Raw genomic sequence first — 46,323 nt, 5'->3', positions numbered from 1 at the left:
ACAACAAGAGGCTGCTGGAGCCGATCGGAAACATTCCGCCAGCCGAAGCCGAAGCGCGCTATTATGCGCAAATCGCGAAGCCCGCATTGGCGGCGTGACTCAAACGAAACAGCCTCCGGCAAACCCGGGGCGGTTCAAAGTGTCGTCAGAATGCCCGTCTGTTTGTTCTTGTCGATCATGGACGCGTGACGGTTGATGAAGCGATCGTCGACAACGAAGGCATCGACGTTCTCGCCCATGCTCAGAACCGCGAAGGTCGGGTGCATGCAGATCATTTCGCCCTCATCGACCTCGCGAGAGCGCGCGGCATGCACACGCCCTGATCTGAGTCCTTCGGAAAGTGAGCGCCGGATCGTCTCTATGACCTCCATCTGACGATCCGCCAGCGCTTCAAATGCAATCAAGCGATTGGCTTCGATGTCCGTCGAGTCATCTATGAATACAGTGAGGCCGGCCGCTTGCAGTTTGTCGAGGACGCCCACGGTTCTCAGATAGGCCACGGACAGGTGATCGAGATAGAGTTCGGCACCGTCGGCGATGGCAGGCTCCAACGGCCAACTTCGTTCGTGAAGCTTCAGATAGGAGCGCGCGGCTTCCTCTTCGCCCGCCATCAGAAGGCTCTTGGCATGCACCTTCGCGACAACAGCCTGGCAGCTGCAAAGAACGTCCGCATAGGCGGACAGATCGGCCTCTTCTTCCATGAGCGATCCGATGCGATGGACCGGTGCCGATCGAACGACGTAGCGCAGCGTTTCGCTGTCCGATTCCATCTTGGCGCGCACCGTGATGAGCAGATCGGCAAGCGCGGCCCCCACTTCCCGGTCGAGGGCCTGGTTGCGCACCATGAGCGGCGGCAGAACGTTCAAATTCTTCGCTGCTATCAGCCGCTTGAGAAGATGGGCCTCCTTGATCTGGCTGGGCTGGTGGAAGCGGGCCTTTTGCCGTTCCTGAAACAGCCATCCGAGCGTGGTGTTCGGTATCACGACGTCGGCATAGGTCGTGAGAACGATGTCCAGGAGATCCAGGCGCGCCAGCGTGATAATCGCGGCCAAATCCAACGCAATGCGTTCGGGCTTTGGCACGACAAATCCAGGGCGGGCACCACTATAGGCATAGACGATGCTGCGGCGGCGCGGATCAGGCTCGTTCAGATTCACCAGTGACGGCAGCAGCATAAAGTCGATGAGCGATCGCCCCAGCATGTGCGCCGCGCCGAACACTGGTACCTGGCCGGCATTCAGCTGCTGCCACACCGAAGCCTCCCGCTTATCCCATTCTGGCTTACGGTCGAGCAACTCTCTCATCGACATGGATTGTAGCGGACCATCGCTGCCGGAGAGAGCGGCCGCCCGGCTCAGCCATTGGCTGGTTGTTGCGTTCTGCTCCCAACCGGCGCTGGTCGCATGGAAGTAGGCGGCCGCCAAGATGGCCGGGGCATCGGCAGACCGCTCGGCTGCCGCGGTTACGAGATCGCGGGCATGGGGCGCAGCGACCGCCTGAGCGAGCTGTCCCGCGGCCAGCAGTTCGGCAGCGGTGCGATGTTCGCGGCGCTCCCATTCCGCCGCAGTGTATGCGATGAGCTCGTCCCAATCACCAGAAGCAATGGCTAGGTTGACGCGCAGCGCCCTGTCATTGGCGTCGTCCCTTGCCTCCGATAACTCCTTTAATACAGATCGAGCTTCGTCGAACCGGCCCTCGCGATAGAGTGACCATGCCCAAACGGTTCGCAACCCGACGGATTGTCGAACGAGGTCCGGGTGCGCCGCGAGGAACTCATAGAGCTTGCCGTATTCGGCAGCAGCGTTCAGAGCGGTCGCAATTCGCGACGCATCCTCCAGTGCGCCCGTCCGCGCAAATAGCGCCTCGGTGTAAGGAAGCAATTCCGTCCAGGCTTTACGTTCCTCAAGGAGGTTGGCGAGGTTCACCAGATCGCGGAGGGCGCCGGTTTGTTCGTATAGCCGTCTGCGCGCGGCAGCGGGATCGTCCCCGGCGGCCTCAGCAATGATCCTTTGTAGAGACCGCTGTTCGTGTTCGCCCATGCCGTCCGCAACTGCCTGGGCGAGATGTCTGTTCGCCTGGTCTATCAGCCCGCCACGCGCTAGCAGCTCGATTTCGATAGCTTGAATCCCGCTTTTTTGCAGATGCTCGTAGAGCTGCGCACGGTGTCGTGCGATGTATTCCGCCGCCTCGCGAGGATTTCCCTGCGCAAAGGCGAGCGCAAATCGCGCGAGTGCTTCGTCCGCTGTGCCCTTGCCTGACAGGGCGATGCGCTGCTCGATCTGCCGTTCGATCGCTGCGAGGTCGAGTTTGATGCCAAACTGAAGAGCGAGATTGAGCCGCCGCAGCGACTGCGCCGGATCGCGCATGCTGGCGCGCAGCTCTTCCATGCCCAGCGCATGATCCCGCGGGTCGCGCAATTTGAGCCAGAGCGCGTAATCTGAATCCGGATTGGACGGGTTGGCGACGCCCATGGACTGCGCGAAGTCGGAGGACTTGCTGAACAATGCGGCCGCACGCCTTCGGGCCGCCAGGGCCGTGCCGTCAGAGGCGAGCGGAAAGCTGTTCGCTTCGAAGAGGACCTGGCTCATAACAGCTGTCCGGAGCTCCAGCGGCACGGCCTGAATAAGTTCCGTCATCGCCACGGCGTGGTACAGCACGGGCGCTTCGCGGAAGTCATCGTCGGCTATCGCTGCAGCTATGGCCGCGGCGCGGCCCCACTCTTCCGTGCTCAGCGCGTTCATAAGATAAAGTAGCTTGCCTTCGGAATCGAGATCGGTGAGCGCGAGACCAGCCTTATCGAACCAGGCAATAGCGCAGTTCGCACCCTCTTGGTTGGTTACAATACGCAACGCAGCGGAACGGGCCGCGGGCGTGTGTATGCGCGTCAGCAAGGCGAGAGCTGCAGCCTTGTCGCTGACGGATGTCAGAAACGCTTCTGCGATGGTGGCGTCTTCGCCGTTGCCCAAAGCTTTTGCCTTGGCGAGGAGGATTTGAGCCTCGCCGGAGGTTTCGCTCAGCGCTAGTAGGCGTGCGCTCCACGCCAGCGCCCGGGCCCGGGTCTCGCGCGAACCGCCGGCAAACTCCGCCACATCGACGCGGACGGCAAGAACGCGGGCCGCCTCCTTGGTGGGAAAGCCCGCCAGAAACCGTGCCTTGCGGATACGTTCGATTTCCGCGTTGATCTGTTCGTCGGAGTAAGCGGCAAGGAAGGCCAGCTGCCGCATTTCAGCCTGCAGCCGCAGCGCCTCCGCCGTTTCCTTTTGGAATTTGGCCTCATGCCTCTTTTTCCAGGCGATCAGCATCTCCGCGGGGTAGGTCTCCCACTGCTTATCGACAAGCGGATGATGATGGCCGCACAGCAGAATGAGGTTGGCCGGCGCGTTGCGCTGTTTCTCGGTCAGACCAGGCTTGCCGCGCGGACCGTTATCGGCGGCTGCATAGATATGACAAATATGACCAATGACGGCGGCATCGGATTGAGGCGTGCCCGCGGCGATGATCCTGTTCGTGCACGTCGGTTCGGCACATTCGTTTCCGCAGCTTCCGAACAGAAGCTTGATGGTTTTTGCGGAATATTGGCGGGTCGTCCTGGCCATTAAAGCAGTGTGAAACGAATTTGGCACGGCAATTTTTGAATCACGAACTGCGCCGAATCATGACTGATATTGGAAGTATAGGCCCGTGTCTGCAAGAGGCACCTCCTGCTCGGTTTTATGAGGAAGGATGAAGAGAGGATCGTTGTCAACTGATTCGAACAGACATCACAAAAACGCACACACTTAAACGATGGCGAGTTGTCATAGCCATTCAGTGAAACATCTCGTTGAACGACTTTGGCCCGTTCGATTACGCTCTACCTGTCGCTAGGGGTTCAAAACGGAAGTCGTTCGAATGGCTGGGTGCGCAGTTTATCCAGAGCGGTACCGATTTTGGCGTGCCCAAGGGGATTCGGACCTGTTATTGCCCGATGCATGGATTGTGTGCTGCGCGTACCCAATGTCCTGAGAATTCCCTGGACTTCTCTGCGGAGCAGAGCGTTGCTCGGGGTCATGGACGGGCAAGCAAAGCCCTGAGCCCTCCTCCTCACCCCGCCGGCACAGCGCCATGGCGGGTTGTGTCAGTGACAGCGGATGCTGTTGCTCACGACGGAGGAGAACATGCAGAAACTTACTGACAATCACTTGATCGTGCTCTCGAAGGCGGCCGCACGGGACGATGGCGTCGCCGTTGCGCCGCATGGGATGGGCAAGGCGGCGGCGGCGAAAGTTGGATCGAGTCTCGTCGCTCGTAAACTCATGCGGGAGAGTCGATCGAAGCCGGGAATGCCGGTCTGGCGCGAATCGGAAGGAAAGAACATCAGTCTCGTGATCACGCGCGCCGGTCGCGACGCGATCGAGGTCGAAAAAGACGCGACGCCTGCCGATCATTCCGCTCTACAAGCGACGTGCGCCAGCGCCGTCGCGAAGACTCAAAGGGCGGCCAGCGCTGCTGTGCAACCGGAAGAGCGTTCGATCGGCGCGGCCCCACGCACGGGATCCAAACAGGCGCTCATTGTCGACATGCTGTCGAAGGAACCGGGTGTGACAATTGATGCGCTGATCAAGGCGACCGGCTGGCTGCCGCATACAACGCGAGCGGCTCTGACGGGGCTTCGCAAGCGTGGTTTTGCAGTCGAACGCATCCCGCACGCGCCTGGAGCATCGCTCTATCGGATCGCGAGTCGCTCCTGCCCGGCTCGGGCCTGATCTGATGACGCGGTCCCCGTCGCGGCGGCGTCCGGCGGGCCTGCCGGACGCCACTGATATCAATGCGGAGCTCGCCCGCATCATCGCGATGAACATCGAAGAGTTACGCGAGATGTGGCGCGCGAAGCGGAAGCGCGAACCGCCTGTCGCATTGACGAAGGATCTCATGGCGCGTGCGCTCGCACACTGGCTGCAAGAAGAGCGTCTCGGCGGATTGGAGACCCCTCTGCGCCGGCTTCTCGCGACAGTCGCTAAGAAGGGCTCCGCGCCCTCGAGACGCTTGAAGATCGGTTCCGTCATTGTCCGAGAATATCAGGGCAAAGCGCAGGAGGTGCTCGTCGTCCCCGGCGGCTTCTGTTGGGAGGGACGGATCTATCCGAGCCTGTCGACCATCGCCTTGAAGATCACGGGCACAAATTGGAATGGACCGCGCTTCTTTGGTCTGCGCGGCGACGAAGAGTCTGCGCGGTCAGCGGATGTAGACGAGACAATCCAGTCACGCGCCCTGCCGACAAGCTCTTCAATTCGGCCCAGCAGGAATACGCCCGCCCGAGCCGACCCTTCCCACACAACGCTCAGGCGGGGACTCGCGAGCCGCCGCCTCTCCCACTTTTAGTCGGGGACGCAGCGCATGAAAACAGCCGCCGCCAAGCCTCAGCGCTGTGCGATCTACACGCGCAAATCGACCGAGCACAATCTCGACCTCGCCTTCAACTCGCTCGACGCGCAGCGGGAAGCTTGCGAGGCCTATATCAAGAGCCAAGCCCATGAAGGCTGGCGCCTGGTCGCCGATCGCTTCGACGACGGCGGATTGTCCGGCGCCTCGCTGGAGCGTCCGGCGTTACAAGGCCTTTTGGAGCAGGTCCGATTCCGTAAGATCGACATCATCGTAGTCTACAAAGTCGATCGCCTGACGCGCTCGCTCGCCGATTTCGCCAAGCTTGTCGAGCTCTTCGATGAGTTCGACGTCTCCTTCGTCTCGGTCACTCAATCCTTCAACACCACTTCAAGCATGGGTAGGTTGACCCTGAACGTGCTGCTGTCCTTCGCTCAATTTGAACGCGAGGTCATCGGTGAACGCGTCAGGGACAAAATTGCCGCCTCCAAGCGCAAGGGGATCTGGGTCGGCGGGCCAATTCCTCTGGGTTACCAAAGTGTCGGCAAGAAGCTTGAAGTCGCTCCTGACGAGGCGGGACTGGTACGAAAAATTTTCGCCGATTACCTGCGCCTCGGATCAATCGGCGAACTGGCGGCGGCGCTCGACCGGGAAGGCGTCAGACCAAGACCCCGGAAGCTCGCGAGCGGCAAAATTATCGCCGCCGATCGCTTCATGGTCGGCCCGCTCGCGCATATGCTTAAAAATCGCTTTTATGTCGGCGAGATCGCCTATCGCGGAGAGATTCACAAGGGCGAGCACGAGCCGATTCTCGATCGCGATCTCTTCGACGCGGTTCAGGCGAGATTGGCCGAAGGCGCCGTCAAGCGAAAGCTCACGAGATCACGTTCCTCCTCCATGCTCGTTGGTCTTCTCTTCGATGATCGCGGCAACCCGATGAGCCCGAGCCACGCCAACAAGAAGGGCGTGCGTTATCGCTATTACGTGTCTCACGCCTTGCTGCAGAACCGAAAAAGCGAAGCGGGAACCGTCTCCCGCGTGTCGGCGCCCGATGTCGAACAACTCGTTTGCGACGCTCTGAGGGGGAGGCTTAACGCAAATGACGACGCCTGCGATCGCGATCTGATTCGGGCCCGGATCGAGCGGATCACCATTGAATCCGATCGAATCGCGATCACGTTTCGCGAGCCTGAGCTGCAAGCAAATCTACTGGACTCTGATATTGCGCCGAATAAATTGCACGAGCTGACAATCCCCTTTGCTCCAAAACTTATGCCCCGGAAGGTCGTCGCGCAGGCTCCAATAGACCAGGGGACGATCGATTCCGAAACGCGAGAGGCGCTGCTGAAAGCGATTGCGCGTTCACGCGGATGGATGGAGACGATCCTTTCGGATAAGACCGCCTCCTTCGAGGCCATCGCCTCGAGCGAAGGTCTCGCGGAACGTCATGTTCGGCGCTTGGCCGTCCTTGCGTTCCTGTCGCCAAAAGTCATTCAGGCGATCGCCGACGGCGCCGCTCCCTCGGGTGTGACAGTCTCCAGCCTGACACAGGCTCTGCCCCATGCTTGGGCGGATCAGGAGCGACTGCTCGGCCTCAGCTAAAACCCCCAATCACGATCTTGTCCGATTGCGGCCGGCGCCGCGCCGTCTCATGCCTCCGCCGTGCCTCGATCCGGAGCCGACGACATAGTGAATACACTTCCGGTTCGTCGTCCGAATCGCGTCGAAGCGAACCAGTCTGCGCGCGAAGCGAACCTGTCTCAGGCGGCGTCCGTCGAAAAATCCCGGACATTGGAAAATCGCCGACTGAGACTGTGGCCGGAATCACGCCATTAAGACCTGGATTTTCCGACTCAAGAAGTCTCTGAGACGCCGCTCCTCGCGCAAACGCCCCAGAAATCCGGCCTTTTTCCCAAAGACCGCGTCCGGTCTGGACTTCCGGGAATGCTTGGCTGGGGCGGGAGGATTCGAACCTCCGTATGGCGGAATCAAAATCCGTTTTTTCGTCTTTTCGCCGTATTGCAGCACGCATCATAGATGCCTTCATCTAACTGTTTTGTAAAGATTTCTTGCTTCAACGCGTCTCATGGGATATCCGGGTAGCACACCCCCAAGGCGAGCCAAAAGCGAGCCAAAATGCGTGTCGCGCTCACCGATAATTTTGTCCGAACAGCGAAGCCGCCCGGACATGGGTCGGCCGCTATTTTTGATGAAACCCAGCGCGGGCTATGCCTTCGCGTCAGCGCGGCCGGCACCAAGAGCTTTTGCTTGGTGCAGGGTAAGGAACGAACCCGCACGTATATCGGGAAGTATCCGGCTATGTCCTTGGCGCAAGCTCGGACTGAATGCCGCCGCATCCTTGCCGTGCAGACGCTCGGTATCGGAAAGAAGGAGACGGCTGAAGCCGTCTCCTTCGATGAAGCTCTCGAAATGTTCTTGGCCGCTTCGGCGAAGCGCAATCGACCCCGCACGACGAAGGACTACACGCGGCTCCTCAACAGGCATTTCGTGCCCCCTCTCGGCAAGAAGAACCTTGCCGACATCACTCCACGCGAAATCGCGAAGATCATCGACAACTTGCTCGGAACGCCTTCCGAGTGTGCACATGCATTTGCGGCAGTGAAGATTTTCTTCCGCTGGGCGATACGGCGTCACCTAACAAAAGCCAGTCCAGCCGAAGGATTGCAGGGGCCTCCGAAAGCGCGCTCCCGCGAACGGGTTCTCGCAGATGCCGAACTCCGCGAGGTGCTGCAAAAGGCACGGGACCAAGGCTTCCCCTTCGGCCACGTCCTGGAACTATTGATCCTCACCGGCCAACGCCGCAGCGAAATCGGGTCGCTCGAATGGAATTGGATCGACGACGAGAAGCGAACTATCACGCTCCCAGCCTCGGTGACCAAAAACAAGCGGGAGCACACCTTCCCCTACGGCGACATGGTCGCCGAGGTGCTTGCCAAGGTCGATCGCAGAAGCCGGTTCCTCTTCCCCGGCAGCAAGGATGTCTCACTGCCAATCACAGGATGGTCGAATTTCAAGGCGGCCTTCGACAAGGATTGCACCGTCTCGTCGTGGACGCTCCATGATCTGCGTCGCACGTTCGCCACCAACCTCGCCGCACTCGGCGTTCGTCTGGAGGTGACAGAAAAACTGCTCAACCACGTCTCCGGTAGTTTCGGCGGCATCGTCGGCGTGTATCAGCGTCACGGCTACATGGACGAGATGCGCGCCGCCATTGAAGCGTGGGAGACGCGGCTTTTGGAAATCGCATCCCGGACCTAAGGCATGCTACTCTTACGGTTACCCATATTCAGATTTTGACTCGAACGCGACCCTCATCGGTGCCAATCTCATCGCGATCCCGAGGCTGTAGCTCGCCTATTAGCAGACACTCATCGACGCAGTCGTTTGATTGCGCGAACCCCGTATCGTACACTTATAGATGAGAACATCTATGTATATTAAGCAAATTGAGATAAGTAATTTCAGAAAACTTCTCGCTGTGCGGGTAGATTTCGCCGCAGACAAGACGGTATTCGTCGGAGCAAACAACAGCGGCAAGACTTCTGCTATGATTGCCCTTCGGCGATTTCTTTTTGATTCAAAAGCATTCTCTATAAATGACTTAACACTTTCCCATTGGAAGATGATAAATGTTGCGGGCGACAGATGGGAGGAGGCGCTAAAGAACAACGAAGCGCCTCCGTCGCCGAACTCCCTTCTGGAGCTGATGCCGTTTCTAGATATTTGGCTTCATGTCGGCCCCGGCGAACTGCACTACGTTCAGAAACTCATTCCGACATTGGACTGGACAGACGATCTGATAGGGGTCCGCCTACGCTATGAGCCCGACGATGCCTCCGCTCTCCAGCAAGAATATCTAAAAACTCGTTCGAAAAACGCCGATATGCTCCGCGCTATAACCGGAACCGCGGGTGCCGGAGCGAGCGACGAAGGTGCCAACCCGAGTATTGATCTTTGGCCACTGTCACTACTGGACTACCTCGACCGCAGGATGCGGAAGGCGTTCAAGGTCAAAGCTTACCTGCTCGATCCAGCGAAACTAACGCCGGTAGTAGATGGCCGAGCGAACCCCCAGGCACTCCCTCCCGACCAAGAACCCATCGAGGGTGATCCGTTCGATGGCCTGATCAGAATAGACGAGATAAGCGCCCAGCGTGGGTTCGGACAAGCTGGGCCGCCACGTTCATTCCGAAATGATGGTGGGAGCTTGTCGCCTGGGGAAAGCGTCGGCGGACGCAAACTATCGACTCAACTACGAGCCTACTACGACAACCATCTTGATCCATACGAAACGCCGGAGCCGAACGACATAAAGGCGCTCCGGGCACTCGAGGAAGCACGTGTTGCCTTCGACGGCAGGCTTAAGGAATCCTTTGACAGCGCGCTGAAAGAACTAGAGGGCTTGGGCTATCCGGGAGTCACTGACCCGAAACTGACCATTTCCACAAAAATCCGGCTCCAAGACAGCCTCAGTCACGATGCAGCGGTGCAATACGAAGTGCCGACGATCGACGCTGATAAAATCCATCGTCTCCCGGAGGACTCAAACGGCCTCGGTTACCAAAACCTCGTCTCGATGGTGTTCGGTCTCATGAGCTTCCGCGACGCCTGGATGAAGGTTGGAAAAGCGGGTAGCGGAGACAAAGCGACGACGGCAGTGATCCCGCCGCTCCACCTTGTCCTGGTAGAAGAGCCTGAAGCACACCTACATGCACAGGTACAGCAGGTCTTCATCAAGCAGGCGTACGAAGTTCTCCGGAATCACAAGGACCTGGGTAAATCGACGAAGCTGACCACGCAACTGGTCGTGAGCACCCACTCCAGCCACGTCGCTCACGCCTGCGATTTCGCAAACCTCCGCTACTTTCGTCGCCTGCCAGCGTCACCAACGACATTCGCTGTTCCCATCGCAACTGTCGTGAACCTGACAGAAGTATTCGGAGGCAACGATCAGACTCCGAAATTTGTTACCCGGTATCTGAAGGCCAGCCACTGCGACCTATTCTTTGCCGATGGGGCCGTCCTGATTGAAGGCTCCGGCGAACGAATACTCGTGCCGCATTTCGTCGAAGAAAGGACACAGTTCGATTACCTGCAACGGTGTTATCTGACGTGGTTGGAGATCGGCGGTAGCCATGCACACCGGTTGCGCGACCTGATTGATCACCTAGGACTTACAACGCTCGTCATCACTGACCTCGACGCCAAGAACGCAGCTAGCGAGGCGGCAGAATCACCGAAACGCGGTACCGGCCAACTTGCGCGCAACCAGACCTTAAAATCGTGGGTTCCATCGAACGAGGCGGTCGACACGCTGCTCGATCTTGCTGAGCCAGACAAAGCGATCACCTATCCAAGCGGGTACGCAGTCCGGGTCGCTTACCAAACTCCTGTCGAAGTTCATTTCAAGGGCAACACAGGAGAAGCACTCGCGAACACGTTTGAGGACGCACTGCTCTACCAGAATCTACCGTTTTTCACGAACCGGAAAGGGACAGGATTAATCGGCAAATTCAGCAAAGCGATAGATGCTGCCGCCGATCTCCCCGCGCTTGCCGAAGCGGTCCGGGAAACACTGAAGGACGGAGGAAAGGCGGAATTCGCACTTGATCTGCTATTCAGTACGGATGTGGGTAAACTGGCCGTGCCAACCTATATCGAAACTGGTTTGCTGTGGTTGATTGAGCAACTGCGACGCAAGGAGGACGACTTAGCCCCAAAGGCAGCAGTTGCATGACTACAGCGGAACCTACGACCGATGACCACGCCGACGATCATGTCGATGACGTGATTATTGGATGCCTTAGCCTTGATGCGCCGAAGAGCTTCTTCCTTTTCGCCGGTGCGGGTTCGGGGAAGACGCGCTCCCTGGTTAAGGCCCTTGACCATATCCGTGCCGCGCTTGGCCCAACGCTGAGACTTCGCGGACAACGCATCGCCGTCATCACCTACACGAAAGCCGCACGCGACGAAATCATTCGGCGGACGCAGTTCGATTCGGTGATTGCGGTTTCAACGATCCACAGCTTCGCCTGGTCGATGATCCAGGGCTTCAATCACGACATTCGCGAGTGGCTCCGCGTTCAGCTCGCCGACGACATCAGCGAGCTTCAGAAACTTGAGACCAAAGGGCGCCCAGGGACTAAGGCTTCGGCAGACCGACTTGCATCAATTGCCTCGAAAACACGCCGACTGCAAGGTCTCGATACAATCAGGGCGTTCGTCTATAGCCCGGACAGCGACAATCACGGTCGAGATTCACTGAACCATGCCGAGGTTTTGAAGATCGTCGGCAACTTTATCCAGACCAAGCCTGTCATGCAGCGCATTCTGATGGACGGGTTTCCGTTCATCCTGATCGATGAGAGCCAGGACACCAGCAAGTATCTTATCGAGGCGCTCTTCAATCTCCAGCAGGCGTACCCCGCAAATGTTGCTCTCGGGCTTCTTGGCGACATGATGCAGCGAATTTACAGCGACGGTAAGGATGGCCTCGGCGAGCAACTGCCGGCTGGTTGGATCACGCCAACGAAGAAACTAAACTTCCGCTGTCCGCGACGAGTGGTTCGCCTCATCAACAAGATTAGGGAAGCTGGCGATCGCCAAGTGCAGATACCCTGGAGCGGTGCCGTCGAAGGGCATGCCAGGATTTTTATCCTGCCGACCAGTACTGTCGATAAGGTCGTCGCAGAACGGGCGATCGCTAGTCAGATGGCGACGATCACTGGCGATCCCGAGTGGGAGGCGGAGGACGGCTTTAAGAGTCTGATCCTTGAACACCGTATGGCGGCTCGACGCATGGGATTCGAGCAAATGTTCATGCATCTCTACCCAATCGACCAGTTCCGCACCGGCCTCCTAGACGGAAGCCTGTCGATCCTGACATTATTTTCCGGCCGGGTGCTGCCACTGGTTGACGCGAAAGACGATAAGTTCGCAACCGCAAGAATCGTTCGGGCGTCGTCACCCCTGCTAAGCGCCGACAAACTGCGAGCTGCTGAGAATCAGACCGAAGTGCTGCAGAAAGCCCAGGCGGCGGTCACATCACTTCTGGAACTGTGGGAGAATGACGGAACTCCGTCGTTCGGCGACGTTCTCGGGAATATTGCCGCCACTGGCCTTTTCACTGTACCTGACCCGTTGCGACGGGTCGCATTTCGCGATGAAGCATCGATCACTGAGCAGGACGACCCCGACGCGGAATCGATTGATCGGCAGACCGAAAGAGATGCGGCGGTTGATGAGTTCCTAAACACTCCGTTCGAGCAGATCAAACCTTATGCGCGATACGTCGCCGGCGCTGCTCGGTTTGATACTCATCAAGGGGTGAAGGGCCTAGAATTCCCGCGTGTGATGGTTATCATGGATGACTCGGAGTCGCGCGGATTTCAGTTCAAGTTCGAGAAGCTCTTCGGTGTCGGGACAGGAGAAGACGCGACTACCGCATCCACCCGCCGGCTTTTTTATGTGACATGCAGCCGGGCAGAGCGCGGTCTGGCACTGGTCGCATACACCGAGCACCCCGAGCGGGTGCGCCAGCACGTTCTCCAGCAAGGCTGGTTCACTGAAGCCGAAGTTCAACTCGGCCTATAAGTCAGCGCTGATATGGCAACGCCCGCCCTGGCCGAAAGCGGACGATGTCCGCAGCGGAGGTGGCATAAGGTGGTAATCGAACGTCAACTGTTAGCGTAGTCAGGCGCAGTGGCGTGAAGATAAACGTGTTCCAAACCTTCTCACCCGGCACATGTTCAACTATGCACAACTATGTGCATCTCGCCGGGAGCACGGCGACATGCTATGTTCACTCGCCCGCTAGCGAGCGATCTGGGCGTCGCGATGCCTCTTACTGGAGGACATCACGATGTTCGAGGAGCGAATGCTGGTGGATTGGAAAACCTTGAAGAAGCTCGGCTGGCCTTATTCCCGAGCGCACACGTGGCGAATGATCAACGCGGGTCGTTTCCCGGCTCCACAAAAGTTCGGCGAACACCCCGGTTCTCGCGTCGCGTGGCGCTGGAAAGAAGTCCGCCACTTCTTTGACGGCTCCGACCCAACCATCGCCGCCTAACACGGGCGTTCCCCATCATGGGGCGAGAGGCTCGGCATCCAAACCGAGCCTCTTTTCATTTCCCGCCCTCGCCCACTAGGGGAAATCGAGGGGGAAATAGTGAGGGAAACCGTTTCCCTCACTCGGGAACGCTAAAGCCCTGATTCCGCGCCAGTTCGCGTGCGCTATCGCGCCCGACCCAATAGCCTTTTTGGCCCCTATCGGACGCCAACGAGCCACGCGCGCAGACCTACCGACCATGCGCTTGGGAAAGCCTCTTGGGTCGGCCGCTTTCAGCGGCACGACGAACTGGCGCGGACGGTTCCGACGTATAATGAATAGCGGACAGCTCTTTGCGCGGGCAACCGCGTTCGAAGGCCGGCGATCGGCACCGACCGAAGCTCGTACCAGCGGCACGAACACTCGGCACGGCCCGACGCCGGCTTATGCACACGGCCCACCCCTACACCCTCGGCGCGCTCACCAATGGCGAACGCGTGTCTCTGTCGCGTTCCGATCGCCGTCGCCATGTGTACGTCGCCGGGCAGACCGGCACCGGCAAGACAGGACTGCTCACCAATCTCATGCAGGCGGACCTCGGCGACGACGCAGGCTTCTGCTTTCTCGACCCGCACGGCGACGCCAGCCAACTCATTGCCGGCATGGTGCCGCGCGACAGGACGGGCAACGTCATTTATCTCGACCCGTCCGACCCCGCCCACACCTTTTCCTACAATCCCCTCTGGGGTATCCCTCCTGACAAGCGCGCCGCCGCAACAGCCAATATCGTTTCGGCTTTCAAGAACATCTGGGCACAGAGCTGGGGTCCGCGTCTCGAATACATCCTCACCAATTCCCTCCGGCTCCTGTTCGACACGAAGGACCAGACATTGCTCGGCCTTCCCCGGCTTCTGGTCGATGAGACGTATCGCGAAAGCCTCATCAAGCGATGCCGCGATCCAGTTATCCGCGCTTACTGGCGCAACGAATATGCCGCCTACGACGACCGACATCGTATCGAGGCGATCGCGCCGGTGCAGAACAAGATCGGCATCCTGCTCTCGAACCCGTTCATCCGATCGATCATCAGCCAGCCTGCTTCGACGATCGATGCTCGGCAGATCATGGATTCCGGCCACGTGCTCATCATCAATCTTTCCAAAGGTCGGCTGGGCCAAGAGCCAGCCCATCTTCTTGGTGCTCTCCTTATCACCGCTTTCGCTCAAGCGGCCGAAGCGCGGCAAGAGGTTCCCGAGGACGAACGCCGCGACTTCACCTTGTATTGCGACGAGTTCCAGAACTTTGCCACGGACAGCTTCGCGTCCATCCTTTCCGAAGCGCGCAAGTGGCGGCTTTCATTAGTGGCTGCGAACCAGCACGTCGGCCAACTGCCGGAGAGCATTCGGCAGGCCGTATTCGGCAACGCCGGCACGATCATCGCGTTCCGAGTGGGCGCGCAAGACGCCGCCATTCTCGCCGACGAACTCGTCCTGAAGAATCGGGCGATGCTCGCCCAGACAGATAACTTCAAGGCTTGGGCGCGCGTTATGCACGATGGCGTCCCTAGCGACGCCAAGCTCCTCCACATGGTGCCGCCGCCGAAAGCCGGCGGCCGCTTCCCCGCTGTGCTCGCGCAGAGCCGCGCGCGATACATGGTCCCGAGGAACCTCGTCGAGAAGCAGGTCGAAAAGTTCTTCCCGAAAACGCCGGCCGGGCGCCAGCGAGGACGAAAACGATACCGCAATCCTGATGCTTGACCGGCCATTCCGGCCGGCGCACTTTTGTCGGATGCGCGTTTCTATCACTCATGACGACATCGTGGTGCGCAAAGGGTTCCTCGGCCGCGAGACCAGATACCGCGTGACCGCCTACATCGACTTTTCCGACGAAGAGAGGACGATCGTGCAGCGCTTCGCACTAGGAACGCATGAAGCGTATGCAGCCGAGGAGGCTGTCGATTTTCCCAACTTCGCCTTCACGATCAACGATCTGATGTACAAGCGCCCGCACGTCCGCTTATTCCCCACCGCGCTTGCTGCCCGCATGTTCGAGCAGCAACTCGCCGAAGAGATCCTGCCGCGCGTCAAGGACTACATTCTCGGCAACGCCGCTTCGCGCCATCCGTCGAGCTATGAGATATGATCTTCCGCGTCTTCTTCGAGAACCACCGCAACGCGCCGGCGACCGTTCGCCAGCAGGCGCAGAAGAAGAACACTGCGCTCTATAACCAGGCATGCGCAGCCCTCGCCAAGGCAAACCTTCCGAGCGCCGACGCATTCGCGGAGCGCCTGGCCGCCAGCGCCCCGAGCCCGCTCCGCCCCATCTTGGCAGACATCGGCGCGCACCTTTACCGAGCCGAGGGATTCGAACCAGGCTCGATCCCGCCTCCCCCGCCCATTCCGGAGAGCATCGAAGCGGCGCGATATCGCGACCACCTCGCGGCATGTATCGACAGGCTTTCGGACCCAGAGGCGTTCGGCCGCTTCGAGCGCGCAGTCGCAAACGTCTTCGAGATGATCATCGCCGCGGCACCCGACATAGACGAGGGGCCGTTCACCGTCTCGCTACTCGACATGTTGCCCGACGCTGGAAAGCTAATCGAGCAGATCGCCGACGCCCTCTGTCCGGTATCGGCGACGTTCCGCGAGCGGTATGACCAGAACCGCTGCGCCGCGTCGCGGCTCCCCTTCACGAAGGAGAGCCTCGTCTCGCCGAGGCTTATTCAGCCCTCCGCATACGGCGCCGCAGCCCGCGAGTTAGTCGCCCTGTTTCTCAAAGAGACACCATTGGCGTCTCTTGCGTCGGCGCGCCTGCCCTTCGGCATTCCCGAGGCGCAGCGTGGCGAACATTGGCACCTCTTGGGAGGCAGCGGGCACGGAAAGACGCAGACGCTTAGCCACATCATCATGAGCGATCTTCTAAAGCCAGACCCGCCGGCGCTCATCATCGTCGACAGTCAGAATCAGATGCTGCGGCATATCCAGCGGCTGGCGCTTTTCGACCCGGATCAGCCCGGCTCGCTTGCCGATCGGCTCATCATCGTCGACCCGGAAGACGAAACGCCGCCCGCCCTCAACATGTTTGCCATGAACAATGCGCGCATGGCCGGCTACTCCCGCGCCGAGCGCGAGATCGTCGAAGGTGATATTCTCCAGCTTTTCAATTACATCTTTGCGTCGCTTGCAGCCGAACTCTCGACCCAGATGGGAACCGCATTCGCATATGTCTCACGCCTCATGCTGTCGATGCAGCCCGCCGCGACGATTCACACGCTGTTGGATTTCCTAGAAGAAGACGTGAAGCGCGCCGAGCAAAGCAGCTATTACGACCGCATCGCCGCACTCGATCCGACCGCCCGCAACTTCTTCGAGAAGCAGTTTTATAAGAACGCGTCGTTCGCGACCACGCGCATGGCGTTGGCGCGCCGCCTGTACGATGTCATTCACGTGCCGGCATTTGAACGCATGTTCGCTTCTCGGCAGAACAAACTCTCGATGTTCGATGCGATCCAGCGCAAGAGCATCATCTGCGTCAACACGAGCGACGCGATGCTCAAGGACGCCTCTCCCCTTTTCGGGCGGTATATGATCGCCTCGACCATGGCCGCCGTGTTCGAGCGCGTGGCGATTCCCGAGAGCGAATGGCATCAAGCGTACCTCGTCATCGACGAGGCCGCAGCTTACTTCGACGAGAGCCTCGAAACCCTTCTTCGGAAAGCGCGCAAATACAAGCTCGGCGTTCTCTTCGCGCATCAACTCATGGACGACCTAAAGCCGACCATGCGTGCCCATGTAGCTTCCAACACCAGCATCAAGATGTGCGGCGGCGTCAGCTACGCAGATGCCCGGCAACTGGCGAATGATTTGCGAAGCAGCCCCGACTTTCTTTTCGCGCAACAGAAAGACGGCCAACGCGGCCGCGAGCCGCAGTGGTCGAACTGGGCCTGTCATGTACGCGGCATGACCCCGCGCGCGGTGTCGATCACCGTCCCCTTCTATGCGCTTCGTGACGCTCCCAAGATGAGCGAAGCGAGCTACCGAACTCTCCTTGCACGCAACCGTGCGCGCTACGCCGCCGATCCCGACCCGGCCGCACCCGCGCCCGAGAGCCCTCCTGCCGGGCAGGAACCGCGCGAACCGCCACCTGCGCCGCGCCCAAATCCGCAGCGCAACCGCCCACGTCGCGATCCCGACGCGTGAAAAACGGGAAAAGGAACACTCTACGGCTCTTCTTCGAATTTGAACGACACCTTCAATTTTGTACGGAAGGACTCCACTTTCCCGTCCTTTATTTGAACGTCCTGTTCGGTAACTGTTGCAACACGCAAATCTCGCAACGTTTTTGACGCGCGCTCGACTGCGGCTTGTGCAGCGGCCTCCCAAGATACTGGGCTAGTGCCGATAATCTCTATGACCTTGTAAACGCTATTGGCCATGATTTCCTCCTCTTACAAGATTGTCATCAACCACTCAGCTGTCGGTTCATCCGAAGAAAACACATGGCGCGGGCCGGTTCAGATACAAGACTATCCTGCGGCCGTGGCCGCTCGCATATTCGCCTACTACCATCTGAACTATAGCAAACAAAATCCCCGCGCCGTTTCCGGCGCGAGGACAAAGGGCAAAAGCCTAAGTGCAAGAGCGAAGGCACGAAGCACCGAGAGCTACTTGCGACGACCCGCAAACCACCAGCTGCCGAGCCACCCGCTGACGCCGCGACCGACGCTCACGCTGCGCTCGTCATCGCTCCAGCGGTAGAACGTGGCAAAGCACCACTTACCGTCCGCGTCCTTCCAGTGCGTCCCATTGGGGTGATCGTCGGCGAAAGTCGCGTCAACCTCGTTGACAGCCGCCAAGGAGAACGGATCGGCGGGAACGAGCCCGCGCGAGGAGTACTCCTTCTCCAGATCATCGTCGCTGATCCAGCGACCGACCTTGAAGAAGAAGATCTCGGCTTCGTCGCCGTCGCCGCGGGGCATGTCGGCCACCACAGCGTCAGTGACGTATTGCTTGCGGCCGGTGGCGGCGAGCGCCTCTTGCGGGCTGCGGGAGCGATTGACGCGCACGCAGCGCACGATCATGTCGCTAATCGCGTCCACGCGTTTTTGGATCGCGGCAAGCCACTCAGCCGCGAGCACGTCGCCCTGCATTTCGAGCACCTGCTGAACGGCGGCGCTCGGGAATCCCGACTTACGCAAGCGGGCTTCGAGAAGCTCCTGCGCCTTGCCGATCTGGCCCGAGGTGATGGTCGATGGGGTCATGACTGTGGTCATGGCGTCATCTCCTTTTGCGCCAGCGGGCTCCCTCGACGAGGGTTTGCCATGGCCAGCGACGGCCCATGAGTGGGCAGCCAGTGGCCACGGCAAATGCGGGGATGTGAAGGAGCTGGAACTGCGAAGAATGTTAGCATAACATATTGATTTGTCAATAGTTACGCCTTCAGGACATATGTCGCCCTACATAGCCATTTTTTGTACACGTCTCCGGCGCGATCCCCTCTCCGAGACCGCTCATGATAAAATTACGCGTGACGCATGGCATTCCGCCGCGGCGTATGCAGGCGCTCGGAGTTACATGCATTACGTTTATTTTCTCCGCGGCGCGCGTATGTACCCTCCCTTATGAGCGCGACTAATCCACGAAGGAATCGCAGCCGGCGCGCGCCCGAGCCCAACGGCCAGCGAACCAAGATCACGGACAACGACATCTTCGGCATCTTCGAGCCGTTGAGCCGCTACGCGCAACTCACGACGAAGCAGCTCGTAGCCTACGACCGTCGCTATGCCCAGCGGACGCGCGATCGACTGACCGCCCTGTTCCATGACGATCGCAAATGGCTGCGGCGCTTGAGCCAGGAAACGACATTCGCGAACTATCTCGCTCGAGATGAGCTGTACCAGCTTGCCGAAGAAGGCGCGCTTCTTCTCATCAGCAAGGGCCTTCTGCCCAACGCCGAATGGGTTTTCAATTCGAGGGTCGGCGGCAACAGCACCATGCCCTCGCGCCTCATTCGGCTGGCGCACGATCACATGGCATCCGACATCGCGCTCGACATCGAGATCGGCGCGCGCGGCGCAGCCGCACCCTTCCTTAATCATATTGAGATCATCAAAACCGCGCCCGCGGCAATCCAGAAACTCAAATATCCGCTTCGTGTCCCGGTGCCCGACGTGCCCGGCGCACCCAAATGGATCGAACCTGATGCGCTCTTCAGTCTTGGAGGTCGCTACTACGCGCTCGAAGCCGATATGAACACCGAGAGCATCCCGACGATCATCCACTCGAAGATCATCGCCTATCGCGAGATCGTCTCCGCATGCGTCATCGACGAACATCTCGGCATCGATAATCTCACTGTGCTGTTCGTGACGATCAACGAACAACGCATGCGCGCCATCAAGGAGGAGCTGCGCGGCATTGCGCGCGACGGCCGTTCGAAAATGTTTGCATTCGCCTGCCGCCCCGACCTCGCAAACTTTCTGAAAGCACCCGCGCCGACGGGACGCATGTTCACGCTTCCATGGGAGCGCGTCGGATATGACAATCTATCTTTCGACGGCAATTCACCTCAGTTTGACTCACGACGGCATCAATAAGTCGCGCCGTCCATGCCTCGCCAACCCTTATCCGTCTTAAGAAAATCGAACCGTAGATTATTGAACGTCTTGCTCCCTCCTGGCGCGACATAGCCCACAAAGGTTGGATTTGTCATGGCCATCACCGAATTGCACTCGTTCCCAATCGCCTGCAATTTTTCAAATGAAAAACCTTCTTCTCGATTGCATAACCGATTAGCACCTTCCGGGAACACAACTGTCACATTAGCAAAAATCGTATAGACGACGGCTTGCGGTACCTTCTGCTCGCGTTCGCTGACCTTTTGGAAACTGCTAATGCTGTACTTTTCATTATGATATAAACTGCGCAGAAACTGATGTTCAAATACCGATCGCGCGTTGGCTTCTGTGGGAGTGCAAGCAAAGAGGCAAAATGCGTTTGCAGACTTACATGCAACCAACACGGCGAACACGAAGGCGGCAATCATTGATCCCGTTTTCATAACATCCTTCCCCTCTCAAATTATCAATCGACCAACAGCTCAAGACAGCAGCGTTGGCTCGCGCCGGCAAGTGCCGTTAGCAAGAACTGTCCTCTCATTCGGCCTTGTACCGGCCTTCCAGTCAGCACAGAATATGCGAAACGCTATTTCCCTTCTGCGCACAAACTGAAAGCCCAGAGCCACACGCGTGCGTGTGGCTCTTACCTCACTCCTCCCGCTCTTTTGGCGGAACGAGAATGAATTGCCCGTCGAGCGGCATGAAGTGCAGCCGCACGACCAGCCCTTCGCCTTCATTGAAACGCCAGGCGGCGCCGATCGTAGTCATGTAATCGCTGTCAGGCGATTGCTTCGCCCGCGCATGATACACCGGGCGGGACCCCTTCGACTTGCTGTCGTTTCTCCTCTGTGTCGGCATGTGCACAACCTCCATCGCGCGCGCATCTGCCATCTATACTAGCAGTAGAGCAGAAGAGGAGGGCGCAATGTCCACAGCAACACTATCCTTCGCAGAGATAAAAGACAAGGTTTCTATTGAGCGAGCGCTGCCATTGGTAGGCATTGCACTGAAAAGGCACGGCTCGCAACTTCGAGGCGTCTGCCCGATCTGCAAGGACGGCGGCGATAGAGCCTTCGTCGTCACGCCGGCCAAGGGCGTCTACTACTGCTTCGGCAAATGCCGGACGGGCGGTGACATGCTCACCTTGGTCTCGCGGATCAAGAATTGCTCTGTGCGTGAAGCGGCTGAATTCATCGCCGCGAGCGTGGGAATCTCCGGCAAACGTTCCGAAGCCGAAGCGACGGTTCCTCGGAACAGTTCCCCCCAGCCCCTCTCCGGTAAGGAAGGGCTGAAGCCCCTGGAGTATCTGCAACCGTCTCACGAGGCGGTGCAGGCTCTGGGGGTGACGGCGGAGACGTGCGAGCACTTCGGGGCAGGCTTCGCGCCGAAAGGCATCATGCGCAGCCGATTGGCGATTCCCGTCCACGACCGTGCCGGAACGCTGCTCGCCTACTGCGGCCGCGCGGTGAAGGACGAGACGCCGACGCTGATCTTTCCCAACGGCTTCCGGCCCGACACGGTGATCTTCAACGGCCACCGGATCGAGCAGGGTGACACGATATATGTCGCCCGCGACCCGCTCCAGGTGCTGCTGGCCTTCGAGCATGGCGTGACTAACGTCGTGTCATTCCTCGGAGATATCACTGTGGATGCACTCCACGTGCTGACCGTCCTGATGGACGAAAAGGACGTGCCGAGCATCGACCTCATATGAGCGCCTTCGGGCGCTCATTTCATATCAATTCGCATGTTGCCCGTGCCGCCCGGCGCCTTGACTCACCGCGGCTGCCGCGCTTCCCTTTCTCATCATGCCAGGGGGCATTCATGCGAATCATTGCCATCGCACTCGCGCTCATCCCGTCGATCGCGCTCGCCGACGACATCACGCCCGACAGTTTCATCAACCGATTCAAGGCCGATGCATTGAAGCTCACCGTGAACAGCGTGCTCGTGCAGAGCCAGACGCTGTACGTGCAGGGCACGCCGATGGGCGACCCGGAACCGCTCCCTGCTCGCCTCTCCTACACAATCGAAAATAATTCGGGCATTCCGCTTAGCATCGCAGTGAAGCGCACCGGTATTTCGATCGGCCCCTGCTCGGGGGTCGAGAGCGGCACAGGTATCGAGCTGTTCGACGATGCGCTCGCGATCCAGCTGCAGCGCAACAAGTCTTATCGCGATCGCGTGATGCGCTTCGTGCCTGACAAGGGGCGCGTCTCGGGCGCCATCACTCTCGAGAAGTGGGCGTGCAAGCCGGGCGACGTTGCCGGCATGTCGACCGTGCCGGTGACGATCACCGTCATGGTCGCGAACGAGAACAACTTTCTCGCCGTGCCGCTTCAGACCGACGCGCCACTCACCGTGCGCGGCAACTAACGCGCGTTCGGCAGTATGTCGAGCACCGACCCCTATGCAATTCTCGGCGTCCCGAGGTCGGCGACGATGGCCGAAATCAGATCCGCCTACCGCCGTCGCGCAAAGAAGCTGCATCCCGACAACAAACGGACCGGATCGCACGAGGCGTTCATTCAGCTGTCGGCGGCACTGGAATATGTAGAAGCTCGATTCAGCCAGGCGGAATCGCCGCGCGCGCGAGCTGCTGGCGGCGGGCGCCGATCGGCAGGTCCGTCCGGTCGTCGGCCTCCTCCCCCGCCGCGCGAGGAGACCTTCGACGAATTCATGGCGCGCACCCGCGGCGACCGCGAGCGCTTCGCCCAAGAACAAGAGGAATACTTCCGGCGCATGCATGCCCAGGCGCCATTCCAACTCTTGTGGTGGCGCCTGCGCGACGCCTTCCAGACCGCAGTGCGCGACTTGGCCAAGGCCTTTGGTGCGCAACAATGACCGACGGAGCGCCACGACCCATCCAGACGAACCGCGCCCCAGCACGACGAGCCACGACATGCCGCGACCGCGTGCCCCTTGTCGCGGCGTGTCGCGTCCGGCATTAAACGATTATTCTTGATCGCTCGATTGAAGGTTGTTTCTCATATGACTGTTCGTGACCCGCCCCTTAGCGCGCTTGCCCATATTCCGGGCACCGACGGTTGGCCGCTCATCGGCAACACGCTGCGATATCTCGCTGACCCAAAAGGCACGGCGGAGCGTTTCGCCAAACGATACGGCCCGGTACACCGCACCTATTCCTTCGGCGGGAGAACGGTTTCGCTGCTCGGCCCCGACGCCAATGAATTCGTCCTGCAGGATCACGAGAAGCTTTTCTCCTCGAAACACGGGTGGGAGCGCGTGTTCGCTCTGCTCTTCCCAGGCGGCCTGATAATGCGCGACTTCGATGAGCATCGCGTGCATCGCAAGGCGCTTGCCGTCGCATTCAAGCCCGAGCCGATGAGATCGTATCTGGAGAGCCTCAACCGAGGCATCGGCTCGGCGGTTGCCGCTTGGATGAACGCGCCGCCCAATTTCCGCTTGTACCCGGCAATCAAAAAGATGACTCTGGACCTCGCCGCCGTCTCCTTTCTCGGCGACGAATGCGGCCCTGACCTGGACGCGATCAAGCAAGCCTATGTCGACATGATCGCGGCCTGCGTCGGCGTGGTGCGCCGACCCATTCCGGGCACGCAGATGCGCCGAGGCGTTAAGGCGCGCGAGTTCATGATCAGGTATTTGGGCAGCCAGGTCGCCGCCCGCCGCGCTAACGATGGACATGATCTCTTCACCCATCTCTGCAAGACGACCACCGACGACGGAGCGCTTCTGACGCCGCAGGAAGTGTTAGACCACATGAGTTTCCTGATGATGGCGGCGCACGATACGCTCGCCTCGTCCCTTACCTCGTTCGTCTATTTTCTCTCGGTCAATCCCGACTGGCAGGAGAAACTGCGGGAGGAGGTTTGTGCGCTCGACCTCGCTGAAGGCGAGCCGTTGCCCTACGAACGTCTCGATGATCTTCCACTGACCGAAATGGCATTCAACGAGTCGTTGCGACTCATCCCGCCCGCGCCGTCGATTCTTCGCCGCGCCGTACGCGACACAGAGTTCGGGGGATTCCGCATCCCTCAAGGAGCGCATATTGCCGTCAACGCTCTCTATACGCATCACATGCCGGACGTATGGCCGGAGCCGGAGAGGTTCGATCCGTTACGCTTTACTAACGAGGCGATCGCAGCGCGGCACAAATTTGCGTTCATCGCATTCGGCGGCGGCGCCCGTATGTGCCTTGGTTCGCGGTTCGCCTACATGCAGGCCAAATGTTTCGCGTACCACCTGCTATCGGCCGAAGCTGTCTCCGCCCCTCCCAACTACAAACCAGGCTGGAAGTATTGGCCGATCCCACTGCCACGCGACGGGCTGCGGGTAAAGTTGGCACCGCTGCAGTAACGCCCACGGGCGGCGCATTCACCATGGATAGCGACGGTGTGTTTCTCAACGCACTCACTTCCTTGGTAAGGGAGATGTCGAGAGTTCAAGCTAGCCGCCTTTTGGAGGTGCCGCCATGCAAAAGAGCAATCCTCAATCTTTGGTCAAACCTTTCAAAAAGGCGGGATTTACGGCGTACATCAAATCGCCTCCCGCCCCAGTCCTTTCGGCTTCCAATCGCCTGAAATCGTAAGCACGGTCATATATGAATATCGGTTTATCAAATTGTGTAGCTACGCCGAGAAACCCATACCAGAGGAGAAGATCGATCATCTCCGGCTTGCCAATGTCTACAGTGTTGCGATCGAGAATCGCATCGACCTGCGCCGGTGGCATTATCGCGGGTACACCAATAAATGAATAAAGTATGTCTTCCGGCGAACCTGTAACGTCCCTCATCTCGTAACCGAAATCCGATACGAGGTAGAGTGACATCTGGCGCATACCTTCATCGACATCTGCTTCGTTAACAAAGCTGTGTCCGCGATTCACAGCGAATGACAACGTTCGCTCACACAGATCGATCAGGAACCTTGGCCTCCGGAGCGACGCGGCAATCATGTCGTCAATTGCTTTTCCGCCAGAACTAAGAGTTGGGTTGATGGCCTCCCACCCCTGATCCCAATTTTTTTTGTCCAGATTGCTTTCTATCCGCTGGCGAAGCAGGTGTTCGAGCTGCTGCGGGTCTGACCAGTCTACTTTAATGACATTGTATTTGCCCCTGTCAGAGGTTTCCTCAACCAGACGTTCGTAGATATCGCTTCGTAAGAACACCAAATGCTTCATCGTCATTCGACGCCGCGATAGATCGCGTTGCATCTTATTCAAGACTTCAATCAGGTGCTTGATTGAGCCTACATCTTGCGCTTCGATCCGTCGCGGCGGCCAACCTTTATCAAGATCATCGATCAATACAGCGATAGCATCAAACATGTCATGAAATGAAAGAACCGCGTCGCGGAGCTTGGGGATCGGCTGCTCAAAAAGCAAGTTTGTGAGTTGGGTCTTCACATCCGCCGCACGGGTGATTCTTGATGTCGCTTCGATAACCGTTCGGACGGCCGTCTCCAACCTCGAAGTGAAGTCCCCAGCAACAATGCTCTCATCAAGCTCAAATTGCTCTTCAATGTTACGAATACGCTCTTGTAGTGAGAAATCATTCTTAGCGCGCGGTAAGACCATCTCGCGAAGCTTCAGCAGAATCTCGACATACATTATGTACTGCCAGAAGGCTGCAACTGTGTGGTCCAGAATTCCTGCATTTACAACGCTTAGCAATGCCTCTCGCATTTCGCTGAGGTTGTGGGATGCTGGCCGCAAATCCACAACACATCGTCGTTTCTCTCGTGTTAGATCATCCGCAACTTGAAAATAAATCGCCGATTTGCCAGACCCCTTTCGCCCGGTGATGACTGCACCTTCCGCCCGCAACGCTCGCGCATATTCGGCCGTCTGCACAAAATAATATTTCAATTGCTGGGTCTCATTTTCGGCGGCAGGTGAACCCAAATCAATCTGCGCCAGGAGACCCATTTCAATTTGGCGACTACGGGCCGAGGCCTGCTGATTCCTAATCAATGTCTGCCGACAGTACTCTTCGACATGCTTGATAGTCTCGCCACGAAAGGTGGAGTTGGTAATAAAATCTCGGTAGTCAACGGGTGCGGGCCCATTGTCATACTGAATAGCGAGTGGTTCAATTTCAAAACCGTGCGACAGTCCAATAATGAATGCTGCCCGAAGGTTGTGCTTGTGATGGTCAGCAATTTCCTCGCTCAAAATCGGCACGATGATGCCCGCGGATGCCGACACATCTGCAATCGCTTGGGCAGCAGTTAGGCGCGGGACTTCTGCGGGGTCAAAACTGCGCATATTTACATCTGAATTGACCACCGCATGCACGATGTGGTTTCTGAAATCAGTTTTGACGAGCGTATCCAATAAGAACAGCGGCTGCGTATAATCCCGTCGCCGTTGATAGTTATTACGCCACGATACATCCGACCAATCATCGAGCTTTTCAGTAAGTTCATGGGAATTGTTGTAGGACGCCCAGCCAATCGTGTCGAAGAGCCCTACCTCCTGCAATCTGTGCATTGCCTTCTCAACCGCAGTGTTGATAGTGGGTATCACGGGCTTCCCTAGAGCGGCGGCATAGCCCATTTCGTAATATACATTGAAATTGGGATACGTTACGTCCGCCACTAAGACATTTGCTGACGCAATCTCTTCCCTGATCAAGTCGTCCAGTTTGAGGCCGACGATCTTCACTTTTTCCCACGCACGCAGGAGCAGGCTCCTTTTATTGGAGCGCTCGACCGCATCGTTGATGGCTTCTGAGATTATCGGACGTCCAGCAGGATAGGCGATAAACGCCGTAGCTTGCATCAACTCGTTCTCCATTTTCCAACAGGCGAATGCTAAGCAAATTGAGCAAATGTAAACAACATCATTTCAAGCGATTATTCATGGAACGAACCCCAATTTCAAGTCTGTGGACAACCCCGAGAGGTGTGCGAGGGGTCGGGGTATCATTCCCCCATGGAAGACCAGCCGCGACATGTCGCGACAACCCCCGACACGGACTTCACCCTCACCATCGACGAGGCCCTGGAACGATACGCCCGCGCCGGGCTCCCCCGGACGCCCCGCAGCGTACAGCGTTACGCCGCCAAGGGCCACATTGACGCTCGGCTGATCGAAACGCCGTTCGGCGAGAAGTACCTCATCACGCCGGCGTCGATCGACAAACACATCGCCTACGTTCAGGAAATCAACGAGGCGACAAGTCGCGACATGTCGCGACAGGTCGGCATCGATAATTCGAGCTTTTCGAGCCACGACAAGCCACGACATGTGGCAGCGACAGGCGACGACAAGTCGCGACATGTCGCGACAAGCGGCGACATGCACGATGAAAACCTAGGAAATGACGAGCGACAAGGTGCGACAGCAGCCGCGACAGGCGACGACAAGGTGCGACAGGTCGCGACAACCGACGCCGACACGCGCTATGTCGCCCGCCTCGAAAGCGAGGTCGACTTTTTACGCGGACAGGTCTCAACCAAGGACGCGCAAATCAAGGAACTAACCGAGCGCAGCCGAGAGACCAACGTGCTCATCGGCGGGTTGCAACGGATGCTGGCACCGTTGCTCGGATCGCCAGACCCGCACCAGGCGTCGCAGCAGTTCCCCCAGCAACATCAGCAGTAAGAGTTCTCCACAGTGTCGCGGCCTGTCGCGACAGGGAACGACGGCTGTCGCAAGCTATACTTTGAGGATATGCGCGCAACCGACAGCAAGGAGGAGCTGCAGACCCCGACCGAGGAAAAACTCTTCATGGAGAGCACCCTACTGCGCGTCGCCGGCGCGCTCTTCTGCCATGACCAGCGCGCGGCCGCCAAGCGCACCGACGAGATACAGCTGCGCCGAGGAGAGACCGAGCGGCACATCACCATCCGCCCCGATCCATCGCTCGGGCAGCCCGGCCCCTTGGCGCACAAAATTTTCATCGCACTCCTCAAGAAGCATTCCGACTACGGCCGCCCCATCCGCAACGAAATCTCCTTCACCCGGCGGGAGATCGGCCGGCTCATCGGCCGTAAGGAATGGGGGGGCCGCGACAGCGAGCAGCTCGCCCGCGCGCTGCATGAGATTCATTACACCTTCGTCCGCACTCATTTCAAAAAGGAGAACGGCCGGCATATCGAGCACTCCTTCAACATCTTCCCGGAGATTCTCATCGAGCGTCGCGAGTTCGCCAGCGACCCGATCGAAGCCTGCACCATCACCCTGGCCGAACCGATCGTTCGGTCGCTTGGGGAGGATCATTTCACCTGCCTCAACTTCACCCTGATGCAGGAGCTGGGCACCATCGGCCAGGCGCTCTACATGCGCGCCTTCTTCCACTTCGCCAATCTCTATGACGGCCGCAATCGGTCGAAGCTTGAGTTCCAAAAACGCTACGACGACATGTGCCTCGAATGGCTCGGGGGGCTGGCGACGGCGAAGCACGCGTCGAAGATCCAGGAGCGACTGGGGCCGCATCTGGAGCAGCTCGTCGCCACCCGATTCCTTTCTTCCTTCCGCATCAGCAAAGCCAAGGGGAACGAGGCCGGTTTCGTCATCGCCTTCTGCCCTGGGGCGGGCTTCTTCCGCGACTATGATCGCTTCTACCGCAACCGGTCACAGGGCGAATTGCAATGGGACTTCGCCAACGACCAGCGCAGAGTCGCAGAGCCGTTGCGCGTCGCCTACCTCTTCGTCGAGAAGCGCACCGGCCGCAAGGTCGAGTCGCAGGCCTATGTCAGTTCAAAGGAGGTCGAGACCGCCAAGAGCCTTCTTGCCCAGATCGGCTTCGAGGAAATGCCCGCCTTCTTCGACTATGCGCTCGCCGAGGCGAAGCGCACCAAATTCGACGTGCAGACCCTCGGGGGCGTGCGCCAGTACCTTGCTCCCTACCTCTCGGGTAAGGCTGCGCGGGGTGCCGCGAAGAAATCCGAAGCGAAAGTGAGACAAGAACGGGAGGCGGAGGATGAGCGCGCCGCGTACGAGGTCTACCGGCGCGCGCAGGCGCGACGCATCTTCAAGACCCTCTCACGCGCGGAGCGCAACGCGATCGAGAAGGCCGCGACCACGCAATCGGCGTCGTTCGCCGGGTCGCTTCGCAAGATCATGTTCGAGCGCAAGCGCGACCAAATCACCGCGCAGCGCCACACATCCAAGATCAAGACACTCGCCCAATGGCGCGCCGCTCACTAGCTCCCGGGGAATAGCTTTGCTTTTTCCATCCCCAGCAAAGTATGCGTACCCGCTTTGACGTTAGCGGTCGTAGTGCCGCTCGCGCGGCGCAACCACACCATCGAAGAACCGTTCAATCTCGGCACGCTTACTTTCAAATTGTTCGGCAGCAAGATCCGGCAAGCGAGCGAATGCCGTATCATAGTCGTCCAACTCGATTGCCGAATCTGCTTCGGATGGTTCAATTCGCAGGCATCGGTCAGGCCCGAGCAGCAACTTCGCCTGAGCCGTTGCATTGTCGGTGGTTAGGAACATTGCTGCTTTGATCGCCTCCCGCCACGCGATCAGTCCCCGGAACACATCTGGCTTGCGTAATGTGAAAGGCGCGTTGCCGGTGCCAATGCTGAAGACGCTGACCTGGTCGAAATCGATGTCGTAGTCCGTCACGGCATCGACGAGCCCGACCATTATCGGGTTGTTGGCCCATACGCCGCCGTCGATGAAAATTTGTCCGCTCTCTTCGTGCTCAAGTCCCTTGAGATAAGTCGGTGCCGCCGATGTCGCCCGCGCAACCTGCCACATTGGGGTCGCGTAATCGTTGCTGAAATCCTCGTGATGATCGGTCTTAAAGACTGCGATTTCGGTCTTCGGCATCATGAAGGCTGGGATGACCAATCGGGTCATGGACTCGCCGAGAAGATGGTCGACGAACCGGCGCTTAAGAGCCTCTTCCAATTCAGTGTGAACCAGTTTTGGTCCATTAAGGGATCGTATGAAGCTTTGTAACCGACCGACAAAGCCGTCCGGCAACGGCGGAAATATCTTCCGGCCATCATCGCGATAGAAGCCGACGATCTCGGCGGTTGGAATGCCGAGTCCTAGACCGAGAGCGATGATGCCGCCAGTCGACGTGCCGGCGATCATGTCGAAATATCGTGCGAGCGGCGCGCCGCGGCAAAAACTCTCCTCACAGCGCCGCAGGATCTCTGCAGTGTAAATACCCCTGATCCCGCCCCCGTCGAGTGACAGAATCTTAAACGGTTTCCCCGCCGGCCAGGACTGACGCGCGCGCCGGGTGACCAGACTATTCGCTCGACGGTTTGTGAACATACGCTTTAGTGTCCCGGATAATCCGTGCATCGGCGTCGTGCATCCGTGCCACGCTCTCATAGCCGACGCTGGGCGCGAGCCATTCACTGGTCAGGTGCCAGAGTTCATAATAGGCGAGCCATTCAGCCGCCCAGACGATTGTGGTCTCCGCGATCAGGCGAGCGGCCGACCACTCGCCGCCCTCCGGGTCAAACAGACACAGGCCAGAGCGGGTCGGATCATTGGAGTCGAAGATTAAGTGTGGAATTTCTTCAAAGGTTCCTCCCGGACGAGGCCGCAGCTGAGGATCGACGACCATCACATATGGGAGCGACATCGCGCCGGGCTTCCAGAAGAGGCAAACCTCATAGAACTGCGCCTTGGGGCGCAGTGGGCCACGCCACAAGAGTGTGCCGTCGCCCAGCTTCTTCCCCTGAAAGTCCGGCCAAAGAGAAACCATCGCCTTGAGCTGGGCATCGGGCGAACGCGTCCCGCTATTCTTCATCCTTTTCGCCTTTAACCTCGCCAAGGATGAAGGGGTGGAAATTGTGACGCGGCACCTCACGCATCTGCTCGGACGCGACGGCGACGGCCGGAGCGTAGATGCCGCCGGTGCGCGGTTCGGAAAGCACAGGTGCAGCACGACCACGCCGGTCGTAACGCTCTTTCAGGATCGCGCGTTGCTCCTTGCCGACACGCTCACCGAACAGCTCGTCGATAGTGTTGGCGATGTCGGTGAGCGACGCCTTCTCCATAAATTCCAGGCGTGCTCCAAGATGCTCCAGCGCTTCGGCCAGTTCCTTCGTATCGGCGAGCCCGGCTGCATTAGGGCGCGGCCAGCGGTCATTGATGCGGTCAGGAGGATAGGAGGGGTTGTTCTCTTCTGGGCGCGTGCCGTTCGCAAGATGCTGGCGCAAAATCTTCGCCGTGCTCTCGGCTAGCACATAGAGCTGGACGGTAAGGCCGAGCGGTTCATAGCCGGCGCTTCCGGCCCGCTTAGTCAGGTAGATCGAGGGTGGTCGTGGCAGTGTCGAGTTCTCGTAATGCAAATTCAAATAGCGCTTGAGAAGCTTGAGAGCGACTGCCTCCTGCGCGTCGATAAGGTTCGGGATCGCCGGCGGCAGCTCCTGCTGGTCGGCTTTGGCGACAACAAGCCGCTCCTCCTCATCCAAATAGCGCAGGCGGTTCTGTGAGACTGTGCTGCGGTGACGCCGCAGCGTCTCGGTGAACAGTTCCTGACCAGCCCGGACCTGCTTGCGGAACCAGTCAGTGAAGCCCCATGGGTTCGACGGTACCCGCGACGCCAGCCCAGTATCCGGCGAATGAAAAATCTCGCCGGCGCGGGCGACGGCCAGACGTTGCCGCCGATCTAGGATTGTCACGTCCATGTGCATGAACGGAAATTGAAGCTGCACGCAGCGTGTGCAACGCACGATTTTGGTAACGCCCGGAAATCCTTGGAGGGAGTCTTCCAGAAGGTCGAGCGCGCGGCTGTTGTCCCAATCTGGGGGCACGTCGATCTCGACGATGGCGTCAACATCGAACCGGTCGTCGTCTGTGCCGCTAATGATTGTGGTGCTCGTCGCGACCGATCCCTGCGCATAAATCAGGCTGACCCCATCGACGAGGTACTGCGCGAGAGGACTCCCACGACGCTCAAGGTGCGTCTTGAGCCGGCGGTAGCGGCTTTCGGCGACTTTGCGGTCGTGCGGGCTGAGTTCGATCAGCGTCGCTACGTCGAGAAGCACCTCGTCGAGAGCGGCGGCTTTATGAAAAGGGTTCGGTATCGACATGGTTGTGGTTCCGTTTAAGGCCGGCCCCCTTAGGGATGCTGCCGGATTCAGTTGTCGCTGTCGGATTCGACATAAGCTATATGTCTATTAGCATAGCTCGGCGTTACGAATCGTCAACAATAAAATGTCGGAGTAGACATGACGGAAGAGACATCATCGGCGGTTATTTTTCGGGAGAGGCTCAAGAAAGCCCGCGAACTGCGAGCCTGGAACCAAGCCGAGCTCGGGCGAAAGGCCGGCATGCCGGCCAGTTCGGTTGCCCATTTCGAGACGGGAACCCGCAAGCCATCTTTTGAATCGCTGCGTCGGCTGGCCAATGCCTTGGAGATCACGACGGACTATCTTCTAGGGCGGGTCGACAGCCCTGAGCTCGCCCAAGCAGGCGACCCGTTGTTCAGGGATATCGGCAAACTATCGGGCAACGATCGGGAGATCGCCAAAGGCTTCTTGGAGATGCTGGCAAAACGCAGCGCCGAGAAAAAGGAGAAGGGCCCGTGAGTCGCTCATTTCGTCTCAAGATGGCCCGGCAGACGGCGGAGGTGTTCTTGAAGCGCGAGGGTATTGACACCCTCCCGGTCGATCCGTTCGCCATCGCGGAAAAGCTCGACATCATGGTCGAGGGCAAGCCCGAGGACACGGAAGGTGTCTCAGGCATGTTGCTGCGCCACGGCAACGATTTCGGAATCATCTATGCGACCCACATCCCCAGCAAAGGCTTCCAGCGTTTCAGCGTCAGCCACGAACTAGGTCATTTCGTGCTTCCGGGTCATCCCGAACAAGTCATCCAGAACGGCGTCCATATCTCCCGCGCTGGATTCACGACGAATGATCCTTATGAGCTCGAAGCCGACCACTTCGCAGCGGGCCTACTGATGCCGGAGATGCCTTTCAGAAAGGAGATGAAGCACCACGGCCCTGGCCTCAACGCCATCGACAATCTCGCGCAGCGCTGCGAGACATCACGCACTGCGACTGCCATCCGCTTCGCCGAACTCACCAGCGCTGCCGTCGCGGTCGTTGTCAGCACGGGCGGCGTGATCGATTATTGCTTCCTGTCCGAGGCCATGAAGACGCTGCCGCACCTCCAGTATTTGCGCAAGGGTACGAAACTGCCCGCCGGGACCGCCACCGCTCGGCTTGCCGCCGACACTGCGTGGACCGTGGCAGGCGAGCGAGCTTCCGACATTGTCGATGTGCGCGACTGGCTCGGTGGCGGTACGAAGGCTGAAGTTTCGGAGGAGTCTGTCGGTCTTGGGCGATACGGCAAGGTGCTTACGGTTCTAGCGTCGTCCTCAATAGGCCAGGATGATGAACTGGATGAACTGGACGAGGAGGATTACGAAAGTGTCGTCGAACGCTGGACGCCGCGATTCCGACGATAGGCAGATTCCAGCCGCCGTCACGGGTGTGGGTTCTGACGGAAATAGCCGTGGGTTCTCACGGAAGCAGGTGTGGGTTCTGACGGAAGGGGGCGTGGGTTCTGACGGAAAAAATGTGGCCCCGCGACCGGCGTTTCGTCGCTCAAATCCTAGCTCGTTTCACTCCGCCGCCATTCGCTTAGTATGTATCTAATATCTTCAACAACGCAGCGCGAGATCGTCCGGGCTAGCGGACAGCGCACGCAGTCCGATAGTCCTCGGATATCGCGCAGTGTGGTTTCCTAAGAAGAAGGGAATCGCCGCCAACCGGGTATGCACAGGAAAAAAGATTCCGGTTCGGGCCATCTCGTTCTCGTGGCGAGCATCAACGAAGCACGCAAGTTAGTCGCGCATTTCTGTCTCGCCAATCAATTCACGCAGCAGATTCTCGAGAAGGTGCGCGCCGTCCTGGGCAATACCGGTTCACTCATCGTGTTCTACATCACCTCGGCCGACGCGACATTGCTTGCGCCCGAGTTCGATAAGATGCCTCCGTCGGAGCTGACCGAGCAACACCCCTTCACGGCCTGGATTCGCCGCGGCAATTTAGGGCACGCAAAGATCACGGCACTTCCGCGCCTCTTTGCCCCGCGCGGGCGCCGCGCAAGGTCGTCGAACAAACCCGCCGAAATTCAGCCGGCCGAGACGCACCGTCGAGAGGGGACGGGAATAGTGATAATCTATCGCTCGCGCGAGCGGGCCAGATAAATTCACCGATGCGCGTGAGAGCCCATCCTGTTCATGCAAGGAAACGCAGCTGCTCTTTCCAATATTCTCCACTGCTTGCAAGGCAGGGCAGGCCGAAGCCGTTGTTTGACTAAAATGCCACGCGAACGGACGCTACGAGTTGTAGAAATGAGGTTGCAGTTCAGTCGCCGGTACATATCGCGACGCCTGATTGAAAATCCCTTTGACAGTTCCCTTGGCGAGCGTGTCGTGCAGGGGAATGACAAGCGTTTGAGTCATGCCCGCTATGTGCCGCCGCATCTTGACGTGTGCTCCCTTTTGGCTGTGCATGACGAACCCGTACCGTTCGAGAATGGCAATCACGTCTTCACCTGACAAGATCTTAGGCTTTCCCCCCATATTCGATGGCGGGAAGTTCAAGGGGCAGCTCGAAGCTCGTCAGAATTGTCGGGGAAGGGGAGAGCCCGAACGTCGAGAGGTCTTCACCCTCGAATAAGAGCATCAATGCCTCGCGAATGTTCTCTTCCAGTTCCTGGAACGTCGCGCCTTGCGTCACAACGGGCACATTCACGCCCTCGGCGGTATAGGCACCGTCGTCACGAGAGATATTGAACTGGATGATCCGGTTCATGCCGCCAGTGTACCATGGCGAGAGATCTTCTGCATGAATACCGGCCGCCGGCCTTGCTTGCTCAAGTGCCGTGCTACAATGCCACCATGGACGACAACACGAGGGACATTCTCGAATCGCTCGTTTTCATCAAGGAGCGCATGGCGACCAAGGACGATCTGGCAGAGGTCGAGACGCGGATCGGTGCGCGCATTGATAAGATCGACGACCGATTGGCCGCCTTTGAGAGCAAGATCGGCGGCATCCACTCACGCATCGACGAAGAGACGGCACAGCGCAAGAATCTCGAAAGCCGCGTGCGTTCGGTCGTTTCGAATCTTCCGCCGGCTCCCGAGCGTGTATAGAGAAAAATCTTTCGGAAAATTTCTGCGGCGTTCAAATTGGCAGGGAATGGCTCAACAGAGCCATGTTGCTAACGTCGCACATTAAAGAGGTTTCTGCGACGCCATTGCGCGAGCAGATGAGCACGAGCAGCGTCTGAGGGGAGGCGTTGCAGAAACTCTGTTGCACGAAACCGCGAGTCGCTATGCGCCGCTATGGGGATTTGAGCGCGGCGATCGGGCGTTCTGGGACGCTGCGCAGGCGGATTACATAGTCCGAGGGCAATGCCACTCTGGCGTGATGACTGATCGACAAGCTTTCGAATGTTTGCGAGCCGCTGTTTGACCTGGCCACCGCGAGCGTGAGTGGGGAACCACGACGATGTGGCCGCGCTTTGGGGTTCCCGCTTTTTCGAAGCGAGACAGGCTCGACGACGGCGACAAGTGACCGGCCAACACTCGCGTTCATGACGTGTCGAGCCTCCATAACGGACGCGGGCGCGAATGCGATCCGTCGAAACTTTCGATGCGGATCATCCGGCCTCCGCAGCAGGGACAGGGCGGCGGTTCTGGAGAAGCGACGACACCATCGTCGTTTGCCGCGATCGTCTCGGCTTTGCGATCGGTCGCGGACGCATCAAGCAATCTTCGGCATAACGCCAGCTTCTCGGCGCGATGGCCGTTGGCGAAGAGACCGTAATGACGGATGCGGTTGAAACCGTCCGGCAGGACGTGGAGCAGAAAGCGGCGAATGAACTCGCCGGCTGCGAGCCTCATGACCTTGTTCTTGGCGCGCCCAGTCGCGCGGTAATCCTTCCAGCGGAACACGACATGCTCGTCGGTCTGTTCGACGAGCCGGCTGTTGGCGATGGCGACCCGATGGGTATAACGCGCGAGATAGGCCAAGACCTGTTTCGGCCCGGCGAAGGGGCGCTTGGCGTAGACGACCCACTCCTTCGCCCGCAGCGGCGCGAGCCGGGCGATGAAAGCATCGCGCTCGGAGAGCGCGACGAGATCGTTGAAGAACTTCAGCGCTCCGGCGTCGAACAGCGCGGCGAGGCCGTCGAGAAAGAGCCTGCGGAACAGCCGCGACAGCACGCGCACCGGGAGGAAAAAGCCGGGCCGGCAGGATATCCAGCGCTCGCCGTCAAGCGAGACGCCGCCGCCTGGCACGATGCAATGGACATGGGGATGGTGGTCAAGATTCTGTCCCCATGTGTGCAGGACGGCGGTGATGCCGATGTCGGCTCCGAGATGTTTACGATCGGCGGCGATCGTCATGAGCGTCTGCGCCGCCGCCTTGAACAGCAGCCCATAGACTGCCGCCTTGTTCTGATAGGCGATGGCGCCGATCTCGGCCGGCAGTGTGAACACCACGTGGAAATAGGGGACAGGCAGCAGCTCGGCCTCCCGCGCCGCCAGCCACCGCTGCGCCGCCTGCCACTGGCACTTCGGACAATGCCGGTTGCGGCAGGAATTGTAGGCGACGCGCGTATAGGCGCAGTCGGCGCAGCGCTCGACATGGCCGCCGAGCGCCGCCGTGCGGCACAGTTCAATTGCGCTCATGACGCGCCGCTGGCCAGGGCTCAAATGCGCCCCATTGGCCGCGCGCCAGCAAGCGCCGTGGCGGCGGAAGATATCCGCCACCTCGAACTTCGGCTTCTGCATCGCCGGCGTTTCAGGCCGGCGGCGTCAGTTCAACGTTGAGGCGTTCGAGCGGGCTTTGAATCTCTCGGATCGTCGCGAGAGCCACGCGCGTGTAGCGCGTCGTCGTATTTATGTTGCGATGGCCGAGCAAGTCCTGAATGAGGCGTATATCGACGCGCTGCTCCAGGAGATGCGTAGCGAAGCTGTGCCGCAACGTATGCACGGTGACCGATTTATCGAGCCCGGCGGCCTCGGCCGCCTCGCGGCAGGCCCGCTGCAAGCTTCTCGCTGTGAGAGGTTGTAACGGATTGGGGCCGGGAAAGAGCCAATGCGACGGCCGGCTTCGCCGCCAATAGTCGCGCAATATGGCGAGCAATTGCTCGGAGAGCATCACATAGCGATCCTTGTCACCCTTGCCATGGCGAACATTGATGACCATGCGCGCGCTGTCGATATCCTTCGCGGTGAGAGCGACAAGCTCCGAGACGCGCAATCCTGCGGCGTAAATCGTGATAAAGGCCGTGCGCATCTTCAGGTTTGGCGTAGCCCTCAGCAGTCGCTCGACCTCTTCGCGCGACAGAACGGCCGGCAAGGCGTCCGCCCGTCGCGCGTAAGGAATTTGATCAGTGATATCCTTTCGGCCGAGCGTCGTCCCGTAAAAGAACCGCAGCGCGCCCATGATCGGGTTGATCGTGTTGGGATTGAGATTGCGCGAAATCAGATGCAGCCGGTAGTCGCGCACGTCTTCTATGCCGAGCGTGTCCGGCGAGCGACCGTGAAAGGCGCTGAATCTCGCGACGGCCGAAACGTAGATCGATTGCGTGGTCAGCGCCATGTTGCGCATCTTCATGTCGTCGATCATGCGCTGGCGCAGCGGCGAAACTTTCTTTGACATGATGGAACTCCTGTCGACTGGACTGCACGAATGCACAATCCTGACAGGAGCCGGCTTCGCCGCCGAACCCGCATGTCGGCCGAAGCAACCCTCATAGGGCGCGAAAGTAATCTTGTGCGACGTATGAAAAAGGGCTCAACTGAGCCGTTTTCAGACAATTTGAACTATTTCCCGTTCCAAAAAAGGAGGCATCTCCCCCATGTCGCACGCGATCATGCGAGGTTCGAACAACCGACGATATGAAGTTGATTTCGGCGACGCGCCGATCCGCGTCGAAGTTTATGCCGGCGACGATACAGTCGAGATTTTCGTTGAGGCGGATTGCGAAACCCATGCCGAAGAGCGACGTCGGTTCGTGTTACTCAATATTCCGCGTCACCTGTTCAGCGAGGCAGTGGGTCGCAACGCCAAACGTCACCGTTCGAAGGGGCGTTGAGCAGCTTTCAAGGCTTGTGACTTCGTTCGCGCAATCTTGCGGAGGACTTCCTACCGCGAGAGCGGTTTAGTGCATTATCTGATTCACGACACATCAGCTGGGCCCGTGCTACGCGAGACATGTCAGTTCTCCAAATCAAGGCGAATTAACCTCTGAAGTGCAGCATTATTGTTCGGCAAAGGATGTTTAAAGCCACTGAGCAAGTTCGACTGTCACGTCTTCGGGGCCGCACAAAAAGACGAGCTTCCGGTTGTGAAATTCCATGATTCTATTACGGAGCCTGACACCAGCAGCCGTCAGTCTCCGAACCTCGGCCTCGATATCTTCAACGGCGAAGCAGATGTGATTGAAGCCAAGCTTGTTGAGATGCGCGCTGTCGGCGTCAACTATCGCGCTGGGGTGACGATAGTGCAGCAGTTGCACCTCGGCGTGGGGGTTCTCGATTGCAAGCGTGATGTGGTCGGCCTCGATATCTTTGACGCCCATATAATCCTCCATGGCCTTGCCTGAAATTATGGAGGACTGGATTTCTTCAAAGCCCAGCAAAGCGAAGAAGCTCTTCGCCGCTTCGATGTCGCGCACGACGACTGTGATATGATCGAAAGTCTTCACCATGCCGTCTCTCTCCGGGAGTTATGCCTTAGACTCATAATCGGAGACGTCCTTCAAAGGTTCCCTACCGCGAGAGCGGTTTAGTGCAATATCTGATTTGCGTACTGTCGTGAGGTGCAACGTCTCGCTATTGATGAGCTACAATCTCCAAGTAGCTCACAGCTAACGCTGTGCACCGATGAGTCTTCTCTCCCGTCCCCCTTCGGCTGCCGACAACTCGGAAGCCGAACGACAGACAGGAGACACCAATGGCTCTTTCACAACCGACCGGCATCGCTCGCCATCTCGAAATTCCGCCGCTGCCGAGCATAGAGGTTCGAAATGTCCTCGCTCGCATCCACGACGATCAGATTGAAGTATTGCTCGGCGAGCAGCGTCTGTTTGCCGACGGCCTGATATATGTTCTCATCGGTGCACTGATCGCCAAGCAGCCCGACGGCGAGCACGGCATGATGTCTTCCGACAGCGATAATCTCTTCTACACGCCGTCCTCGGTCGTGAATGCGTATCTGGACGACACCGGCTGGCAGATAGTCAAACTTCGCCGCGAACTCGGCGGCCTCCCGCGGTTTCCTGGCACCCGCGTCTTTACCCTCGCCTAGCGCTGTAGCCGGACTCCACAAAACCCCCGACGCGCGTCGGGGGTTCCTTGTGTTCATCGCAATCCCCTTTCCGCAGCAACAAGACGAGCAACAGCACGCACCACGAAACGAAAGCAACAACCTGTCAACTTGGGCCGACCGCCCCCTTCAAAGTCGCATTCCGTATCCACACCCGCAAACGCCAGATTTCGAGCCACGATTGTATAATTCCGCTATATGCATGCCGTCGCCGCGTTTTTCACGAGCATCATAACGTTCGTGAGCGGCTTGTTCGCGCCGCCTCTCGCTTCCAACTTCCCTCCTGATATTCGAGCAACCCAGCCGGCCGCCGCCGCTGCGGCGCCAACGGAAGTCGTCGGTGATCCTTTCAACGATCCTGTCGCGGATTTGGCCGTCGTATCGACTTCCGCCATGCCCACCGCGCTCGCGTTCTCTCCCCCACCAGCGCAGACCATCATCAATCAGCCCGTTGTCGAGCGCATCATTGAGCGGATCGTCCCACAGGACGGCGCTATATCGGCGCAGACACTCACCGCCATCCTCACGGACTTCGGCCAATCGATCGAGAATCGCCTTGCGGCGCTCAACCCACCCGAGGCAGACATACCCCAGCAAGTCGCCGCCGCGGGCAATTCGTCGAGCTACTACTTCGCGCCCGCGTCTCAGCGTATCGACCAGCTTTCCAACACGACAATCAACAATCCAACCATCTCTGGCGGCTCGATTTCTGGCACGTCGATAACCGGCACGATCACGAACGCGATCGACACCGCACTCGCGACGATAGGCGATCTCACGTCAAATAGCGTCACAGCCACAAATGCTGTGTACACGAACGCCACCACCACCAATCTCTCCGTGACCAATCTTGCCGCGACAGCGACCTCAACGCTCTCCGGTCTCAAGCTCGCGGCAACGGACTGTTCAGTGCTTGGCAACGGCGGCAAGCTCACGACCGACGCATTCGGCAACGTCACCTGCGCGGCCGACCAGAGCGGCGCGGGCGGCTCAGTTGGCGGGCTAAATACACAGGTGCAGTTCAACGATGGCGGAGTGTTTGGCGGCAATGCCGGCTTTACCTATGACAAGACCGCACAGCGAGTTGCCGTAACGTATGCTTCCACAACTGGCGTCACCGCGAGTTACGCGTCATCCACGCAGGGCTTCTTCGGCACGCTGTCAGCCGGCTCGCTCTCACTTACCACCCCCCTTTCGGCCAGCAACGGAGGAACCGGCATCGGCAATCCTGCCTCTGCGGGTATTCTCGTCGGTTCATACGGCGGCGGGTCTTGGCAGCAGCTCGCCACGTCATCGCTCGGACTTCTCACCAGCGATATCGCCGAAGGCTCCAATCTCTATTTCACGAACACCCGCTTCGACGCGCGCCTCGCCGCGACCACTACCCTTCCCATGCTTACGACGCTCGCCAATCTCGCCTCGATCGGGACGATCACGAACGGCATCTGGAACGGCACGACCATTGGCACGCCGTATGGCGGCACCGGTTCGACAACGTTGTCGGGCATTCTCAAAGGCAACGGCGCTAGCGCCGTGCAAACTGCCCTTCCAGGAACCGACTACGAACTCCCGCTCTCCTTCAACGCACCCCTCTCGCGGCTCGGCAACACTGTCTCGCTCTCCACCGCCGGCGATTGGAACGGCACGCTCGGCGGTTTCTCCGCCGCGCAGCTCATTGCCGCCGGATTCTCCACCACTTCGGCCGACGCGTGGAAGTCCGCGCGATCCTTCTTCGCCACGTCATCGAGCGACTACTGGCTCTCCACCAAGACGACTGACAATCTCGCGCAGGGCTCGTCCAACAAATACTACGCCACCTCGCTCTTCGCCGCCGACCTCGCGGCGACCACGACGAGTGCGCTGGCCGAAGGCTCCAATCTCTATTTCACGAACAACCGCGTCGCGGGCGTGATCGCAGGCACCACCACCGATGCGCTGACCGAAGGCTCGACCCGACTCTATTTCACCAACGCCCGCGCCGATGCGCGCATCAACGCCACCTCGACGATCGGCACGCTCACCAGCGCCCCCAACCTCGCGACCATATCCACCTCGCTCACCGGCTTCCTGAAGGCGACCGCCGGCGCGCTTTCGACCGCCGCCATCAACCTCGCCAGCGACATCACCGGCATCCTCCCTGTCGCAAATGGCGGCACCGGCTGGGCCTCGTTCGCCGCCGGCGCCATCCCCTACGGCAACGGATCATCTGCGCTGGCGACAACCTCCGCCGGCACAGCCGGCCAGGTGCTCGCCTTTCTCAACGGCGTCCCCACCTGGACGGCGACGACGACGTTCTCCGCTCCCCTCTCGTATGTAAACGGCGCCGTCTCGCTCGCGCAAGCCGATGGCAGCACGAGCGGCTATCTCGCAGCCGCCGACTGGACCCTCTTCAACAACAAGGTCGCGAGCACGTCGCTCTCCGCCGCCTTCCCGCTGGCATACAACAGCGCGACCGGCGTCTTCTCCACTGCATTCTCGACCACGACCAACAACACCTGGAGCGGCCTGAACGCCTTCGCCAACAGCTCGTCCACCCTGGCCACCCTTGGCAACGCATGGATCACGGGCGTCACCGCCTCGCGCCTCCTCGCGCTCGACGAGAACGGGAAGTTAAGCGCGACCACCACCATCGGCTGGAACCTTCTCAAGGGCCCCGCCTCATCCATCTTCGCCTTCGACGCCTCCGGCAACCCGACAGCGACGACTACGATCGGCACCAACTACATCACCGGCACCCTCGGCACGATCAATAACACCGCCTTCAGTCGCGGCGACAGCATCACGATCTCCGCCGCCTCATCATCACTCCTCACCGACAACAACACCTTCTCTGGCAGTAACATCTTCTCTCAGCCGCTCTCACTTTCCTCGACCTCCGGCACCACCACCATCGCAAGCGGCCAGGGCTTCACTATTGGCGCCAGTCAATTCGTCTTGCAGCAGGGAAGTGGCAACGTCGGCATCGGGACGACTTCCCCACAATACCCGCTTACCGTTGTCGGAAAGTTATCTCTCAACGAGGGCACCTTGCGCGGCTTCACACTTTCGACTCGCGACGCGCTGGCCGGATCGCTCCCCGTCCCCTCTTTCCGTCCGACCGATGCAAATACGACTCTTGCACTCGACCTCATGCCGAACGGTTCGCCGGCTGAATTCGGCACGAACGGATACGCGTGGCTGGATGTGTGCGACACCGACATTTTGGTTGGTAATCCCGCTGTAACCTGCGGACGCATAGGCGCGCGATCGGGGGCGATTGAAATGGGCAGCCGCTCTTTCAATGGAGCAAGTGCAAAGCCGCTTTGGCTCACAGTAGATGGAACCAACGCGCTAACTATCGCCACCTCTACCAACGTCGGCATCGCGACAACGACGCCGCAGTACCCGCTTTCTGTCGACGGCGATGTCTTGGTCGGCGATTTCATCCGCTTCAAGGCGAACCCGACCGTCAACCTTTTCGGCATATTCCCGGCGACAGGCCAGATGGAAATCAACCAGGACGTGACCTCTGCTGAAAACAACTGGTTCTTCCACCGTTTCGGCGGAGCTTCAAACAAAGTCTACCTAGGCGACGACGGCACTAATTCATGGATCGCCGGTGGTCACAAGCTCTACCTGAAGGCAAACATGGGCTCTACACCGCTCACATCCGCCACTCCGGATGTGACCATTGATTCCGGCAACGTCGGCATTGGCACTACCACCCCCACGGCGCAACTCTCAACCACAGGTGCCGTGCGTTTCGCCGGCCTCGGGTCGGGCGGCGCAAACCTCGTCACTGACGCCCTTGGCAACGTCACGGCATCGTCCGACGAACGGCTCAAGGACAAGCAAGGCGACTTCACCCGCGGCCTCACCGCGATCAACGCGATCTCTCCCGTGCTGTACAAGTGGCGACCCGAGACGGGCTTCGACACGCAGGCAACCTACGCGGGCTTCTTTGCGCAGAACGTGCAGGCCGCAATTCCCGAAGCTGTCTCACCCGACTCCCGCGGCTACCTCACGCTCGCCGACCGCCCCATCCTCGCCGCGCTCGTCAACGCCACAAAAGAAATCGCCGCGATCACCGGCGCATTCAAAGACTCACTCATCGCCTGGCTCGGGGACGCAACGAACGGTATCGGGCGCATCCGCGCCCATGAGCTATGCGCAGACGACATCTGCGTGACACGCGACGAGCTTGCCGCCTTGCTTGCGAGCGCCACCGTTGCGAAGTCGAACGACAGTCGTGCCGCAAGCGCGAGCGCGCTGCAAGCACCTGTCATCGAACTCAACGGCAATGCATCGAGCACGATCGAAGTGGACTCCACCTACAACGATCTGGGCGCGCGCATCGTCGCTCCTGAGAGCGACCTCAATCTTGGACTGACCATCATCCTCGACGGCGCGACCACGACCCAGGTCTCGATCGACACGAGCGTACCCGGCACGCACGCGATTCTTTACACCGTCACATCGCCCACTACCGGGTTGACCGGCAGCATCATGCGCACCGTCACCGTCTCCCCCACCGACTTAGGCATGCCCGCTTCCCAGCAAACCGAATCCGAGCCGCCATCCGACGAGCCGCAGCCGGCCAACGACAACCCCTTCAACGCCCCAGCACCAGCAAACGACAACGCGGCTCCCGCAACCACGACCCCCGCAATCCCCAACGCCGCCTAGGCATCCGGACGCAGCTCCGCCTGTTTTTCAGCATCGAAGACACACGGGCGTGTCTTCTGTGCTCTATGCAGTGCGCTGGAGCACGTAAAACACGTATCCGTAACAGTCGGCATACTTCCTGTACAGGTCTATCTCTCGCTGCGTCTGTTCGACCCGCCCGATGGCCGCCGGGTTTCCTGCATACTTTTCACGCAGCGGAGGCAGCTTCTGTTCAAGCGGCGTATAGTAATCGTCCCACCACGCAGATTCAGGTAAGGTGAAATGGCCGACCTCTCGAAAACCAGCTTCGGTTGCGATCTTCAAGTTATCGTCGATCGACAGCAGTCCTTTCGGGTATGCTTCGTTCCAGAATGCTCGCGGCTCTTCCGGTATCTGGGATCGCAGCCATGAGATGTGCGTCACTGCGATGTATCCGCCGCGTTTCAGGTATTTGCCCCAGGCCTGCAGTCCCTCTTTAAATCCGATGATATAGATGGCGCCTTCGGACCAGATAAGATCGAAGCTCGAATCCTCGAACGGCATGTCGAACATCGACGCCTGAACTGCATGGATCCTTTCGCTCAAACCGGCGTCTGACGCGCGCTGCGCAAGCTCTGCAAGGAAGCCGGCATCGGTGTCCACTGCAGTGACCGTTCCTCGGCACATCTTCGCGATCTCTAGTGTCTGCATCCCTGGTCCGCTGCCGACGTCGAGGATAGCCGCGTCGTCGGGTAGGTCTTTGAGCATCAAAAAAGCTTGCCGTGTCGAAACAGTATTGCCCGGGCCTTCACGTGGTATGCCGCCGTGAATTTCTGCACCGATGCCGTCCATATTTGTAACTATAGCACCAATTTAAGATACAGTCCCGCGCGCCCAGCTCGACAGGCGCTAGCCTTCCAACCCACCCCCCCAAACACGGCTAAGCAGAGCCGCCCTGTTGAGCGCCAGCGCCGCCTCCCAGGGTATCAACGTCGTGCCCTCGTCGCCTCACGAAGATGACACGCCCCCAACCAACGAATCTGATACATCGCCGCAAGCCCCCATCCTCGCCCTCAACGGCAACACCTCCAGCACGATCGACCTCGGCACACCTACAACGACCTCGGCGCGCGCATCGTCGCTCCTGAGAGCGACCTCAATCTTCGACTGACCATCATCCTCGACGACGCGACCACGACCCAGGTCTCGATCGACACGAGCACCCCCGGCGAACACACCATCCTTTACACCGTCACCTCACCCACCACCGGCCTCATCGGCAGCGCCCTGCGCACGGTAATCATCTCCCCTGCCGAACAACCGGCAGAGCCCCTGCGAACGACAATCCATTTAACGCAACGCCCGTCAACGACAACGCCTCTTTAAGAGCTGAAGCCATAGGCCTATGACTAACATCCGCTACGACATCGGAGTCGACGAATTCCGACAAGCCGTGGAGTCTCGCCGCCCAACTCGCCCCGATATCATCGCTTTTCTTGTCGCCGAAGGCCTCGTTCGTGACCGCAGGGCCGGACAGCACGCGATCTTCGCTTTTGTCGGGATGATTGCGACTGGTATCATGTGGGTATGGTTCGATTCCGGACATCCGTCCTACCCCCCATCGCAGGCCCAGATCGACGCGGCGTTCAGGGCGCCGGCCGCAGCCGGCATATGAGCACCACGGCGCGATCCGAACGCGCTCTCCGGCACCGAGCTTTCACACTCATCGAACTCCTGGTCGTTGTGGCGATCATCGGATTGCTCGCATCGATCGTGACCACCTCACTCGGGGGCGCGCGTCGGAAAGCGAAAGACGCCCGCCGCATGGCCGATCTCAAGCAGATTCATATGGCGCTTGAGATGTACAATACCGATCATGGCTCGTATCCCAATCCAGGCTGGGCGTGGCGCAGCCAATGCAATGCGTGGGGCGCGCAGAGCGCCTCGGATGTGATACCGGGGCTCGTGCCGCAATATCTGCCTTCTTTCCCTTCCGATCCAGACATGAATGTGTCGGGTAACACATGCTGCTATCTGTATCTATCGAACGGCACCGACTTCAAATTGCTCGACCACAATTGCCCGACGCTCAACTACCAGAGTGTGCAGACTCTGATCGACCCGACACGCGATAGCGGGAGCAATGCATGCCTGGTCGATGGCGCTGGCTTCTGGTCATTGGCTGTTTTCACATCGGGCGGATGCGGCTGGTAGCTGGACACATCCTTACTTACCATGACCGAACTACAGATTGAACCGCCCCGGGTTTGCCGGAGGCTGTTTCGTTTGAGTCACGCCGCCAATGCGGGCTTCGCGATTTGCGCATAATAGCGCGCTTCGGCTTCGGCTGGCGGAATGTTTCCGATCGGCTCCAGCAGCCTCTTGTTGTT

The 46,323-nt window shown here is 59.1% G+C and carries 40 protein-coding genes; 25 read left to right on the top strand and 15 right to left on the bottom strand.

Annotated elements, in window-relative coordinates:
- Window positions 1-134 precede the first annotated feature (134 nt).
- A complete protein-coding gene (locus ACR65W_RS00960) occupies window positions 135-3,596 on the bottom strand; it encodes an HTH domain-containing protein (RefSeq protein ID WP_434500545.1) in 3,462 nt (1,153 codons plus the stop codon).
- A gap of 561 nt (window positions 3,597-4,157) precedes the next feature.
- Between ACR65W_RS00960 and ACR65W_RS00955 the strand changes: the two genes are divergently transcribed.
- From ACR65W_RS00955 to ACR65W_RS00910, 10 genes are all read left to right on the top strand, one after another.
- On the top strand, window positions 4,158-4,745 hold the full coding sequence (locus ACR65W_RS00955; protein WP_434500544.1) for a DUF3489 domain-containing protein: 588 nt from the start codon (window positions 4,158-4,160) through the stop codon (window positions 4,743-4,745).
- A 4-nt stretch (window positions 4,746-4,749) separates the two neighbouring features.
- Window positions 4,750-5,361: a DUF2924 domain-containing protein gene (locus ACR65W_RS00950; protein WP_434500543.1), complete on the top strand. Its 612-nt coding sequence runs from the start codon at window positions 4,750-4,752 to the stop codon at window positions 5,359-5,361.
- 15 nt (window positions 5,362-5,376) lie between these two features.
- A complete protein-coding gene (locus ACR65W_RS00945) occupies window positions 5,377-6,963 on the top strand; it encodes a recombinase family protein (protein WP_434500542.1) in 1,587 nt (528 codons plus the stop codon).
- 534 nt (window positions 6,964-7,497) lie between these two features.
- Window positions 7,498-8,640: a tyrosine-type recombinase/integrase gene (locus tag ACR65W_RS00940; protein WP_434500541.1), complete on the top strand. Its 1,143-nt coding sequence runs from the start codon at window positions 7,498-7,500 to the stop codon at window positions 8,638-8,640.
- 172 nt (window positions 8,641-8,812) lie between these two features.
- Window positions 8,813-11,119, top strand: a complete 2,307-nt coding sequence (locus tag ACR65W_RS00935) for an AAA family ATPase (protein WP_434500540.1) — start codon at window positions 8,813-8,815, stop codon at window positions 11,117-11,119.
- Window positions 11,116-12,975 carry a UvrD-helicase domain-containing protein gene (locus ACR65W_RS00930; protein ID WP_434500539.1) on the top strand — a complete coding sequence of 620 codons (1,860 nt, stop codon included), beginning with the start codon at window positions 11,116-11,118 and terminating at the stop codon, window positions 12,973-12,975. The genes ACR65W_RS00935 and ACR65W_RS00930 overlap by 4 nt, the downstream gene beginning before the upstream one ends.
- 268 nt (window positions 12,976-13,243) lie before the next feature.
- The gene (locus ACR65W_RS00925; RefSeq protein ID WP_434500538.1) at window positions 13,244-13,450 is read left to right on the top strand and encodes a helix-turn-helix transcriptional regulator; all 207 of its coding nucleotides are present in this window, start codon (window positions 13,244-13,246) and stop codon (window positions 13,448-13,450) included.
- A 425-nt stretch (window positions 13,451-13,875) separates the two neighbouring features.
- Entirely contained in the window at window positions 13,876-15,186 is a 1,311-nt protein-coding gene (locus ACR65W_RS00920) for a type IV secretory system conjugative DNA transfer family protein (RefSeq protein ID WP_434500537.1), read from the top strand.
- 31 nt (window positions 15,187-15,217) lie between these two features.
- Window positions 15,218-15,571, top strand: a complete 354-nt coding sequence (locus ACR65W_RS00915) for a hypothetical protein (RefSeq protein ID WP_434500536.1) — start codon at window positions 15,218-15,220, stop codon at window positions 15,569-15,571.
- Complete coding sequence (locus tag ACR65W_RS00910) at window positions 15,568-17,628, top strand: hypothetical protein (protein WP_434500535.1); 2,061 nt, start codon at window positions 15,568-15,570, stop codon at window positions 17,626-17,628. Before ACR65W_RS00915 ends, ACR65W_RS00910 begins: the two co-directional genes overlap by 4 nt.
- 20 nt (window positions 17,629-17,648) lie before the next feature.
- Here the strand turns inward: ACR65W_RS00910 and ACR65W_RS00905 are convergent, their stop codons facing one another.
- Together ACR65W_RS00905 and ACR65W_RS00900 are read right to left on the bottom strand one after the other, a co-directional pair.
- Window positions 17,649-17,864 (bottom strand): dodecin family protein, encoded by a 216-nt coding sequence (locus ACR65W_RS00905; RefSeq protein ID WP_434500534.1) that lies wholly within the window; start codon window positions 17,862-17,864, stop codon window positions 17,649-17,651.
- A 228-nt stretch (window positions 17,865-18,092) separates the two neighbouring features.
- Window positions 18,093-18,701: a hypothetical protein gene (locus ACR65W_RS00900; RefSeq protein ID WP_434500533.1), complete on the bottom strand. Its 609-nt coding sequence runs from the start codon at window positions 18,699-18,701 to the stop codon at window positions 18,093-18,095.
- Between the two features lie 348 nt (window positions 18,702-19,049).
- On the opposite strand from ACR65W_RS00900, the gene ACR65W_RS00895 reads away from it, so the two are divergent.
- Window positions 19,050-20,024 (top strand): replication-relaxation family protein, encoded by a 975-nt coding sequence (locus tag ACR65W_RS00895; RefSeq protein ID WP_434500532.1) that lies wholly within the window; start codon window positions 19,050-19,052, stop codon window positions 20,022-20,024.
- Here the strand turns inward: ACR65W_RS00895 and ACR65W_RS00890 are convergent.
- Window positions 20,018-20,488 carry a hypothetical protein gene (locus tag ACR65W_RS00890; RefSeq protein ID WP_434500531.1) on the bottom strand — a complete coding sequence of 157 codons (471 nt, stop codon included), beginning with the start codon at window positions 20,486-20,488 and terminating at the stop codon, window positions 20,018-20,020. The two genes, ACR65W_RS00895 and ACR65W_RS00890, sit on opposite strands and share 7 nt — an antisense overlap.
- Window positions 20,489-20,693: 205 nt before the next feature.
- Window positions 20,694-20,903, bottom strand: a complete 210-nt coding sequence (locus ACR65W_RS00885) for a hypothetical protein (RefSeq protein ID WP_424375180.1) — start codon at window positions 20,901-20,903, stop codon at window positions 20,694-20,696.
- 67 nt (window positions 20,904-20,970) lie between these two features.
- On the opposite strand from ACR65W_RS00885, the gene ACR65W_RS00880 reads away from it, so the two are divergent.
- The 4 genes from ACR65W_RS00880 (at window position 20,971) to ACR65W_RS00865 (ending at window position 24,383) form a co-directional block, all read left to right on the top strand.
- Entirely contained in the window at window positions 20,971-21,759 is a 789-nt protein-coding gene (locus ACR65W_RS00880) for a CHC2 zinc finger domain-containing protein (protein ID WP_434500530.1), read from the top strand.
- Between the two features lie 110 nt (window positions 21,760-21,869).
- Window positions 21,870-22,421 (top strand): hypothetical protein, encoded by a 552-nt coding sequence (locus tag ACR65W_RS00875; RefSeq protein WP_434500529.1) that lies wholly within the window; start codon window positions 21,870-21,872, stop codon window positions 22,419-22,421.
- Between the two features lie 15 nt (window positions 22,422-22,436).
- Complete coding sequence (locus ACR65W_RS00870) at window positions 22,437-22,889, top strand: J domain-containing protein (protein ID WP_434500528.1); 453 nt, start codon at window positions 22,437-22,439, stop codon at window positions 22,887-22,889.
- Window positions 22,890-23,036: 147 nt separating this feature from the next.
- The gene (locus ACR65W_RS00865) at window positions 23,037-24,383 is read left to right on the top strand and encodes a cytochrome P450 (RefSeq protein ID WP_434500527.1); all 1,347 of its coding nucleotides are present in this window, start codon (window positions 23,037-23,039) and stop codon (window positions 24,381-24,383) included.
- 132 nt (window positions 24,384-24,515) lie between these two features.
- On the opposite strand, the gene ACR65W_RS00860 is transcribed toward ACR65W_RS00865, so the two are convergent.
- Window positions 24,516-26,810: a P-loop ATPase, Sll1717 family gene (locus tag ACR65W_RS00860; protein ID WP_434500546.1), complete on the bottom strand. Its 2,295-nt coding sequence runs from the start codon at window positions 26,808-26,810 to the stop codon at window positions 24,516-24,518.
- Between the two features lie 153 nt (window positions 26,811-26,963).
- Here ACR65W_RS00860 and ACR65W_RS00855 point away from each other — a divergent pair, with 153 nt between their 5' ends.
- Window positions 26,964-27,635 (top strand): hypothetical protein, encoded by a 672-nt coding sequence (locus ACR65W_RS00855; protein WP_434500526.1) that lies wholly within the window; start codon window positions 26,964-26,966, stop codon window positions 27,633-27,635.
- A 69-nt stretch (window positions 27,636-27,704) separates the two neighbouring features.
- Window positions 27,705-29,183 carry a hypothetical protein gene (locus ACR65W_RS00850; protein ID WP_434500525.1) on the top strand — a complete coding sequence of 493 codons (1,479 nt, stop codon included), beginning with the start codon at window positions 27,705-27,707 and terminating at the stop codon, window positions 29,181-29,183.
- Between the two features lie 60 nt (window positions 29,184-29,243).
- Here ACR65W_RS00850 and ACR65W_RS00845 read toward each other — a convergent pair whose 3' ends face one another.
- The 3 genes from ACR65W_RS00845 to ACR65W_RS00835 are packed head-to-tail and all read right to left on the bottom strand — an operon-like array spanning window position 29,244 to window position 32,044.
- Window positions 29,244-30,272, bottom strand: a complete 1,029-nt coding sequence (locus tag ACR65W_RS00845) for a CBASS cGAMP-activated phospholipase (protein ID WP_434500524.1) — start codon at window positions 30,270-30,272, stop codon at window positions 29,244-29,246.
- Window positions 30,247-30,756, bottom strand: coding sequence for a hypothetical protein (locus tag ACR65W_RS00840; protein WP_434500523.1), 510 nt, complete (start codon window positions 30,754-30,756; stop codon window positions 30,247-30,249). Before ACR65W_RS00840 ends, ACR65W_RS00845 begins: the two co-directional genes overlap by 26 nt.
- Window positions 30,746-32,044 (bottom strand): nucleotidyltransferase domain-containing protein, encoded by a 1,299-nt coding sequence (locus ACR65W_RS00835; protein WP_434500522.1) that lies wholly within the window; start codon window positions 32,042-32,044, stop codon window positions 30,746-30,748. Before ACR65W_RS00835 ends, ACR65W_RS00840 begins: the two co-directional genes overlap by 11 nt.
- A 138-nt stretch (window positions 32,045-32,182) precedes the next feature.
- On the opposite strand from ACR65W_RS00835, the gene ACR65W_RS00830 reads away from it, so the two are divergent.
- The 3 genes from ACR65W_RS00830 to ACR65W_RS00820 all read left to right on the top strand — a co-directional run bounded on the left by ACR65W_RS00830 (window position 32,183) and on the right by ACR65W_RS00820 (window position 34,170).
- The gene (locus ACR65W_RS00830) at window positions 32,183-32,542 is read left to right on the top strand and encodes a helix-turn-helix domain-containing protein (protein ID WP_434500521.1); all 360 of its coding nucleotides are present in this window, start codon (window positions 32,183-32,185) and stop codon (window positions 32,540-32,542) included.
- Window positions 32,539-33,426: an ImmA/IrrE family metallo-endopeptidase gene (locus ACR65W_RS00825; RefSeq protein ID WP_434500520.1), complete on the top strand. Its 888-nt coding sequence runs from the start codon at window positions 32,539-32,541 to the stop codon at window positions 33,424-33,426. The genes ACR65W_RS00830 and ACR65W_RS00825 overlap by 4 nt, the downstream gene beginning before the upstream one ends.
- Before the next feature lie 351 nt (window positions 33,427-33,777).
- Window positions 33,778-34,170, top strand: coding sequence for a hypothetical protein (locus ACR65W_RS00820; protein WP_434500519.1), 393 nt, complete (start codon window positions 33,778-33,780; stop codon window positions 34,168-34,170).
- 132 nt (window positions 34,171-34,302) lie between these two features.
- Here the strand turns inward: ACR65W_RS00820 and ACR65W_RS00815 are convergent, their stop codons facing one another.
- Window positions 34,303-34,527 carry a type II toxin-antitoxin system HicA family toxin gene (locus tag ACR65W_RS00815; RefSeq protein WP_434500518.1) on the bottom strand — a complete coding sequence of 75 codons (225 nt, stop codon included), beginning with the start codon at window positions 34,525-34,527 and terminating at the stop codon, window positions 34,303-34,305.
- A 4-nt stretch (window positions 34,528-34,531) separates the two neighbouring features.
- Window positions 34,532-34,780, bottom strand: coding sequence for a type II toxin-antitoxin system HicB family antitoxin (locus ACR65W_RS00810; RefSeq protein WP_434500517.1), 249 nt, complete (start codon window positions 34,778-34,780; stop codon window positions 34,532-34,534).
- 140 nt (window positions 34,781-34,920) lie between these two features.
- Here ACR65W_RS00810 and ACR65W_RS00805 point away from each other — a divergent pair, with 140 nt between their 5' ends.
- The gene (locus tag ACR65W_RS00805; RefSeq protein WP_434500516.1) at window positions 34,921-35,124 is read left to right on the top strand and encodes a hypothetical protein; all 204 of its coding nucleotides are present in this window, start codon (window positions 34,921-34,923) and stop codon (window positions 35,122-35,124) included.
- A 441-nt stretch (window positions 35,125-35,565) separates the two neighbouring features.
- On the opposite strand, the gene ACR65W_RS00800 is transcribed toward ACR65W_RS00805, so the two are convergent.
- Together ACR65W_RS00800 and ACR65W_RS00795 are read right to left on the bottom strand one after the other, a co-directional pair.
- Window positions 35,566-36,768 carry an IS91 family transposase gene (locus ACR65W_RS00800; protein WP_434500515.1) on the bottom strand — a complete coding sequence of 401 codons (1,203 nt, stop codon included), beginning with the start codon at window positions 36,766-36,768 and terminating at the stop codon, window positions 35,566-35,568.
- A gap of 10 nt (window positions 36,769-36,778) precedes the next feature.
- Entirely contained in the window at window positions 36,779-37,642 is an 864-nt protein-coding gene (locus ACR65W_RS00795; RefSeq protein WP_434500514.1) for a tyrosine-type recombinase/integrase, read from the bottom strand.
- A 199-nt stretch (window positions 37,643-37,841) separates the two neighbouring features.
- Here ACR65W_RS00795 and ACR65W_RS00790 point away from each other — a divergent pair, with 199 nt between their 5' ends.
- Window positions 37,842-38,078: a hypothetical protein gene (locus tag ACR65W_RS00790; RefSeq protein ID WP_434500513.1), complete on the top strand. Its 237-nt coding sequence runs from the start codon at window positions 37,842-37,844 to the stop codon at window positions 38,076-38,078.
- A gap of 186 nt (window positions 38,079-38,264) precedes the next feature.
- Here the strand turns inward: ACR65W_RS00790 and ACR65W_RS00785 are convergent, their stop codons facing one another.
- The gene (locus ACR65W_RS00785) at window positions 38,265-38,693 is read right to left on the bottom strand and encodes a VOC family protein (RefSeq protein ID WP_434500512.1); all 429 of its coding nucleotides are present in this window, start codon (window positions 38,691-38,693) and stop codon (window positions 38,265-38,267) included.
- Between the two features lie 245 nt (window positions 38,694-38,938).
- Between ACR65W_RS00785 and ACR65W_RS00780 the strand changes: the two genes are divergently transcribed.
- On the top strand, window positions 38,939-39,292 hold the full coding sequence (locus ACR65W_RS00780; RefSeq protein ID WP_434500511.1) for a hypothetical protein: 354 nt from the start codon (window positions 38,939-38,941) through the stop codon (window positions 39,290-39,292).
- A gap of 216 nt (window positions 39,293-39,508) precedes the next feature.
- Entirely contained in the window at window positions 39,509-43,975 is a 4,467-nt protein-coding gene (locus ACR65W_RS00775; protein ID WP_434500509.1) for a beta strand repeat-containing protein, read from the top strand.
- Between the two features lie 63 nt (window positions 43,976-44,038).
- Here the strand turns inward: ACR65W_RS00775 and ACR65W_RS00770 are convergent, their stop codons facing one another.
- Window positions 44,039-44,785, bottom strand: a complete 747-nt coding sequence (locus tag ACR65W_RS00770; protein ID WP_434500508.1) for a methyltransferase domain-containing protein — start codon at window positions 44,783-44,785, stop codon at window positions 44,039-44,041.
- An 819-nt stretch (window positions 44,786-45,604) separates the two neighbouring features.
- Between ACR65W_RS00770 and ACR65W_RS00765 the strand changes: the two genes are divergently transcribed.
- Window positions 45,605-46,147: a type II secretion system protein gene (locus tag ACR65W_RS00765; RefSeq protein ID WP_434500506.1), complete on the top strand. Its 543-nt coding sequence runs from the start codon at window positions 45,605-45,607 to the stop codon at window positions 46,145-46,147.
- Window positions 46,148-46,323 lie beyond the last annotated feature (176 nt).

Source organism: Methylocystis sp. (assembly GCF_051062815.1).
In the GTDB taxonomy this organism is placed as follows: domain Bacteria; phylum Pseudomonadota; class Alphaproteobacteria; order Rhizobiales; family Beijerinckiaceae; genus Methylocystis.
This window is presented reverse-complemented; position numbering and strand designations above follow the sequence as displayed.

Excerpts from the sequence above, each read along its gene's own strand:
- ACR65W_RS00900 (WP_434500533.1), bottom strand. The coding sequence starts at position 18,701 with ATGACCACAGTCATGACCCCATCGACCATCACCTCGGGCCAGATCGGC.
- ACR65W_RS00875 (WP_434500529.1), top strand. The coding sequence starts at position 21,870 with ATGCGAATCATTGCCATCGCACTCGCGCTCATCCCGTCGATCGCGCTC.
- ACR65W_RS00925 (WP_434500538.1), top strand. The coding sequence starts at position 13,244 with ATGTTCGAGGAGCGAATGCTGGTGGATTGGAAAACCTTGAAGAAGCTC.
- ACR65W_RS00885 (WP_424375180.1), bottom strand. The coding sequence starts at position 20,903 with ATGCCGACACAGAGGAGAAACGACAGCAAGTCGAAGGGGTCCCGCCCG.
- ACR65W_RS00950 (WP_434500543.1), top strand. The coding sequence starts at position 4,750 with ATGACGCGGTCCCCGTCGCGGCGGCGTCCGGCGGGCCTGCCGGACGCC.
- ACR65W_RS00870 (WP_434500528.1), top strand. The coding sequence starts at position 22,437 with ATGTCGAGCACCGACCCCTATGCAATTCTCGGCGTCCCGAGGTCGGCG.
- ACR65W_RS00810 (WP_434500517.1), bottom strand. The coding sequence starts at position 34,780 with ATGAACCGGATCATCCAGTTCAATATCTCTCGTGACGACGGTGCCTAT.
- ACR65W_RS00780 (WP_434500511.1), top strand. The coding sequence starts at position 38,939 with ATGGCTCTTTCACAACCGACCGGCATCGCTCGCCATCTCGAAATTCCG.
- ACR65W_RS00905 (WP_434500534.1), bottom strand. The coding sequence starts at position 17,864 with ATGGCCAATAGCGTTTACAAGGTCATAGAGATTATCGGCACTAGCCCA.
- ACR65W_RS00785 (WP_434500512.1), bottom strand. The coding sequence starts at position 38,693 with ATGGTGAAGACTTTCGATCATATCACAGTCGTCGTGCGCGACATCGAA.
- ACR65W_RS00895 (WP_434500532.1), top strand. The coding sequence starts at position 19,050 with ATGAGCGCGACTAATCCACGAAGGAATCGCAGCCGGCGCGCGCCCGAG.
- ACR65W_RS00960 (WP_434500545.1), bottom strand. The coding sequence starts at position 3,596 with ATGGCCAGGACGACCCGCCAATATTCCGCAAAAACCATCAAGCTTCTG.
- ACR65W_RS00945 (WP_434500542.1), top strand. The coding sequence starts at position 5,377 with ATGAAAACAGCCGCCGCCAAGCCTCAGCGCTGTGCGATCTACACGCGC.
- ACR65W_RS00830 (WP_434500521.1), top strand. The coding sequence starts at position 32,183 with ATGACGGAAGAGACATCATCGGCGGTTATTTTTCGGGAGAGGCTCAAG.
- ACR65W_RS00910 (WP_434500535.1), top strand. The coding sequence starts at position 15,568 with ATGATCTTCCGCGTCTTCTTCGAGAACCACCGCAACGCGCCGGCGACC.
- ACR65W_RS00805 (WP_434500516.1), top strand. The coding sequence starts at position 34,921 with ATGGCGACCAAGGACGATCTGGCAGAGGTCGAGACGCGGATCGGTGCG.
- ACR65W_RS00845 (WP_434500524.1), bottom strand. The coding sequence starts at position 30,272 with ATGTTCACAAACCGTCGAGCGAATAGTCTGGTCACCCGGCGCGCGCGT.
- ACR65W_RS00835 (WP_434500522.1), bottom strand. The coding sequence starts at position 32,044 with ATGTCGATACCGAACCCTTTTCATAAAGCCGCCGCTCTCGACGAGGTG.
- ACR65W_RS00850 (WP_434500525.1), top strand. The coding sequence starts at position 27,705 with ATGCGCGCAACCGACAGCAAGGAGGAGCTGCAGACCCCGACCGAGGAA.
- ACR65W_RS00790 (WP_434500513.1), top strand. The coding sequence starts at position 37,842 with ATGTCGCACGCGATCATGCGAGGTTCGAACAACCGACGATATGAAGTT.
- ACR65W_RS00920 (WP_434500537.1), top strand. The coding sequence starts at position 13,876 with ATGCACACGGCCCACCCCTACACCCTCGGCGCGCTCACCAATGGCGAA.
- ACR65W_RS00890 (WP_434500531.1), bottom strand. The coding sequence starts at position 20,488 with ATGAAAACGGGATCAATGATTGCCGCCTTCGTGTTCGCCGTGTTGGTT.
- ACR65W_RS00915 (WP_434500536.1), top strand. The coding sequence starts at position 15,218 with ATGCGCGTTTCTATCACTCATGACGACATCGTGGTGCGCAAAGGGTTC.
- ACR65W_RS00935 (WP_434500540.1), top strand. The coding sequence starts at position 8,813 with ATGTATATTAAGCAAATTGAGATAAGTAATTTCAGAAAACTTCTCGCT.
- ACR65W_RS00955 (WP_434500544.1), top strand. The coding sequence starts at position 4,158 with ATGCAGAAACTTACTGACAATCACTTGATCGTGCTCTCGAAGGCGGCC.
- ACR65W_RS00855 (WP_434500526.1), top strand. The coding sequence starts at position 26,964 with ATGGAAGACCAGCCGCGACATGTCGCGACAACCCCCGACACGGACTTC.
- ACR65W_RS00765 (WP_434500506.1), top strand. The coding sequence starts at position 45,605 with ATGAGCACCACGGCGCGATCCGAACGCGCTCTCCGGCACCGAGCTTTC.
- ACR65W_RS00880 (WP_434500530.1), top strand. The coding sequence starts at position 20,971 with ATGTCCACAGCAACACTATCCTTCGCAGAGATAAAAGACAAGGTTTCT.
- ACR65W_RS00930 (WP_434500539.1), top strand. The coding sequence starts at position 11,116 with ATGACTACAGCGGAACCTACGACCGATGACCACGCCGACGATCATGTC.
- ACR65W_RS00940 (WP_434500541.1), top strand. The coding sequence starts at position 7,498 with ATGCGTGTCGCGCTCACCGATAATTTTGTCCGAACAGCGAAGCCGCCC.
- ACR65W_RS00800 (WP_434500515.1), bottom strand. The coding sequence starts at position 36,768 with ATGCAGAAGCCGAAGTTCGAGGTGGCGGATATCTTCCGCCGCCACGGC.
- ACR65W_RS00795 (WP_434500514.1), bottom strand. The coding sequence starts at position 37,642 with ATGTCAAAGAAAGTTTCGCCGCTGCGCCAGCGCATGATCGACGACATG.
- ACR65W_RS00865 (WP_434500527.1), top strand. The coding sequence starts at position 23,037 with ATGACTGTTCGTGACCCGCCCCTTAGCGCGCTTGCCCATATTCCGGGC.
- ACR65W_RS00840 (WP_434500523.1), bottom strand. The coding sequence starts at position 30,756 with ATGAAGAATAGCGGGACGCGTTCGCCCGATGCCCAGCTCAAGGCGATG.
- ACR65W_RS00775 (WP_434500509.1), top strand. The coding sequence starts at position 39,509 with ATGCATGCCGTCGCCGCGTTTTTCACGAGCATCATAACGTTCGTGAGC.
- ACR65W_RS00770 (WP_434500508.1), bottom strand. The coding sequence starts at position 44,785 with ATGGACGGCATCGGTGCAGAAATTCACGGCGGCATACCACGTGAAGGC.
- ACR65W_RS00860 (WP_434500546.1), bottom strand. The coding sequence starts at position 26,810 with ATGCAAGCTACGGCGTTTATCGCCTATCCTGCTGGACGTCCGATAATC.